The sequence below is a fragment of the Flavobacterium sp. genome (assembly GCF_044377315.1).
In the GTDB taxonomy this organism is placed as follows: Bacteria; Bacteroidota; Bacteroidia; order Flavobacteriales; family Flavobacteriaceae; genus Flavobacterium.
In genome coordinates, this window is the sequence record NZ_JBILJG010000015.1 from 1 (window position 1) to 57,671 (window position 57,671).

The following is a 57,671-nucleotide window of genomic DNA, read 5'->3' on the forward strand; positions in this document are numbered from 1 at the left end:
CCTGCGCCTAAAGCTTCAAGTTCTTTGTAATAGGCAACTAATTCGGGTGAATCTTGTACTCTTGCACGACCGATTTGGTCATCTGAAAAGTTATTATCTTCCATTTTCTTATTTTTCTGCCACTGATTAAAGGATTAAAAGGATTTTACATATTGCTTTATCCGTGAAAATCTTATAATCCGTGGCTATTATTATCTCTTATTAAACTCCTCGTGATTATCAATAAATGTAATATTTCGTGTGGGAGCGGTATTTACTCTCAAATCGAAAATATCAAATCGGTTGTAATGCCCTAAAATATCGTGCATTTGTTTCGGTTGGATGCATTTTTCCAAATCAATTTCAGCATATACAATTCCTTCTTCATCAATTAATGGCGTACCGATTACTGCTCCGTTAGGTCCAATAAATCCAGAAAATGCCGAACTTTTTCTATCTAATAATTCATCTACATTTGGCACATCGGCACGTAAGGCATCTTTTATTTCTTGAGAAACTGTTGAACACGAAACAATTGTAAATAATTTACCTTCAAAAGAATGCGCGGCAGCACGAATTTTTATCGCTTCAGCCATATCATAATCTGGTGGTGCTACCGGAAGCGAAATGTAATTTGCAATGTGAATCAATTCGCCTTGAGAAAGCAGTGTAAAACGGGCTAATGTATTCGTGTTTTCGCCACAAGCTAATGTTCCGATAGGTCCTATTTCGGTATCATATACTTTTAACGAAGAACCATCACCAGAAGTCCACGTCAATTTTTCTGCCCAAGTTGGGACTAACTTTCTATGTTTTCCAATGATAACGCCTTTATTATCAATGATTAAATTGGTATTGTAAATTTCGCCATAGCTTTTGCCTCGTTCGTTGATTCCCATCACGATATGCATATCATTTTCTTTAGCCGCCAAGCATAATTTCTTGATTTCCGGTCCAGAAATATCAACCGAATTTTTATATAATTCTTCGTACCATTTACTACCTTGAACAGGCGTCATAATCCAATTCCAATACGGATATCCTGAAATAAATACTTCGGGAAAAGCAATAAGTTTTGCTTGGTTTGAGGCGGCTTCTTTAATAAAAGAAATGGCTTTATCCACTGTTTTTTCTACATTCAGAAAAACTGGTGATGTTTGTACTGTTGCGGCTTTGAATTTTTTGAATTCCATAGTTATGATGTTACACAAAGTTTCACTAAGTTATCACAGAGTTTCGCTAAGTTTTTATGAATTTAAATATTTTTGAATTTTCACTTTCATTTCTTCTGAAAAAGGTTCTGCTTTGATGCCGTTTCTTTCTGGGTTGAAAGCTACATTTACTAAGGTAACTTCGCCTTCTAAAACTATATTATTGCTTTCGTTTTCAAACTCAAATCCACAAATTATTGAAGAGTTTTTTAATTCTTTTACCCACAATTTTTTGGTTAATATTTCGCCCAAACGTGCGGCATTTTTGAATTGAATTTTCAAATCAACTGTTGGAATACCATTTGTTTCGTGCATTTTTGAAAAAGGTCTGTCTAAGGCTTCTTCAAACCAATCTTCAACTAAACCGTTGAGCATTTCTAAAAATCTCGGATAGAAAACTATTCCGGCATAATCAATATGTTGAAAACGAACTTTTTCTTGTTTTATAAATTTCATATTTACTTTTTTTAAACACAAATTTGCACTAATTGATCTCTTATTCACCAAAGTAAGTTACACCAAATTCTTTAAATGTTTCTTCAAGCCCTAAAGCACATTCTGAAAAAACTTTGAAATTTTCTGAAGATCTTCTACCATTACAATCAAAACACATTTCTATGTAACCAAATATTTTATCATTTTTGTCATAAAATAATATCGCATGACGAGGATCGTAGCAAGCTGCAGCCCAATTTTCAGTCTCACATTTCCTAAGTTTGTTTTTCAGAATTTCGATTTGTTCTTTATTTAAGGAAATTCTATTTCTTAAATATTTTTTATTTATTTCAAGTTTTCCGTTTTGAATATAATTTAATTTTAAAAAATCAGGATTATCTTCTTTAGTCCATTGATTTCTATCTTCATACGCCAAAATTTCAATTCTTTTCACTTTCTCAAAAGTAGAATTTATTTCTTTTTTAATTTTTATATTACAAGAATTGAATATAAAAACAAGCATTAAAAAAGTTATAAAACTAAAAACATGATTGGATAAAATCTTATTACTTAATACTCTCATCTTAATTCTATTTTAATTTAAATCGTTGAATTTTACCCGTTTCTGTTTTTGGCAAACAATCCACAAAATGGATTACTCTTGGATATTTATAAGGTGCTGCCGTGTTTTTAAACCAATTTTGAATCTGAATTTTTAAGGCTTCATCTGCCGTTACTTGTTCTTTTAAAACAATATGCGCACAAACCAACATGCCTCGTTCTTCATCGGGTAAACCCACAACGGCACATTCTAAAATATTTTCATGAGTTAAAAGTACGGATTCTACTTCAATTGACGCAATATTATAGCCTGAAGAAATAATCATATCATCGCCACGAGCAACAAAATGAAAATAACCTTCTTCATCTTGACGGAAAATATCGCCAGTAATATTCCAGCCATTTTCTACATATTCTCTTTGTTTTTCTTCTCGATTCAAATATTTACAACCTGTAATTCCTCGAACCGCTAATCTTCCTGCTTCATTTCTTGGTAATTCGTTGCCTTGTTGGTCAATAATTTTAGCTTCGTAACCCGTAATGGCTTTTCCAGTTGCGCCAGGTTTCATGTTCTCTTCGTTTGACGAAATAAAAATATGTAACATTTCGGTAGCACCAATGCCGTCAATAATTTTTAACCCTGTGGCATCATACCAATCTTGCCAAACCTTTAACGGCAAGGTTTCACCTGCGGAAACACATTTTCGTAAACTCGAAATATCGTAGTCTTGAATTTTAGTGGTAATCACTCGCCAAGCAGTTGGAGCGGTAAAACAAATCGTGATTTTAAAATCTTGAATCGCTTTTAACAATACATCTGGACTCGGTTTTTCGATTAAAAAAGTGGAAGCACCAACATACATCGGAAACAACACCAATCCGCCTAAACCAAAAGTAAAACCAATGGGCGGACTTCCAATAAAAATGTCATTTGAAGTAGGCTGCAACGAATAGTTTGGAAATGCTTCGCAGATATTCAAAATATCTTTGTGATAATGTGCTGTCATTTTTGGTAAACCTGTGGTACCCGAAGTAAAGCCAATAAGCGCAACCGAATCTGCTTTTGAATGATAATTTTCGAATGTTTTTGGTTTGGATTCCATTAACTTTTCTAAATCGGAATTTCTGTAGAAACTTACTTTTTTTAGAAAATTTGATTGGACTAAATTCATTTCTTCAGCTAAATCGCTATCGCAAAACGCATGAGAAATTTCAGCACAATCAATTATAGTGGTTATTTCTTTAGCACGAAGCAATGGCATGGTTGCTACGACAATTCCGCCAGCTTTTAAAACTGCAAACCAACAAGCTACCATCATTGAGTTATTCGCCGAACGCAACAAGACACGGTTTCCGGATTGTAAGCCGAAATCATCGACTAAAACATGTGCAATTTGATTGGCTTTTTCAAACAAATCTTGGTACGTCCAAGTTTCTTCAAATGTTCGTATGCAAACTGCATTTCCTCGACCTTCTTTGATGTGATTGTCTAATAGTTTATCAACACAATTCAATAGTTCAGGATGTTGGAATTGTGGTAAATCCAAAAAGGTATATTCTGGTTGTAATTCCAGATTAGGTAAATTTAAATGAGCAAAATTATCTTTCATTATTAATTACTTCTTGTTACTCTTAGGTTTCAACGCTTTTTTCATACCTTCTGCTTGTTTTCTTTCCGAAGCTTTTAAAGGATACAAATGTGAAACGCCCATTTTATAAGGGTTTGGAATGTCATTTGCCTGAAATTGTTCATAAGCTTGCGCATTTCGCACAAAATTAGCATCCAATAACAAAGGTCTTCCAAGTGCTACTAAATCGGCTCTTCCGTTTAAAATTATGGTATTAATTTGATCAATATCTTGAATATATCCAGCTGTAATTGTTGGAATATGAACCGTATTTCGTACCGCATCTGAAAAAGGCGTTTGCCACATTCTTCCTGTTTGTGGTTTTTGGTTAGCAACCGTATTTCCTGAGGAAACATTGATGATATCCGCACCCGCTTTTTTAAATGCTTCCGAAATTACCAAAACATCTTGTTCTGAAATTCCGTTTTCTGTCCAATCGGTAGCGGATATTCTTACAGAAATTGACTTTTCAGAAGGGAAAAATTCACGAATGGCTGTAAAAACTTCTAATGGATATTTTAAACGATTTTGAACATTTCCGCCAAATTCATCGGTGCGAATATTGGTTAACGGTGACAAAAAAGAAGCCAGTAAGAATCCGTGATGCGCTTGTAATTCAATCATATCAAAACCAGCTTCATTAGCATTTTTAGCCGCTTGCACAAATTGATTTTTAACCAATTGCATATCTGCTAAAGTCATTTCTTTCGGACTATCAGAATTTTCATTAAACGGAATGGCAGAAGCCGAAAGCAACTCCCATTTTTTACCCTGAAATTGTGCTTCCCAAGGAATTTTTGAACAGCCTTTTCGTCCTGAATGTCCTAATTGAATTCCAATTTTGGTTTGAGTATATTGATGTACAAAAGATGTGATTCGCTTCCAAGCAATTACTTGATTTTCGGTATAAATTCCAGCGCATCCTTCAGTAATTCTTCCAGTAACTGAAACAGCAGTCATTTCAGTAAGAATTAATCCTAAACCACCCACAGCTCTTGATGTATAATGCTGAAAATGCCAATCATTTACCACTCCGTTTTCGGCTACATATTGCCCCATTGACGACATTACGATACGGTTTTGCAATTCTAAATCTCTTAGTTTGAATTTTGAAAACGCAGCTGATTGATTTTTGATATTGACATTGCAATTGTCATTAAACTCAACCAAAACTTTATCTGTAAATGAACTATCTCTTAGACGTAAATTTTCGTACGTTACTTTTTTGGAACGCGTCATGCAGCCAAATGCAAATTGATGAAACGAATGTTGCATGTGACGATCCATATTTTCAAACCAATCTAATGAAACGATGGCGGCATACTGAATCATTTCAACCGTATTTCTTCGGGTTTTATCGTATTGGGCAAAAGCGGCTTGTACATCATTTGGATGAGCAATCACCGCATCGGATAAACCAATAGCAGAATCCATCGCTAATTTTGTTCCTGATCCAATAGAATAATGGGCTGTAGCTTTGGCATCACCTAATAAAACAATGTTATTATGATACCAATTTTGATTGGTAACATGCGGAAACTGACGCCAATGTGATTTATTTGAAATTAATGGATGTCCGTCTAATTCTTCTGCAAATATTTCGGCAATTTTTGCCATCGTATCTGCTTCGTTGGTGACTTCAAAACCGTGTTTTTGCCAAGTTTCATCGCTACATTCAAAAATCCAAGTGCTCATACCTTCTTCGTATTGATACGAATGTGCCACGATGGTTCCGTGTGGCGTACTTCTGAAAAAATAGGTAAAAGCATCTAACGGTTTTGTAGAACCCATCCAAACGAAACGGTTCTTTTTTAATTCGACTTTGGTTCCGAATTCCTGTTGATATTTTGTACGAATGGCACTTCCAATTCCATCTGTAGCCAGAATAATATCGGAATCTGCAAATTGAGATAAATCATCTACATTTTGTTCGAAATGCAAATTTACACCTTCTTCGACAGAACGTTGTTGAAGTAGTTGCAAAAGGGTTTTTCTGGAACAACCGCAAAAACCATTTCCTGCAATAGTTACAGATTCACCATCTCTCGCAATTATAATATCATCCCAATAGGCAAATTTACTTCTAATTAATTCATACGATTTCATATCGCGTTTTAAGAATTCACCTAAGGTTTCATCTGAAAACACTACACCAAAACCAAAACTATCATCGGGTTTGTTTCTTTCATAAATATCAATTTGGCAATGCGGCATTGCTTTTTTTGTTAATATCGAAAAGTAAAGTCCGCCTGGACCACCACCTATAACTGTTATTTTCATATTTTAATGGAACGCGGATGAAACGGATGATTTGCAACGCTGATTACCGCGGATTTATTTTATTTAACTTCTTTTAATAGAGAAAAGTTCTCCTATTTTACTATAACTAGAACCTGCTAATCTTGAAACAGGTTTGTAATTTTCCATATTGATTTTGTAATTATCTAAAAGCACATCATCATCAAAGTGCATCATTACAATTTCTCCAATAACCATTGTCGCTCCATTATTTTCTGGATGCGGCATTGTGTAAGAATGAATCATTTTGCATTCAAAAGAAATTTTAGATTCTTTAACCCGTTTGGGTTTTATCAATTCGCAATCAATAGTTGTAAGATTGGCATATAAAAATTCATCTACATTAGCTGGTAATTCTTTTGATGTCATATTCATAGCCTCAACAACATCTTCTGTAACCATGTTTAAAACGAATTCATTGTTTTGAAGAATATTGTTGAGAGTATCTTTATTTTGACCTTTGTTTTTAGCAGTTGAAAACATGATATGTTTCTCACCAACTATATTAAAATAGGAGAAAGGAGCAAGGTTGTTAATTCCGTTTTGGTCAACAGATGAAATCCAGCCAATTGGTCTAGGAATAATCGAACCTGTCAAGAGTTTGTAAACAATTGACGACTCTAATTTGTTTGGGTCAAATTGCATTTTAGTTTGTTTGTTACCTACAAATTAAAGCTATTTTTTTTAATTGTATTTAAATCTTCTTAAATTATTGGAATTTGATTGTTTTAAAATTGTTCAATCTTTTTCTAAAAAAAAATCCCAAATTCCATAAATTTAGGAATTTGGGATTTTAATTTTGGAATTTCTTTTTTATTCTTTTATGATTTTGGTTGTTTTCACTTCTCCGTTAGAAGTTACTTTAACCAAGTAAGTTCCAGTAGCTAAAATAGAAATATCTATAATTCCTTCTTTTGAATTTAAAGATTTTGCAATTACTTCTTGACCAATTAAATTGAAAATTGATACAGTTGAAATTTCTTTATCAAATAAAAGATTGAAACTGTTTTGTACTGGATTTGGATATAGTTGTAATGCTGTATTTGTTTCAAATGCTGCTGCAGTTAGTGTTGGTAAATCGGCACTTTGCGTACTTACTAGACTACTTGAAATAAATGGCGTTGTATTTCCTCCAATAATAAAAAGTTTATCTTGCCAAATCTCAGAGGTATGATGTCTTCTTCCAATCATGTTGGTTTGCGTTAGAGTGGTAAAGGTATCGTTAGTAGTATCATATACACCTGTAAAGGTTTGATTGCTGTAATCTCCTGTTATGTATAGTTTAGTATCTGTAAGTTCTCCTTTTGCTACAGCATAAGCTGATAATGAAGTGGGCAATAAAGTATTAGAAGTTGTCCATTGGTTGTTAGCAAAATCATAAATATAAATATTGTTTGAATAATTTGCTTTGTAAACCCTCACATTATCAATTTGATAAGTCGTTGTTTTAGGAGTAGGAGCATAGCCACCAACATATTTAAAACCAATTCTAAAGTTACTTAAATCTCCAGTAAGTGGAATATTCCCTGAAAAAGTAAAATTGGCTGCGTATCCTGTTGCCGTTCCACTGGCGATGTTGGAATCTAGTAACGTTTTGGTTGAAGTGGTAATATCTCCCGTCCAATTGGTAATTAGATAGGCTTGCAATGTTGCTCCATTATTAAATACGTCTTTAGTTTCAAAGTTTAATAATACTTGATCAGAACTTAGCGCTGTCAACGAATTTGAAATTAACCAAGAAACATTAGTTGGTTGCTGATTGGCAGCTATAGTTTCAAATGCTGTAATTTCGGCATATTTGTTAGCTGTAAAAGTTCTTCCTTTGTAAAGTTTTGTTCCTACTTCTGCCACATTTACCCAATCGGTAAGAGCGATATTACTTCCTACGATTATGGTTTCAAAGTTTTCAGCAGTTGCATTGGTCTCACTATAACCACCAAAAGCATATAGCTTAGCATTAAAATTACTATCATAAACAACTTCGCCTTTGGTCTGTAACCCAACGGGCATATCTGCAAGTGCTGTCCATTCTCCCCAAGGTGCAATTTTGTATAATTTTTTAGAATATTGAGAATTAAAGTTACTAGAGCAACCTCCAAAGCTAATTAAATAATCGCCCCAAACTGTGCTTCCAGCACTGAAAACCGGATTTGGATTTAGCGTAGTATTTTGAGTCAATACTCCTGTTTCTAGATTTAGTTGTTCCAATTTGTTATTGACTCCTGAACTTGTTAAACCATTAAAGAGGTACATTGTATTGCCCAAAATTTCCATATTTCCATATCTTTTGGCAATAGTTGGTGTTGAGGGTGTGTATAGATACCACAAATCTTCATAAAAATTATAAGCTTCAATTTCTGAAGTATAGGGCTGGTCGGTCGAAAAGCCATTGGTTATATACATAATATCGTTACTTTGGTCTTTAGAACTTGCAGAACCACCACGTGGAATTAATTTATCTGGTTTGTTTATAAAATTTAAATTTTGTGAAAATGACGAAGTAAAAGTGGTAAGTAACACCAAAAGAGTAATTTTTCTAATCATTGTGTTTTTTGTTAAACCCTATTATAATTAATTTCTGCAAACATAGTTCATTTTACACAATACCACAAGGTTAGCACTTTATAGTTCAATATTTGTAGTACATCAAATTAATAATAGTTGGTTTTAGGATTTTATTCGATTATAGCCAAAGTTTTAACTAATAATGAAGCCTTAAAAGTAGCTTTAAAGATGGAGTATAAAAAGTGATTTTTTTTTACCAAAAAACTGAACGCTTTTCACTACTTTTGCATCGAAATTAAAAATACCTAATTCATGTTAACAGTTAATAATTTATCAGTTCAGTTTGGTAAAAGAATCTTATTTGACGAAGTAAACACAACCTTTACACAAGGCAATATTTACGGCGTAATTGGAGCAAACGGAGCTGGAAAATCTACTTTTTTAAAAATTATTTCGGGCGATATTGATCCAACTTCTGGACATGTTCATTTAGAATCTGGAAAAAGAATGTCGGTTTTGAATCAAAATCACAACTTGTTTGACGAACATACCGTTCTTGAAACGGTGATGATGGGAAATAAAGTTTTGTTTGCTGTAAAAAAGGAAATGGATGAACTTTATGCCGATTATGATGATAAAAATGCTGATAGAATAGGAGAATTGCAAGTACAATTTGAAGAAATGAATGGTTGGAACGCAGATTCTGATGCAGCTGCGATGTTGTCAAATCTTGGCATTACCGAAGATAATCATTACACCATGATGGCTGATTTAGATGGTAAACTGAAAGTAAGGGTGCTATTAGCACAAGCATTATTTGGAAATCCAGATGTTTTAATTATGGATGAGCCGACCAATGACTTGGATTTTGAAACCATTGCTTGGCTAGAAAATTTCTTGGCTAACTATGAAAATACGGTGATTGTAGTTTCGCACGATAGACACTTTTTAGACGCTGTTTGTACGCACATTTCGGATATTGATTTTAGCAAAATAAATCATTATTCTGGAAATTATACTTTTTGGTACGAATCTAGTCAGTTAGCAGCAAAACAACGTGCACAACAAAACAAAAAAGCCGAAGAAAAGAAAGCCGAATTAGAGGAATTTATCCGTCGTTTTAGTGCGAATGTTGCCAAATCGAAACAAGCGACTTCTCGTAAAAAAATGATTTCTAAATTAAATATTTCTGATATAAAGCCATCTAGTCGTCGTTATCCTGCCATTATTTTTGACCAAGAGCGTGAAGCAGGTGACCAAATTTTAAATGTTCAAAACTTGAGCGCATCTGTTGATGGGGAAACACTTTTTACAGGTGTTGATTTGAACATGGCAAAAGGTGATAAAATTGTTTTATTTTCTAAAGATTCAAGAGCAACAACTGCTTTTTATGATATTTTGAATGGAATCCAGAAAGCTGATTCAGGAACTTATGATTGGGGCGTTACAACTAACCAAGCATATTTACCAGTTGATAATCATTCTTTCTTTGAAAACGATTATTCATTAGTAGATTGGTTACGTCAATGGGCAAAAACCGAAGAAGAACGTGAAGAAGTAAACATCCGTGGATTTTTGGGTAAAATGATTTTTTCGGGAGAAGAAGCGCTAAAAACAAGTCGCGTTTTATCGGGTGGAGAAAAAGTACGTTGTATGTTATCTCGAATGATGATGGAAAGAGCCAACGTATTGATGATTGACGAACCAACCAATCACTTAGATTTGGAATCGATTACGGCATTTAACAATTCATTGAAAAACTTTAAAGGTTCAGTAATTTTCACAACACATGACCATGAGTTTGCTCAAACCGTTGGAAATAGAGTAGTGGAGTTAACACCAAAAGGAGCAATAGATCGTTACATGACTTTTGATGATTATCTTGATGATGAAAAAGTACAAGAGTTAAGAAAAATAATGTATAGTTAAGTTACTAGGTTAGATATACGAAGCAGGAAGTGAAATATATAAATTTAAAAAACCCAAATTCATTAAAGAATTTGGTTTTTTTTTTGTTATATAAACTTGAAATTTCTCCAATCTATTTTCCGTCTTTATCTACCACAAGTCTGTCTTTTCTGTTTGCGATTTCCCATGCTATTGTAAATGCAAGTTTCGTTCTTTTGGTCAAAGCATCAAACTCAATTTTTTCTACGTCATCTGTTGGTTGGTGATAATCGGCATGAGTTCCGTTGAATAAAAATACAGACGGAATACCGTTTTTGGCAAAATTGTAATGGTCTGAACGATAGTAAAAACGATTAGGGTCTTTGCGGTCGTTGTATTTATAATCTAACGTTAAGTTTATGAATTTTTTATTTACTTCTTCACAAATGGTAAATAAATCAGTCGATAAATAATCAGAACCAATCAGGTAAACATAATTATTTGAATCTTTGTGAAAATCATCTCTTCGACCAACCATATCAATATTAACGTCGGCAACGGTTTTTGCTAAAGGAAACAAAGGATTTTCAGTATAGTATCTTGAGCCATGAAGACCGTGTTCTTCCCCAGTAACGTGTAAAATTAATACGGAGCGTTTTGGTCCAAATCCGTCGTCTTTTGCTTTTTGGAATGCTTTTGCAATTTCAATTAGTGCAACTGTTCCCGACCCATCATCGTCTGCACCGTTATAAATTTCGCCATTTTTCATTCCAACATGGTCATAATGTGCCGAAACTACCACAACTTCATCTGATTTTTCTGAACCCTCAATATAAATCCAAATATTTTCTGAATCATTTAGTTTTGGACTAAATCCTTTTTTCATATATTCAGAAGGCACTTTTTGGTAAAAATCAGTAGCGCCTTTTGGAAAAGAAAGTCCGTTGGTTTTATGCTGATTTATAATGTATTCGCCTGCTTTTTTTTGTCCAATTTCGCCTGTATTTCTGCCTTGCATTTCATCGGAAGCAATAATAGTCAAATTGGTTTTTAGGCTTTCTTCAGAAATTACATTGATATAATTATTGTAATCAAAAACCTTTATGTCCGATTTTTTAGTGGTCACTTTTTTGGTAGTTGAGCAAGAAATCGCTAAAAATGATACAATTATAAGAGCTATTTTTTTCATTTTAATGTATTGTTAGAAATGAATGATGATACGTTTTGCAAGTATCGCTGTTTTCTTGTCCGCAGTTGGGACAAAAACGTACTGCTACAACATGATTACAATTGAGACAAGTTTTATCAATACGAATTTTACTTCTGGACATAAGTTATTGATTTAAGCTAAAAAAGATTTCACTTCACTATTTATAAATGCCAATGCAGCACTACTTGGCGATGGTTTGTCAAAAGTATCATTCAATATAGTTTCACGAAGTTTATCGGCATTTTCAATTTTTTCGCTCATATTTGTTTTTCTAATCATTTGAATAGTAGCATTTTTTGCCGTCATAACAATGGTCCAACATTCTTCTGAAACGTAAATTTGTTGTGTCAAATTATGTTCAAATTCTTGCTCAATTTGGGCAATAACATAATTTTCATAATCGTTTTTATTTTGCGAAATCGGAGCAATTCTAATCAATAATTTGGTTGGATTGATTCTTTCCATAAACAACGTTAATCTTTCATAAGCTTGTAAACGCAAGGGTAAAGCATCTTTTTGATTTTCTTTCATCAATAAGAAACGCCTTCTGTTATTTTCATTTACAACAAATTGTTGAAAGAAATAATAGGCAACAGCTCCAGTAATCAAGGCTGGTAAAGTGTAAAAGGCTAATTCAATAATTTTTTCAGTATTCATAAATAAAGATGTAATTAGTAATTGTTGACAAATATAATAGAATAAACTATAAAAATATATTGCAATTTGAATGTACTAAGCTTAAATTTGGATTTTTATTTCCATTTTTATGCAAAAGTACATAAGTCAACTTAACGAAGCCCAACAAGAACCAGTTTTACAAAAAGATGGACCAATGATTATTATTGCTGGTGCGGGTTCTGGTAAGACGCGTGTATTGACTATAAGAATTGCCTATTTGATGAGTTTGGGTGTTGATGCATTTAGTATTTTGGCACTAACATTTACCAACAAAGCTGCTCGCGAAATGAAAAAACGTATCTCAGATATTGTTGGTTCAAGTGAAGCCAAAAACCTTTGGATGGGAACTTTTCATTCTGTTTTTGCTCGAATTTTGCGTTCAGAAGCTGATAAATTAGGTTATCCATCTAATTTTACCATTTATGACACTCAAGATTCTGTGCGATTGATTTCGGCGATTATCAAAGAAATGCAATTGGATAGAGATGTTTACAAACCCAAACAAGTTCTTGGTCGAATTTCTTCTTATAAAAATTCATTGATAACAGTAAAAGCCTATTTTAATAATCCAGAATTGCAAGAAGCTGATGCAATGTCAAAAAAGCCGAGATTAGGTGAAATTTATCAAAATTATGTGGATAGATGTTTTAAAGCTGGTGCCATGGATTTTGATGATTTATTGTTGAAAACCAATGAATTGTTAAATCGTTTTCCAGATGTTTTAGCCAAATACCAAGATCGTTTTCGCTACATTTTGGTCGATGAGTACCAAGATACCAATCATTCTCAATATTTGATTGTGCGAGCTTTGTCTGATAGATTTCAAAATATTTGCGTAGTTGGTGATGATGCACAGAGTATTTATGCTTTTCGTGGTGCGAATATCAATAACATTTTGAATTTTCAAAAAGATTACGAAAATGTAAAAACCTACCGATTAGAACAAAATTACCGTTCAACAAAAAATATTGTGGAAGCCGCCAATAATATCATTGATAAAAACAAAACCAAATTAGAAAAAGTAGTTTGGACAGCCAATGATTATGGTAACAAAATAAAAGTTAACCGAAGTATTACCGATAGCGAAGAAGGCAGATTTGTAGCTAGCACTATTTGGGAACAAAAAATGCAAAATCAGTTGATGAATGGGCATTTTGCAATTTTGTATAGAACCAATGCGCAATCAAGAGCGATGGAAGATGCTTTGCGTAAGCGCGATATTCCGTATCGAATTTATGGTGGTTTGTCTTTTTATCAAAGAAAAGAAATTAAAGACGTTCTTTGTTATTTACGATTGGTTGTAAATCCGAAAGATGAAGAAGCATTAATTCGTGTTATCAATTATCCAGCTCGTGGAATTGGTGATACAACTGTTGAAAAACTAACGATTGCAGCCAATCATTACAAGCGTTCTATTTTTGAAGTAATGCAAAATATTGAAAAAATAGATTTGAAATTAAATTCGGGAACAAAACAAAAATTGCTTGATTTTGTGACCATGATTCAAAGTTTTCAAGTGATAAATGAAAATCAAGACGCTTTTTTCTTGACCGATCATGTAACCAAAAAAACAGGTTTGGTGCAAGAATTAAAAAAAGATGCCACACCCGAAGGAATCGCTCGTATTGAAAACATTGAAGAGTTGTTAAATGGTATAAAAGATTTTACTGAAGGTCAAAAAGAAGTTGATGGCGCTCGTGGTGCATTAGCCGAATTTTTGGAAGATGTAGCTTTAGCAACTGATTTAGACAAAGATACTGGTGATGATGACAGAGTTGCCTTAATGACGATTCACTTAGCAAAAGGGTTAGAATTTCCTCATGTTTTTGTGGTTGGTCTCGAAGAAGATTTGTTTCCAAGTGCAATGAGTTTAAATACTCGAAGCGAATTGGAAGAAGAACGTCGTTTGTTTTATGTTGCCTTAACGCGTGCCGAGCAACAAGCATACTTAACTTATGCACAATCACGCTATCGTTGGGGAAAACTAACCGATAGCGAGCCTTCTAGATTTATAAACGAGATTGATTCTCAATATTTAGAATATATAACGCCAGAAGAAACCAATTATCGTTATAAACCAATGATTGATACCGACATTTTTGGTGATATTGATAAATCAAAATTGCGATTGGCAAAACCAACCTCTGGAACGCCACCCAAAAAATATGGTGAAGAACCTACAGTTACTATCAGAAAATTAAAACCACTAAATTCTGGAAGTCAATCAAATAACAACTTGTTTGATAGCGGATTAACGGTTGGAAATATAGTAATGCACGAACGTTTTGGAAAAGGTGAAATCTTAAACTTAGAAGGAGCTGGTGCTGACAAAAAAGCCGAAATAAAATTTGAAGTCGGCGGTATTAAAAAACTATTATTGCGTTTTGCTAAATTGGATGTGATTGGTTAGAATTTAATGCTTAAATTTATTTTAAAAAAATTACTATGTCACAATTTATTAAAATATACGAAGACAAACCAAACGAAGCGGCTGTTAAAAAAGTAGTTGAAATTCTTAGAAATGGAGGTTTGGTAATTTATCCAACCGATACGGTTTATGGCTTAGGATGCGATATTACCAACCACAAAGCATTGGAAAAAGTGGCTAAAATAAAAGGAATCAAATTAGAAAAAGCCAATCTTTCTTTCATCTGTTCCGATTTGAGTCATCTTTCTGATTATGTGAAACAAATTGATACTTCAACCTTCAAATTATTAAAAAGAGCTTTGCCTGGCGCTTACACGTTTATTTTGCCAGGAAATAACGATTTACCTAAAGTTTTTAAAAACAAAAAAACAGTCGGAATTCGTGTTCCCGATAACAACATTATTCGTGCTATTGTGAAAGAATTAGGAAACCCGATAATCTCAACGTCCATTCATGATGATGATGAAATTGTAGAATATTCAACCGACCCCGAATTGATTTTTGAAAAGTGGCAAAACCAAGTCGATGCAGTTATTGATGGTGGATATGGCTATAATATTCCGTCAACAATAGTCGATTTATCAGGTTATGAACCAGTAGTTATAAGAGAAGGAAAAGGAAGTTTGGATATTTTATAATAACAAAAAATCCAAAAGGTTAAACTTTTGGATTTTTATAAATCTTATTTTGTACCTTGTAAATAAAACTATTTACTCAAGTTTTTCATTTCTTTTTCAATCATATCGTAGAATTCGTCAATTTTTGGCATTACTACAATACGAGTTCTTCTGTTAGTAGCTCTGTTTTCTGAAGTATTGTTATCTACTAATGGAATATATTCGCTTCTTCCAGCTGCTATTAATTGAGATGGTTTTACACCTAATTCTTTGGTTAATACTCTTGTAATAGCTGTTGCTCTTTTTACACTTAAATCCCAGTTGTCAAGCAAAATTGCATTTCCTGTAAACGGAACATTATCAGTATGACCTTCAACCATGCACTCAAAATCTGGTTTGTCATTGATAACTTTAGCCACTTTTCCTAAAATTTCTTTTGCTCTGTCAGTTACCATATAGCTTCCGCTTTTGAAAAGCATTTTGTCTGAAATATTGATAAAAACAACGCCTTTTTCAACATTTACATTGATATCTTTATCGTCAAGTCCAACTGATTTTTTCAAACTTGAAACTAACGCTAAAGTTACAGAATCTTTTTTAGTTAATGCATCTTGTAATCTATTGATTTTTAAATCTTTTTCTTTGATTGTTTCTAATGCTTTTTCTATATTTTGAGCACCTTTTGTTGTCAAAGTTGTCATGTTACCAATATTGTTGATTAACTCAGAATTATTTTTCTTTAAATAATCGTTTTGTTGATTTAAAGCTTCTTTTTCAGATAAACACATGTTCAATTTTACAGTTGTCGAATTTAATAAATCTTGACAATCTTTATTTTGTTTTTCTAAATCGGCAATTTTCTTTTTAGTTCCGCATGAAGTTAAGGTTAAAGTGGCTAACGAAAGAATTAAAATTACTTTTTTCATAATTGATTTATTATTTTTAATTTTTACAAAATTACTAATTAATACTTGATGCAAATCAAAATGTAAGCTAAAGTATTGTTAACTATTACTCAAAGACCTTGCCGTTTTTTACAAAATACGTGTAAACAATGCTATTGGTATTATAGTAGTTTTTACTTTGTTTGCCATTTCTTTTTTGTAATGTTTTGGAAATCTTTGCATAAAATGAAAAATGTGCATTAACAATAGCAAGACAGTGTTGAATTTTTCCATTGAAAACAAATTGAATTCCTGCAATTCCATCAAGAATTAATCTTGAAAAGATGATTGGAATTAATTTAGATTTTGGTAAATTTTTAGTCAACATTAAAAGTGAATTTCTAAAATTCAGAAACGTCTTCATCGGATTTCCTTCGTTTAAAGTGGCGCCACCAACATGATAAACTGCTGATTTTGAAGTGTATTTTATTTTATAACCAAGATTAAAAGCTCTCCAACACAAATCGATTTCTTCTTGATGCGCAAAAAAATCATCATCAAAACCTTTTAATGTTCTATAAATCTCTTTTCTAATAAAAAAGCAAGCACCCGAAGCCCAAAAAATTTCTTTTTCATCATCATATTGATGCAAATCTTTTTCAATAGTATCAAAAATGCGACCGCGACAATAAGGATAACCATATTTATCAATAAATCCGCCAGCTGCACCAGCATATTCAAAATATTCTTTGTTTTTGAAATTTAAAATTTTAGGTTGAATAATTCCAATTTCGGGTTGATTTTCAAAAATAGATAGGATAGGAGCAAGCCAATTTTCGGTAACTTCAATATCTGAATTTACTAAAGCATAATAGTCTTCTTCAACATATAGTAATGCTTCATTATAACCTTTTGCAAAACCATAATTGGCTTCATTTTGAATGATTTTTACCGAAGGAAATTTGGTTTTCAAAACAGCAATCGATTCATCTTTGGAAGCATTATCGGCAACATAAATTTGTGCTTCATCAGAAAAAAAAATGACAGAAGGCAAGAACTGCTCTAACAATTTTGCTCCATTCCAATTGAGTATAACAACAGCTATTTTTTTGTCTTTCATCTTGTATTTATCTGTCTATTTTTCAAATTCTGGAAGTTCTTCGAGAAAAGTATATTTTTCATTTTCAAAATCCATTTTGCAAAAGTAATGATTTAAGCCATTTGTAACCATAAGATAATCTGCTTTTAGAGTCATATTATAACGAGCAATTTGGTCAAAAGTGGTTTGCGTAATTTTTATTTCAGGTGCTTTACATTCTACCAACAATGATAGCGCACCATTTGGTTGAAAAATAACAACATCATAACGTTTATTCAAACCATTGACTTTGATTAATTTTTCAACATTAATATATGATTTTGGATATTTTTTTTCTTCAATAAGAAATTTTACAACATGCTGACGAACCCATTCTTCTGGAGTGAGAATGATAAATTTTTTCCTAATTTCATCAAAGATAGCAACTTTATTTTCACTATTTTTGAACCGAAACGAATAAACTGGAAAGTTCAACTTTTGCATGAAGCAAAAATAGTTATTTTATAGTAACTGCCAACTGCGACTGCCAACTGAATACTTAAAATAATGGACGAAGTTGTAAAAATTATAAACGATATTAAGGCTGGAAATATTAAGCCAATTTATTTTTTGATGGGTGAAGAACCTTATTATATTGATAAATTGACGGAATATATCGAAGAAAATGTGTTGCAAGAACACGAACGAGATTTTAATCAAACTGTTTTGTATGGTCGGGATGTAACTATTGAAGATATCGTTGGAAACGCCAAACGATATCCAATGATGGCTGATAGACAAGTTGTTATTGTAAAAGAAGCACAAGAATTGGCTAGAACTATTGATAAATTAGAAAGTTATGCCGAAAATTTTCAAGACACAACCGTTTTGGTAATGGCTTACAAGTATAAAACACTCGATAAACGTAAAAAACTAGTAAAGTTATTGGATAAAGTTGGTCTCGTTTTTGAAAGTAAAAAAATGTATGAAAATCAAGTCGGAACTTGGATTCAACGTGTGCTCCAAGGAAAAGGTTATTCTATTGAACCAAAAGCAAATGCTATGTTAGTTGAATTTCTAGGAAACGATTTGAGCAGAATAAGTAATGAGTTAAATAAACTTCAAATAATCTTGCCAAAAGGGCATACCATTTGTGCCAAAGACATTGAAGAAAATATTGGATTTAGCAAAGATTTTAATGTTTTTGAATTGCAAAATGCGTTAGGAGCAAAGAACCAATTAAAGGCTTATAAAATTGCAAAATATTTTGCCGATAACCCCAAAGATAACCCAATGGTTGTTACTACAAGTTTGGTCTTTAGTTATTTTGTAAAAGTGCTGAAGTATCACGGATTAAAAGATAAAAACCCTAAAAATGTTGCTTCTGTACTCGGTATAAGCCCTTTTTTTATAAAAGATTATGATGTGGCTTTAAAAAATTATCCTATGAAAAAAGTAAGTGCCATTGTGGCTGGTTTACGAGATATTGATGTAAAAAGCAAGGGCGTAGGCTCCAATTCGTTAAGTAATCACGATTTGTTGAAGGAAATGTTGGTTACAATTTTTAATTAATCTTAAATTTTGCGATATTTGTAATCCTAAAAAAAATGAACTATGGGAATGAATAAAAATACTGTTTTGGGTTGGGCAACTCTTATTATGATTATTATGGGATTGATTCTAATTGCTCTTGGAGCTTTCCGTTATGATGATATAGCTGGTTGGGGTTTTGCAACTGTTGGAATCGGTTTTCTGGCAAACGCATGGGTTTTTAGCTCACTAAAAGGGAGGGTTTAGATTTCAGAAATTAGAAATTAGAATCAACAATTAAAAATTAAAAATAAACAATAAAAATATAAAAATGTCAGACGATAAGAAAGTAATATTTTCAATGCAACGATTGAGTAAATCGTATCAAGGAAGTGACAAACAAGTTTTAAAAAATATTTACCTAAGTTTCTTTTACGGAGCAAAAATTGGTATTCTTGGATTAAATGGTTCGGGAAAATCTACATTATTAAAAATCATTGCTGGTGTTGATAAAAATTACCAAGGCGATGTAGTTTTTCAACCAGGTTATACAGTTGGTTATTTGGAACAAGAACCACAACTTGACGAAACTAAAACAGTAATAGAAATTGTGCGTGAAGGAGCAGCCGAAATTTATGCACTTCTTGACGAATTCAACAAAATAAACGATAGTTTTGGTCTGCCAGAAGTTTATGAAGATGCCGATAAAATGCAAAAACTTATGGATCGTCAGGCAGAATTACAAGACAAAATTGATGCTGCTGGCGCTTGGGAAATAGACAATAAACTTGAAGTTGCTATGGACGCTCTAAGAACGCCAGATGCTGAAACTCCAATTAAAGTGCTATCGGGTGGAGAAAAACGTAGAGTTGCTCTTTGTCGATTATTATTGCAACAACCTGATGTATTATTATTAGATGAGCCAACCAACCACTTAGATGCAGAAAGTGTACTTTGGTTAGAACAACATTTAGCCCAATATGCAGGAACAGTAATCGCTGTAACACACGATAGATATTTCTTAGACAATGTTGCAGGGTGGATTTTAGAACTAGATAGAGGTGAAGGTATTCCATGGAAAGGAAATTATTCATCTTGGCTAGATCAAAAATCAAAGCGAATGGAGCAAGAAGAAAAAGTGGCGTCAAAAAGAAGAAAAACTCTTGAACGTGAGCTTGATTGGGTTAGACAAGGTGCTAAAGGGCGTCAAACTAAACAAAAAGCACGTTTGCAAAACTATGATAAACTCTTAAATGAAGATCAAAAAGAATTAGATGAAAAATTAGAAATCTATATTCCAAATGGTCCTAGATTAGGAACTAATGTTATTGAAGCCAAAACGGTTGCAAAAGCTTTTGGAGATAAATTACTTTATGATAACTTGAACTTTACTTTGCCACAAGCTGGTATTGTTGGAATTATTGGTCCAAACGGTGCTGGTAAGTCAACTATTTTCAGAATGATTATGGGTGAAGAAAAGCCTGATGGTGGAAAGTTTACTATTGGAGAAACTGTTAAAATAGCTTATGTTGATCAAGCGCACTCTAATATTGACTCAAACAAATCAATATGGGAAAATTTCTGTGATGGCCAAGAATTAATCATGATGGGTGGACGACAAGTTAATTCGAGAGCGTATCTGTCTCGATTTAATTTTGGCGGAAGCGAACAGAACAAAAAAGTTTCCGCTCTTTCTGGTGGTGAACGTAATCGTCTGCATCTTGCTATGACTCTTAAAGAAGAAGGAAACGTACTTTTACTAGATGAGCCAACCAACGATTTAGATATTAACACACTTAGAGCACTTGAAGAAGGGCTAGAAAATTTTGCTGGTTGTGCAGTTGTTATCTCACACGATAGATGGTTTTTAGATAGAATTTGTACTCATATTTTAGCTTTTGAAGGAGACTCCGAAGTATATTTTTATGAGGGAAGTTTTTCTGAATATGAAGAAAACAAGAAAAAACGATTAGGCGATGTCGCTCCTAAGCGTATCAAATACAGAAAATTAATAAGAAATTAAATTTATTTTCATTCTTTAATTTTACATTCATAATTGTCTAGAATTTTCTCATTATTATTAACGGGCATTCACATTGTTTTTTCAATTACACACGAACTTCGAACTCCATAAATAGTAAACAGTAAAACACTCGTAAACAATAAATTAAAATGCACGGTTGTTGATGATGGTACACCGCTATTGAGATTTTGGACAAAGAAAAATTTGACATCCTATTGATGAATATCAATATGCAAATAATTAACGGTTTTGAAACAACAAAACAAATTAGAAAAAAAGGACATACACTTCCTATTTAGATCTTACAACTTTGATAAACAAGAAGTTTCAGAACAAGCTTTATTATGTGGTATGAATGATGTAATAATTAAACCTTTTGAACAATCTAAGCTTTTTCAGATAAAATTTTTAATATGATTGAAAAAAATAATTAACATTATGATTATATAGTTAATTAGTTATAGATTTTTGTCCTAATTAGACTAGATTAATTCTGCATTTTATTTTAAAATTGCCTTTCTTTAGTTTTGTAAAAGGTATTTATCAAGTAAATATTTTTGTTGCAAATAGTTTGATAGTAGAAACTTCTTTTGAAATGAAGTAAATCAGTTTTTTATTGCTTCTTTGTAACGTTCTTCTACTTTTTTCCAATTGATAATTTTAAAAAAAGCATCAATATATCTTGATCTTTTATTTTGATAATTCAAATAATATGCGTGTTCCCATACATCTAATGCTAAAATTGGAATGCCTTTTATTTCTGCTATTGGCATTAAAGGATTGTCTTGATTTGGAGTTGAAGTAATTTGAAGTTTACCAGTTTCATCAGTAACAAGCCAAGCCCAACCAGAACCAAACTGTTTATTTGCGGCATCTTTAAAAGCTGATTCAAAGTTAGCATACGAACCAAAATCTCTTTTAATTGAACTCGCCAAAGTATCTTTAGGTTGACCACCGGCTTTTGGAGTAATGTTATCCCAAAAAAGATTATGATTGTAGTAACCACCTGCATTGTTTCGTAATGCAGCGTTTTTCATATCCAATTTTTTCAAAATTTCTTCAATTGTTAAATCGGTTTCTTCTTCACTTGCTAAAGCTTTATTCAAATTATTTGTATAAGCTAAGTAGTGTTTGGAATAATGAATTTCCATTGTAGCCGCATCAATATGAGGAATTAAAGCATCATAATCATAAGGTAATTTTTTTAATTCAAATATTCCTTCATCGGCTTTTACATCATCAGGATTACCAATTGTAAGCTTTTCTTCTGCTGCAGGAAGCGGAACTTCTACAACTTCGGTTAGTTTTTTATTGTTACAAGATATAAGTAATAGAAAAAAAGAAAAAAACACAAATTTTTTCATGAGAAAATTATTTTCTTGAATTATGGATTTCGAGTATATTTTTGATGTATAGTTCTTTAGCTTCATTAATACTAAGATGACTAATTTGCATCCAGGCATTGGTTTTAAAAGCATTTCTTAAATCAAAATTAAGCATTTGATTTGAAGAAACAATATTATTTTCAGAAGTAGCATGCTTGTAATAGGCATACAAGCGCAACTGAACATCTTGCGGTAAGGAAGCTTGCGGAATAGTTTCTGCAATTTCAACGGCTTCTTGAAATCGAGTATCTAAATCTTTTTCTACCATTTACGACTTTGTAGCTATAATAGTTTGGTTACCAATTGCTTTTTGGTTCAATTTTACATTTATTTCTGTGCCCAAAGGTAAAAAAATATCAACTCTCGAACCAAATTTTATAAAGCCAGCATCTTCACCTTGAACTACTTGCATTCCTTCTTCGGCATAGTTTACAATTCTACGAGCTAAAGCACCTGCAATTTGACGGTACAAAATTTCACCAAAATTCTTAGTTTCGATAACAACAGTTGTGCGTTCGTTTTCTTCACTAGCTTTTGGATGCCAGGCTACAAGAAATTTTCCAGGATGGTATTGGCTAAAATTGATTCTTCCGCTTGCTGCAAAACGAGTTACATGTACATTTATTGGCGACATAAATATAGAAACTTGAAGACGTTTGTCTTTAAAATATTCACTTTCAAAAACTTCTTCAATAACTACCACTTTTCCATCAACTGGTGCGATTATAACATTATTATTTACAATCAAGTCTCTTTTCGGATTTCTAAAAAATTGTAAAATTATAATTAGAAATAACAATGTAGCTATCTCTATTGCTTTTTGTAGCCAAAAAATTTCTATAAAATTATCAGCTAATAATAAAAATACAACCGTTAATGTTGTCGAAATCAATATGATTTTTCCGCCTTCTTTATGAAACATAATATAAAATTTGATAAAACAAAAATATGAATGGTGCTACAAATATAACACTATCTAGTCGATCTAAAACACCACCATGACCTGGCATTATTTTCCCACTGTCTTTTACACCAGCAATTCGTTTGAATTTTGATTCAATTAAATCACCAGTAGTTCCAAAAACACCTACCATTAATGCAATTCCTATCCAAATATATTGGGCTAATTGCTTTCCTTCGATATAATATTTGGATATAAAAAAACTTGCTATTACAGCAAAAACAATCCCGCCAACAAAACCTTCTATTGTTTTTTTAGGAGAAATTCTTTCAAATAATTTATTTTTCCCAATAGATTTTCCGACTAAATAAGCAAAAGTATCGTTTGTCCAAATAAGAATAAATAAGCCTAAAATGATTTTTGGATTATAACTTTTTATTCCAAATGAAATTTTTACAATAAAAATAAAGGGAAGAATTATATAGCCTAAAAGATACAGATATTTGGATGAGTTACTGATAGTTTGCATTTTGTCATAAAATAAAAATAAAATACACTTTATAGAAACAACCATCGTAATTGAAAGTAAAACAAGATTTAACTGATTGATATTTAGTGAAATATCGTAGTTTTTATTGAGGTTTTTTAAAAGAAAATCTTGACTCTCATTTTTATAAAAACTTACTAAAATGATACTTGAATATAAGAAAAAACCAAAAAGAATAGGAAAAACTTTTTTGATTTGAATTAAATTACAAAATTCATAAACAGCAATTAACATGAAAACGCCAAATAAAGTAAAAAAACTTTCTTTTGAATATAGTGTTGAACCTATTAATAGAAGTATATAAATAGCTCCAGAAATGGCTCTCTTTAGCGTTTCATTCATATTACAAGTCTTCTAAAAGCAGAAGGTATAAGTTTTTTGCAGAACTTCCATAGTGAAGAAAATCTTCTTCTTTTTCTTTTTCAAAATATTTAATGGTAGTAATATTGGTTGGATAATCTTTGTTGTATTTTTTCTTAATTAATTGCAAACCATCGCTTTTATTTTCTAAAATTTGGCTTGTAGTAGCAAGAATTACAATGTTGTCTGGCAAATCATTTGGTTTGTTTTGCTTTATTTGATTAGAAGAGAATAAAACGGCGCCTTCATCTGCAATAAGATTTTCACAACTTGCAAATAAAAATTTAGGGTTTTTAGGGTTTTCGTATGTTAACTTATTCTCGTCAAGTAAAGTGTATAATTTTGGTTCGTAACAAATAACTTCTGACTCGAACCAATCATTTTCTTCTAATATATTTTCAAATTGTTCTCTTACTTCGCCTAGGTTTTCACAATATAAGAATTTACCTCCATTTTTTTTGAAATTGAAAGTAAATTTTTCATCAGCAGGTGCTGAATCTAGTAGCGAAGTATTAAAGTCGCTTTCTCTTTCTTCATCGGAAGAATCATTACCACTACCAAAAATTTTTTTGAAAAGACTCATATAAAAAATTCAAAATATTATATTTTCAATCTTGAAAACCCTCAAAGATAAAAAAATCTTAATTCAAAAGTGTTTTTGAATTAAGATTTTATTAAAACTATATTAACAATTTATAAATCGGTTTCTGGCTGCAAATTTGAGTCAAATTTACGCTTACCAAAAATAGCTTCTAAATCATCTTTGAAAATAACTTCTTTTTCAATTAAAATGTCTGCTAACTGATTCAATTTATCTTTGTTTTCCTCCAAAATTGTAATTGCTCTTTGGTATTGACCTTCAATTAAAGCTGAAATTTCCTTGTCAATAACTTGTGCAGTATCTTCAGAGTAAGGTTTAGAAAAACTATATTCGCTTTGACCTGATGAATCGTAATAAGTTACATTTCCTATTTTATCATTCAATCCATAAACTGTAACCATAGCTCTTGCTTGTTTAGTCACTTTTTCTAAGTCGCTTAAAGCTCCTGTAGAAATTCGGTTGAAAGTCACTTTTTCGGCAGCTCTTCCGCCCATAGTCGCACACATTTCATCAAGCATTTGATCTGGACGAACAATTAATCTTTCTTCTGGAAGATACCATGCCGCGCCCAAACTTTGACCTCTTGGAACAATTGTAACTTTAATTAGTGGAGCAGCATGTTCAAGAATCCAGCTTACAGTAGCGTGACCAGCTTCGTGAATAGCGATTGCTTTCTTTTCATCTGGTGTAACGATTTTATTTTTCTTTTCTAATCCGCCAACTATACGGTCTACAGCATCTAGGAAATCTTGTTTATCCACAGCTTCTTTATTATTTCTAGCTGCAATCAAAGCTGCTTCGTTACATACATTTGCAATATCTGCTCCTGAAAAACCTGGTGTTTGTTTTGCTAAGAAATCAGTATCTAAACCTTCAACCTTTTTCAATGGTGCTAAGTGAACTTCAAAAATTTCTTTACGTTCTCTAACATCTGGAAGATCAACAAATATTTGTCGGTCAAAACGTCCTGCACGCATTAAGGCTTTGTCTAAAACATCAGCTCTGTTGGTTGCAGCAAGCACAATTACATTTGAATTGGTTCCAAAACCATCCATTTCGGTAAGTAATTGATTTAATGTATTTTCACGCTCATCATTTCCGCCTGACATATTGCTTTTTCCTCTTGCTCTACCAACGGCATCAATTTCATCAATAAAGATAATAGCTGGAGATTTTTCTTTTGCTTGTTTGAATAAATCTCTAACACGTGAAGCTCCCACACCAACAAACATTTCAACAAAATCTGAACCTGATAAAGAGAAAAAAGGAACTTTTGCCTCGCCAGCAACAGCTTTTGCTAATAATGTTTTTCCAGTTCCTGGGGGACCAACTAATAAGGCGCCTTTTGGTATTTTGCCACCAAGATTAGTGTATTTGGTTGGATTTTTCAGGAATTCAACAATTTCTTGAATTTCTTCTTTTGCACCCTCTAAACCAGCTACATCTTTGAATGTTGTTTTAATTTCATTTTTTTCATCAAAAAGTTTTGCTTTCGATTTTCCAATGCTAAAAATTTGACCTCCACCACCAGCTCCGCCATTCATTCGTCGCATGATAAAAATCCAAATACCTAGTATTAAAAGTATTGGAAGTAATGAGCCAATTAATCCTGACCAATCCTCTTTTTGAAGAAAATCATAACTTTTTAATTTCTTTTCAGCAACAGCTGTTTCCAATTTTTTTTGAAAAAGCTCATCATTACCAATGTTGGTTAAAGTATAGTGTGGACCTTTGTTTGGTCTATTCAAATAATCTTTATAAATAGCTTTATATTTTACAGTATCCAAAAGAGCTTTTTTACTCAAAAAGACTTCTGCTTCGGTTTTATTATAAACAGTTACTTTTTCAACATCACCTTTTGAAAGAATTTGGTTGAATTCAGATGTGTTAACAGGTAATACTTCTTTAAAAGATGATCCACCCGAAAATACACTTATTAGAATAAAGATTACAATTAAAACTCCATACACAAAATACGGATTAACTTTAGGTGTTTTTAAATTTGGTTTATTTTCTTCAGCCATTATTTAGTATTTATTTTCAATTGTGGTTATTTTAGCATCGCCCCAAAGGCTTTCTATGTTGTAATATTCACGAATATGTTTTTGAAAAACATGTACAACAATCGTTACATAGTCCATCAATACCCATTCGCCATTTTCGGCACCTTCAACATGCCAAGGTTTGTCTTTTATTTCTTTAGAAACTGTTTTTTGAATAGAACCAACAATTGCATTTACTTGAGTATTTGAATTTCCGTTACATATAACGAAATAATCACATGCAGAATTGTCTATTTCTCTTAAATCTAGAATATCAATATCATTACCCTTTACTTCTTCAATTCCTTTAATGATATGAGCTAATAAAATATCATCATTTGTAGTTTTTTTTGCCATGTATTTATTTTGTATAAGTTTGCAAAGTTATCACTTTTTGTGATTAATTTTGAAACTTTACCATAAGTTTAAATTATAAATTTATATGAAACTAATCAAACTCGGTGCCATAGATTCTACCAATGATTATTTGAAATCACTAAGTAGTAAAAATGTGCTTGAAAACTTCACAGTAATAACGGCTCAAAGTCAGCATAAAGGACGTGGTCAAATGGGGGCAAGTTGGATATCAGAGGCTGGTAAAAATCTTATTATGAGTGTTTTGGTTAAAGATGTTTTAAAAAATGCTGATGAGATTTTTCATCTAAATGTAGCGGTTGCTTCGGCTGTTATTCAATCATTAGCCGAATGTAATTTACCTAATTTAAGCATAAAATGGCCAAACGACATTATGTCAGACAATAAAAAAGTTTGTGGCATTTTGGTAGAAAATAGTTTCAAATCTGACAGTAAAATAGAATCAATCGTCGGAATTGGATTGAATGTTAATCAAACTTCATTTGATAATTTGCCAAAAGCTTCTTCAATGGCATCAATTATGAGTAAAGAATTTGATTTGGATACTATTGTTGAAAGTATCATTTTTCATATCAAACAAAATTGCAATTTGATACTTTCTAATCAGGCTTATAAAGTTTGGAATGATTTTCACCGTTATTTGTTCAAAATTAATGTTCCAATACCTTTTGAAGATGTAAATCAAAATCGTTTTATGGGAATTATTCAAGGCGTAACAAATGACGGCAAATTAGAAGTTCTTCTAGAAGATGATTCTGTCAAAACTTATGGAATCAAAGAAATTCAGCTTCTTTATTAATTACAATTTATGCATATTTGAAGCCAAAGTTTCCAAAAACTTCGTGATTGGACCTTTTATCATCATAGCCATCATAGGATTGAATTCGCCTTCAAAATCTAACTTTACATCACTTGCGTTTTCTGAAACAGCAGTGATATTTGCTACCAACGAAAAGGGTAATTTATCACTTGCAGCATTCAAAACCACTTTTGAATTAGGAATTCCTTCTTTCAATCGTAATTTAATTTCAGGCATACCTTTTAAACCAAAATTGAAAATATCATCTCCAAGAACTTCAAATTTAGCAATATTTTCAGGCATTAACTTTTCAAAATTTTTCACATCAATCAAAGCATTGAATAAATATTCTGCTGATTTTTCTACAGTAACTTTAGGGCTTTCTAGGTTCATTTTTTATTATTTGTTGTTATTTGTTTTGGGTTTATTTTTTTGTTTAAACTATTAACAATAAACCACTAACTATAAACTATTTACACATTCCAAGTCGAAGGATTTTTTCTCCATTCTTGTAGAGTAATTTGCTCTTTTTCTGTAATATATTGTTTTTCTACGGCTAATTCTAAAAGATGGTTGTAATTGCTTAATGTATTCAAATTTACATTGGCATTTTTAAAATTTTCTTCGGCAACATCAAAACCATAAGTAAAAATAGCAATCATTCCTTTTACATGAGCACCAGCTTCTTTTAGTGCTTCAACGGCTAATAAGCTGCTATTTCCTGTCGAAATTAAATCTTCTACCACTACAACATTTTGTCCTTTTTGCAAAAAACCTTCCACTTGATTCTGTCTTCCGTGCTTTTTTGCTTCGGGTCTAACGTACACAAATGGCAGTCCTAACTCTTCTGCAACAAGAATGCCAATGCCAATTGCGCCCGTTGCAACACCAGCAATGACATCTGGTTTGCCATAAATTTCAGTTATTTGCTTAGAAAACTCATCTCGAATGTAATTTCTTATCGCTGGAAATGAGAGTGTTAGACGATTATCACAATAGATTGGTGAATTCCAACCAGAAGCCCACTTAAAAGGATTTGACGGATTCAATTTAATTGCATTTATTTGTAAAAGCAATTCGGCTGTTTTTTCGGCTGTTTCTTTATTAAAAATCATACTACAAATGTATAAAGTTTTTGTGAACGATAAACCACTTTTTTTGACAAATGAAGTTGCCAAAGAAACCGATTTCCAACTATTCCTGCTAGAAAGTGTTGATATTGAGCAACTTATTGTTAAAATGTTTAACAATAAAATTAAGAAAGCTTATTTGTATTATCCTGACGAAAAGGAAATTTTAAAGAAAGTTAAAGAAAAAATTCCTGTTAAAAAAGCGGGTGGCGGATTGGTTTATAACAAGAATGGCGACGTTTTATTCATTTTTAGGAACGGAAAATGGGATTTGCCAAAAGGCGGATGCGACAAAGGTGAAGAAATTGAAGATTGCTCAATAAGAGAAGTCGAAGAAGAAACAGGGGTTCAAAATTTAAAAATCACTAGAAAACTTCAAAAAACGTATCATATTTTTAAAAGAAATGGTGTTTATAGGCTTAAAATAACGCATTGGTTTGAAATGACAACTAATTTTGAAGGAACACCAACACCACAAGCCGAAGAAGGAATTGAAAAAGTAGCTTGGCTAAACCCAGAACAAATAAAAGATGCCATGAAAAACTCGTATGAAAATATAAAATTGTTGTTTGAAAATGAAAATAGTCTCAAAATCTGATTTAGATTTGCAAGAAAAGGAATTCATCTGCCAACTTTTGGAATACTGAATATCCTGAAAAATTAGCGTATCAATCAGTTGGAGAATTTTAAATTTATAATTCATAAATTGGTTTTACCTTTGCCGTATGAATCAAAATCCACATTCCAACAATATTCTTCTTAATTTAGGGATAGAAGCACTCAACGAAATGCAGGTGGCTGCGCAAGAAACCATCTTGAACGACACCAATGTATTACTACTTTCACCAACAGGTTCTGGAAAAACATTAGCGTTTTTATTGCCTATTTTTCAAATGTTGGATGATACTTGCAAAGATGTTCAATGCTTAATTTTAGTGCCATCACGCGAATTGGGATTGCAAATTGAACAAGTTTGGAAAAAAATGGGAACCGATTACAAAGTAAATGTTTGCTACGGCGGTCATTCTATCGAAACAGAAATCAAAAATTTATCCAATCCACCAGCGGTTTTGATTGGAACGCCTGGACGAATTGCCGATCATATCGATAGAGGCACTTTTTCTACCGAGAACATTCAAACGTTGATTTTAGATGAATTTGATAAATCCTTGCAATTGGGTTTTCATGAACAAATGAGTTTTATTATTTCGAGATTGAATAAGTTAAACAAACGTGTTTTGGTTTCGGCAACTTCTGATATTGAAATTCCTAACTATACACGAGTGATTAATGCGACGGTTTTGGATTTTATTCCGACTGAAGAAGAAAACTTGAATTTGAGTTTGAAAATGGTCGTTTCTAAAGAAAAAGACAAAATCAATGCGCTTTTCCATTTGCTTTGTTTTTTGAAATCGGAAGCGGCGATTATCTTTTGCAACCATCGTGATGCTGCCGAACGCATTAGCGACACCTTAAACGAAAAAGGAATTTATTCGACCTACTATCACGGTGGAATGGATCAAGACGAACGTGAACGCGCTTTAATTCAGTTTAGAAACGGAAGCGTGAGTTATTTGGTAACAACAGATTTAGCAGCTCGCGGATTGGATATTCCCGAAATGAATCACGTAATTCACTATCATTTGCCTTTAAAAGAAGACGAATTCACGCATAGAAACGGACGAACGGCTAGAATGTTAGCTTCGGGAACGGCTTATATAATCGCTCACGAAAGCGAGAAAAAAATGGACTATTTAGATTATAAAATGCCCGTTTTAAATGTAGAAAATTCATCAACTTTGCCAAAACCACCTGAATTTCAAACGATTTATGTTAGTGGCGGAAAGAAAAACAAGTTAAACAAAATTGACATAGTAGGTTTCTTTTCTCAAAAAGGAAAACTAGAAAAAGGCGATTTAGGTTTGATTGAAGTAAAAGATTTCATTTCGTTTGCCGCTGTAAAATCTAAAAAAGTAAAACAATTTCTTTCTAACATTCGTGATGAAAAAATGAAAGGAAAGAAGTTTAAAATTGAAGTGGCGCGAAAAGTTGTTAAGAAAGAGGGGTAATTGAGTCACAGTTTTCAGTCGCAGTTTTCAGCAGTATAAACTGAAAACTGGGACTGCGACTGAAAACTAAATCCTAACAGAATCCGGAACCAAAACCGTATAATCGCCGCCATTTCGCAATACATCACGAACTATACTTGACGAAATATAAGAAGTTTTTGCTGCTGTCAATAAGAACACAGTTTCTATTTTAGACAATCTTCTGTTGGTGTGTGCAATGGCTTTTTCAAATTCAAAATCGGCTGGATTTCGTAATCCACGTAATATGAATTCTGCTTTTTCTTTTCGGCATAAATCAATAGTCAAACCTTCGTAAGTGATAACTCTTACTTTTGGTTCGTCTTTAAAAGCTTCTTCGATAAAGCGTTTTCTGTCTTCAAGCGAAAACATGTATTTTTTTTCGGCATTGATTCCAATAGCAATAATCACTTCATCAAATAGTGAAATGCCTCTTTCAATAATGTCAAAATGACCGTTAGTTATTGGGTCAAATGAACCTGGAAATATAGCTTTTTTCATTGTTTTTTAGTTATCGGTTGTCTGTTGTCTGTTGTCAGTTAACAGAGAACTGATAACAGAGAACTGACAACCATTTTTATTTCTTCCAAATAGGTTTTCTTTCCAAAGCTAATTTAATTTCATTATCCAACAAATCACTCATTGGCATTTTTGAATAGTCTGCTTGTTGCGGAAAGATACTTTGCGGTGACAATCCCGGATTGGTATTGATTTCGATAAAATGCGGAATGTCATTCATAATAATAAAATCGGTTCTCGAAAAACCTGACATTCCTAATGATTCATATACTTTTTTGGCGGTTTCTTCAACGCGAGTTTTGATTTCTTCAGTTAAATCGGCAGGCGTTACTTCTTCTGATTTTCCTAAATATTTAGCTTCATAATCAAAGAATTCGTTTTGCGAAATAATTTCAGTTATGCCCATTACTTTGGTTGCTCCGTTGTATTTGATTACGCCAACCGAAACTTCTCTTCCTTTTAGATAGGATTCTATCAAAATATCATTGTCTTCTGCAAAGGCAAATTCTAATGCTTTTGGAAAATCATCTAACGAGTTAACTCTCGAAACACCTAGTGAACTCCCAGATTGATTGGGTTTTACAAAAAATGGCAATCCTAATTCTTTCACGATTTTCTCGCCATCAATTTCATTTCCTTTAGATAAATAAATAGAATTGGCTTTCGGAATATTAAATTTTGATAAAACCGAAAGTGTATCACGCTTGTTAAAAGTCAAACTCGATTGGTAAAAACTGCAACCTGTATAAGGCAATTCAAGTAATTCCCAATAGGCTTGCATGTGTCCGTCTTCGCCTGGCGTACCGTGAATGGTATTTACTGCAATGTCGAATTTTACCGTTTGATTGTCTTTTGTAAAAGTAAAATCAGCCTTATTAATCGGATATTTTTGTTGGTCAATCAAGCAATACCAACCTTCTTTTAGTATATGAACTTCAAAGGGTTTGTACTTGTTTTTATCGATATGATTTAAAATAAGTTGACCACTTCTAACCGAAATTACCGATTCGTCAGAGTATCCGCCCATTACAACAGCTACATTCATTGTATTTTTTTATTAATTACTATACAAAAATAGCACATTTGTTTAAACTTGTACTAATCTTATTAATGATTTAATTGATTTTATGTAGTACAATGCCAATGCATGTTTTTTTTAGTCAATTTTTATTGAATAATTATAAAATAACAATCAGTATAAAAATTATATCTTTGCGATAAATATATTTTTTATGAGTTTACGAAACTATTTTAAGAGTAGAGTATTTTTTATGCAAATGCTAGCAGCTATAGTGATTGTTTGTGCAATTGCCTACTTGTTTTTTCATTGGTTAACCTTTACAACCAACCATGGTGAGGAAATTACGGTTCCTAATTTGGCAAAACTAACCGAAGAACAAGTCGAAGAAAAACTAGATGATTTAGATTTGGACTACGTTTTGCTAGACAGTGTTGATTACAATAAAGATTTCCCTAAACATTCAGTTGTAGAGCAAGATCCTTTACCAGGTGCTAAAGTAAAAGAAGATAGAAAAGTATATATCAAAATTAATTCTTCTGGATTTAAAATGGTAACCGTGCCCAATTTGGTTCAGAAAACGTATCGTCAAGCAGTTCCAACTTTGCGTTCTCTTGGTTTAGAAGAAGGCGAAATTACTTACAGTCCTCACATGGGAAAAGACATGGTTCTTGAAATGCGTTACAACGGAAAAAAACTAAATCCGGGAACGAAAGTCTTTAAATCATCCAAAATAGATTTGGTTTTAGGTGACGGAAAAGTTAAATTTGAAGAAATGGAACAAGATACAACAGCAACTTCAACCGAAACGCCTGTTGAAGAACCTCAAACAGAAACACCACCAACCGATGGACAATAATCAGATTGACGAAATTGTAGAAGACGAATTATTCGAACACTACCGATTTGATGTGCCCAATGGTCAAGCCTTGTTACGAATAGACAAGTATTTGATGAATTTGATTCCGAATGCTACTCGTAATAAGATACAAACGGCGGCTACTAATGGCGATATTTATGTAAATGATATTCCAGTAAAGTCGAATTATAAGGTAAAACCTTTGGATGTTATTCGTATTTTGTTGTCGCATCCACCGTTTGAAAACCGAGTTGACCCCGAAGATATTCCGCTAGATATTGTTTACGAAGACGATGCTTTGTTGCTTATTAACAAACCGCCAGACTTTGTAGTGCATCCAGGTCACGGAAATTATACCGGAACATTGGTGAACGCGTTGGCATTTCATTTTGAAAACTTGCCTATGAATAGTTCCGAACGACCAGGTTTGGTTCATCGTATCGATAAAGACACTTCTGGATTGTTGGTTATTGCTAAAACCGAAGCGGCTATGACGCATCTTGCCAAACAATTTGAAGCCAAAACGTCTGAAAGAGAATATATTGCGCTTGTTTGGGGAAATGTCAAAGAAGACGAAGGCACGATAGAAGGCAATATAGCACGCCACGTAAAAGACCGCATGCAAATGGCTGTTTTTGCCGACCCAGAAATAGGAAAACCTGCAATTACGCACTATAAAGTTTTAGAGCGTTTTGGTTATGTAACCTTAGTTTCTTGCATTTTAGAAACCGGAAGAACGCACCAAATTCGTGTACACATGAAACACATCGGGCATACTTTATTCAACGATGCGCGTTATGGCGGCGATTTGATTTTGAAAGGAACTACTTTTACCAAATACAAGCAGTTTATCGATAACTGTTTCAAGATATTACCAAGACAAGCACTTCATGCCAAAACACTTGGATTTAAGCATCCTACAACTGGCGAAATGATGCGATTTGACACCGAACTGCCACAAGATATGCAAGATTGTATCGAAAAATGGCGCGGTTATTCGCAAAGCAATGCTAGTGAGGTAGAAGAATAATTTTTAGGAGCTATTTACTTCGTCAGTTCGATCTTTTGGAGCTTGTGTCCAGCTCTCCACTATACCTGCCTGCCGGCAGACAGGTCTTTCCTTTTTAAAGAAAAAAAAAGGATACCATTACTATCTAGGCTAGGGGTTTTAGTGGTAATTTTAACCTATTTCTATAAAAGAAATTGTTTCAAGTCGTTATAGCTTTTAATTTTGATGCTAACTTTTTCTTTTCCTAAAACACTTTCAATCTCTTTTGGAATAAATATTTTGCATAGCCATTTGGTTGGTGCATCATACATTTCAAGAGTAGTTTTTTTACTTAATTAAATAAAAGGTGTTTGTGTTTTTATGAATATCAAAATTTTACATCGTTATCGTATTTAAAATAAATTATTTGAATTGTCATAAATCCTAAAATTATTGATTTGATACTAAAATAGAAGTTAAAATAGTTGTATTTTAACAATTGTTTGCTGAATTTTGAACTCAAATTATATTCAAAAATGGAGCATTCGCATTACATCAGTTCGGAAGTGTTGCAATTAGAGACTTTGCAAGACATTATATCGCAGCACAAACCAATTGCCTTATCGGAAGAAGCTAAAATCAATATTCAAAAATGTCGTGAGTATTTGGATAAGAAAATGGCTTCGCACGACCAACCGATTTACGGAATCAATACAGGTTTTGGTTCGTTGTGTAATGTAATTATCTCTGATGAAAACTTATCGCAACTTCAAGAAAATTTAGTAAAGTCGCATGCTTGTGGAACCGGAGATGAAGTGCCACAAGAGATTGTAAAAATCATGTTGTTGCTTAAAATTCAGAGTTTGAGTTATGGAAATTCTGGAGTGCAATTGCAAACGGTTGAACGCTTGGTTGATTTTTATAATAATGCTATTTTGCCTGTAATTTATACTCAAGGTTCGCTTGGTGCAAGTGGCGATTTGGCTCCGTTGGCACATTTATCGTTACCTTTATTAGGCGAAGGCGAAGTAAATTTTGAAGGTAAGAAAGTACATTCATCAGAAGTTTTGAAGAAATTTAATTGGCAACCAATCGTTTTGCAATCTAAAGAAGGGTTGGCATTGTTGAATGGAACGCAGTTTATGAGTTCATACGGAAGTTTTATTTTGCTAAAAGCGATGAAATATTCTTATTTAGCTGATGTAATTTCGGCCATTTCATTAGAAGGATTTGATGGAAGAATTGAACCTTTTAATGAGTTGATACATTATGTTCGACCACATAAAGGACAGATTGTGACTGCTAAACGTATGACAGAATTGTTGGAAGAAAGTCAAATTATTATACAACAAAAGCAACACGTTCAAGATCCTTATTCGTTTAGATGTATTCCGCAAGTGCATGGAGCTTCGAAAGATGCAATTGATTATGTAAAGAAAGTATTTAAGACAGAAATTAATTCGGTTACGGATAATCCAAATATTTTTGTGGGTGAAGATGTCATTATTTCAGGTGGGAATTTCCACGGTCAACCTTTAGCTTTGGCTCTAGATTTTCTAGCGATTGCTTTATCAGAATTAGGAAGTATTTCAGAAAGAAGAACGTACCAATTAATTTCAGGTTTACGCGGTTTGCCTGCTTTTTTAGTGGACAATCCTGGTTTGAATTCAGGTTTTATGATTCCACAATATACGGCTGCAAGTATTGCTAGTCAGAACAAACAATTGGCTACTCCAGCCAGTATTGACAGTATTGTTTCAAGTAACGGACAAGAAGATCACGTTTCGATGGGAGCAAACGCAGCAACCAAATGCTTGAAAGTTATGGAAAACTTAGAGCGTATTTTGGCTATAGAATTGATGAATGCCTCGCAAGCTATTGAATTCAGACGACCTTTAAAATCAAGTGACTTTATAGAAATGTTCTTAAAATCTTATAGAGAAGAAGTTCCTTTTGTAAAAGAAGATAGAATATTACACTATGATATTGAAAAATCAGTAGCGTTTTTGAATAGTTTTTTAATTGATTTGGAAGAGTAAAACATGGAAAGAATAAAAAAATACAGCGATTTTTATGCTTTTTATTTGACAGAACACAGCAACAAAACTTCTAGAATTTTGCATTTTGTTGGAACTTTGTTGTTTTTTGTGTTGTTATCTTATTTTACCATCTCAAATCAATACGAACATTTATGGATTCTTCCAATTGTAGGGTATGGTTTTGCATGGTCTGGACATTTCTTCTTTGAAAAAAATAAACCTGCTACTTTCAAATATCCATTTTGGTCATTAATCTCAGATTTTAAACTTTTTTTTGAATTAGTAGTTGGAAAACAAAAATTTTAAAATTTAAATTAACCTCTAAACTACCAATAACTTAACAAACATATCTAAGTTTTATGTTTAGTGTTGATTGTTTTTTAGTTTGTTGTTCGAAGTTAAACTAAAATTTTAAATGTCATTATCCTTTTGTATTTTTGAAAATAAATTTATCTAATGAAAATAGTAATTTCTCCTTCTAAAGCTTTGGATTTTGAAAAACCTTTGCCAACAATTCAGTTCTCGCAAAGTGATTTTTTGAAAGAAAGCAAAATTATTAACACTGTTATCAAGCAAAAATCGCCTAAAGAATTGTCTGAGTTAATGGCGATTTCAGATAAATTAGGCGAACTCAATTGGCAACGAAATAAAGATTGGAAAACACCATTTACTACAGAAAATGCTCGCCCTGCGCTTTACGCCTTTGATGGCGATGTTTATACAGGTTTGGATGCGTTTTCACTTTCGATGGAAAAAGTCGCTGTTTTGCAAGAGAAACTCCGAATTCTATCTGGATTGTATGGGATTTTGAAACCATTAGATTTAATGCAACCATATAGATTAGAAATGGGAACAAAATTACCCATTGGCGAAAGCAAAAACTTATACGATTTTTGGAAAAAAACAATTACAACTGCTTTGAATAAAGAATTGAAAAACGGCGATTTATTTGTCAATTTGGCAAGTAACGAATATTTTTCGGCTATAGATGTGAAAGCGTTAAAGGTTACAGTAATTACGCCAGAATTCAAAGATTACAAAGATGGAAAATTGAAAATGATTAGCTTTTTTGCCAAAAAGGCTAGAGGCTTAATGGTGCGATATATTGTAGATACAAATGCCGAAACTATTGATGACTTGAAAGGTTTCAATTATGAAGGTTATCGTTTTGATGACAATCTTTCTAAAGGAAATCAACTAGTTTTTACCAGATAAAAAGATGTAAAAATAAAAGTGAATTTGGTATAAAATTTTACTTTTACAATCAAAATAATTTATAAAATGAGAAAAAGTCTATTAGTTGTTGGGTTGTTTTGCTCAATTAGTTTGTTCGCCCAAGATGATTTGATTAAAAAAGTAATCAATAATGCTTCACTAAATTCAAAATATGTGTTTTCTAATGTCAAAAATTTGGAAACTACTTCTGTAAAAAATCAAGGTTCTGCTGGAACATGTTGGAGTTATTCGGGAAATTCTTTTCTAGAATCAGAAATGATTCGCATGGGAAAACAACCGGTTGATTTAGCAGAAATTTATACTGCAAGACACGTTTACTTGTCAAAAGCTAGAAATTACATTCTTTTTAATGGAAATATGGGCTTAGGCGATGGAGGCGAAACACATGATGTTTTGAATAGTATGCGCAAATATGGAGCAATGCCACAATCGGCTTATACTCTTGAAGATTACGGAAAAGGAACCGTAAAATCAGGAGAGTTTCAAGATAAATTTAAATCAATTTTAGATGAGTATATCAAGAATCCTAGTCCGACAAAAGGAACTTCGTGGGTTACTGATATCAATAATTATTTAGATGAAAAATTAGGAAAATTACCAACAACTTTCACTTACGCTGGTAAAGAATACAATCCGCATACATTTGCTAAAGAAGTAGTTGGAATAAACCCTGATGATTATATTGAATTTTCAAATTATAAAGATTCTCCTTATTATGAAAAAATGGTTATGCCAGTGCCAGACAACTGGAGTTATGATCAGTTATACAATGTTCCGATGACAGAGTTGACAGATATTATTGATTATGCGTTGGATAAAGGTTATACAGTTGCTTGGTCATCTGATGTTTCTGAACCTTATTTTAGTTGGAAAAATGGAGTAGCTTTTGTACCAAATATGGATTTGTACAACATTACCGATGAGCAAAAGAAAACACTTTTTGATGGTCCAATGCCAGAAAAAGATATTAATGAAGATATGCGTTTAGAAGGTTTGTACAGTCTTTACACTACTGATGATCACGCAATGCAAATAGTTGGTTCAGCTAAAGATCAAAATGGAAGAACCTATTATAAAGTAAAAAATTCTTGGGGCGAAACCAATGATTACAAAGGTTATTTATACGTTACAAAAGCATTCGTGCAATTAAAATCTACTGGAATTGTGTTGCACAAAAACGGTGTTTCTAAAGTTTTGAAGAATAAATTGAAATAAACTATTAATTTAAATAATAGTAAAATCGCAAATTAGTAATCTAGTTTGCGATTTTTTTTGAAACAGATTACACTGATTAGCACAGATTTTTTATCTTTTCTAAAAATTAGAATCTGTGAATCTGTGGCTAATTAAAAGTTCAACCAGTTTCCTAAAATCTGTTTTCCGTTTGGTGTTAAGATACTTTCTGGGTGAAATTGAACACCTTTTACATCGAACTTTTTATGACTAATGGACATGATTTCTCCATTTGTATCTATTGAAGTTATTTCTAAATCTTCAGGGAAATTTTCTTTTGAAATTACCCATGAGTGATAGCGGCCAACGTCAAATGTAGGAGGTAAATTATTAAACAATAAATCGTTTGGTTCAATTACTTCAATTTTGGTTGCAATACCGTGAAAAACTTGATTGAGATTTTCTAATTTACCACCAAAAACTTCTCCAATTGCTTGTTGACCCAAACAAATTCCTAAGATGCTTTTAGTTGAAGCATATGTTTTTATAACTTCTTTCAAAAGTCCAGCTTCATCTGGAATTCCTGGACCTGGCGAAAGTAAAATTTTGGTAAAAGTGGCTATTTCATCCAATTCGAATTCATCGTTTCTATAAACGGTTACTTCACAGTTTAATGCTTCTAGGTAATGCACCAAATTGTAGGTAAAACTATCATAATTGTCAATAACTAGGACTTTTTTCATTTAGCAAAGATAGTTGACTAGTCCTAAATAATCGATACAGATTATTTAGGACTAGTCAAGTAATTATTAGAATTGTAATATTACATCTAATTGAAATTCGTCGTTGATAGATTTATCACCTAAATTATCAAAGAAACTTCCTGAACCATATTTGATTCCGTATTTAGTTCTGTCGATTTTTAGAGTAGTTGTAGCAACATTACCTTTAACATTCATATCAAATGTAATTGCTTTTTTCACATCTTTAATTGTTAAATCAGCTGTTACAAAGTAAACACCATTTCCTTTATCAGCAATTTTTTTGAAAACTAATTTAGAAGTTGGGTATTTGTCTGTTCCAAAAAAATCATCAGCTTTTAAGTGCCCATCTAATTTTCCTTTGTATTCACCTGTCAAATCAGTTGTGTTTATTGAAGACATATCAACTGTAAAAGTTCCACCTTTTAGTTTATTATTTTTGAAAACTAAAGCACCTTCTTTAAGGTTAATAGTTCCATTGTGTTGACCAGTTACTTTTTTTCCAATCCATGCTACTGAACTTTTTGAAGCATCGATTTTTTTTGTTTGAGCTATTCCTAATGTTGTTACAGCTAAGAATAATGCAATTGCAATTGTTTTTAAATTTTTCATAAAAATAAAGTGTTAAATAGTTAATGATTATAAATTGATAAATAATTCTTCGTTTGATTTGCGCACTTTTGCATAGTGTTGTGTCGCATCTTCTTCGTGACGGTAACCAACAGTTGCTACTAAGCTTGCATTTAGGTTCTTTTCAGATAAGCCTAAAATTTCGTTGTATTTCTCCGAAACAAAGCCTTCCATTGGAGTTACATCTATTTTTAGTTCTGCAGCAGCGCTCAATAAGTTTGCTAAAGCAATGTAAGTTTGTTTTGAAGTCCAAGTATTTCTATCTTCAAGAGGCAAAGTTGTTATCTTAGATTTCATAAAATCAGCATAACCTTGAATCGATTCCATTAGAATTCCTCGAGTTTCTGTGATATTTTTTAAATACGCATCAATTTCTTTTTCTCCAATGTTGGTAATGCTTGCAAATACTACTACAAAAGCAGCATCAACAATTTGAGTTTGACCCCATGAAGCTGGAAGTAATTGTTGTCTTATTTCAGGATTTTCAATAATAAAAACTTGATAGGGTTGAAGCCCATAAGATGAAGAAGATAATCGGATAGCTTCTTTTAATTTTTCTAAATCATCTTTTGATACTTTTTTAGTTGCATCAAATTTTTTGGTGGCATAACGCCAGTTTGCATTTTCTATAAAATTACTCATATCTAATTATTTATTTTACTTGTCTATATTTTTCTAATAATGTAATTAATTGTTGTACTTCTTTTGCTGAAAGATTAGTAGCAAAGTTTTCTTCATGTTCTTTTACTTTTGGATCTAACTCTTGTAAAACATCTAATCCTTTTTTTGTGATTGCTATTTCAATTTTTCTTCTATTTTCTGGGCAAACATTTCGAGTGACTAATTCCTTTAATAATAATTTGTCTATCAATCGAGTAGTATTACTATTTTTGGTAATCATTCGCTCTTGAATCAAACACATATTAGCTGGATTGCCTTTTTGACCTCTTACTATTCTTAATACATTATACTGTTCTCCTGATAAATCAAAAGGTTTTAAGATATCAAGAAACTTATCACCAATTATATTGTTAGTGTAAAGAATATTTAAGACAATTCTTTTGGAATCGTCCATTTTTACATTTGATTTTGTTATTTCTTCAATTCTCATAATTGTAAATACAATATTTGTATATACAAATGTAATTCTATTTTCAATTCAATCAACTTTTTTGTTGTTGTTTTTTTGTTAAAAACAGCTAACTATTTAATTATCAGTATAAATTAAAAATAGAAGTAGAATTTTAAAATAATTTGTTGCTGAAAATTCAAAAAAAATTATATTTGAATAAAAATTAAAAGATGAATTTACCACAGAATGAATGGGCCGAACAATTAAAAAATGACGCTAATGCAGTTATTTTAGATGTAAGAACAGAAGACGAATGGAACGAAGGTTTTATTCCAAAAGCTATTTTTAATGATATATATAAAGGACAAAGTTTTATTTATCGATTAGAAGAATTAGATAAGTCAAAAAATTATTATGTGTATTGTAAAGCAGGAGGGAGAAGTGGTCAAGCATGTTCTATAATGAATCAAATGGGTTTTGAAAACACCTATAATCTTGAAGGTGGATTTATGAATTGGGAAGGTGAAGTTGTTGTTGAAGGATAGTTTAAAAATTCAATTTCAATAATTTTTGCATTAAATTTTCTTTGCTTTATCATAATTCTGTTTGACTCTAAACTTTGTAATGTTGGCAATCAAATCATAAGGTATAGGTTTGTGAAGTAAAAATTGTACAGCCTTTTTAGAAGTTTTATATTCTTTTAATTCTTCTTCAAAAGCGACAATTACATCTGGACTTGGGTAAAGCCCTATATGATTTTTGAAAACCGCAAAATGAACCAAATAGCCATAATATTTGAATGTAGGCATTGCATAACTTATAGTTTCTGTTGCATTTGGCGCGGCTTTGCTTATGGCTTTTCTAACTCTTTCTAAAACTGATCTAACTCTAGGTTCTTGCAAATCAATATATTCATCGATGGTTTTATAAGTTTTATTCACAACAATAGTAATTTTTTTTGATTACTAAATTATAAAAAAAATTAAGAACTACAAGAAAGCATTGAACAGCCTACCTTTTCTCTTGCCCAATCGGGTCGTTTTGCGTACCATTTTTCAAATTCAGGTTGCTCTTCATAGGGTTTTTTTAATAACTCAACTAGTTCATTTAAAACTGAATAATCTTCAATTTCGGCACCTTCAATCGCTAATTGTGCCATATAATTTCTAAGAACATATTTAGGATTTAATTGATTCATTTTTGATTTCTTTTCTTCGTCAGAGATTGTTTCTTCATTAAGTCGAAGCATGTATTTTTTGAACCATTTTTCCCATTCTTTTAAAACTGATTTTGTGAGTTCGTTTGGTTTATAAAATGAATTATTTACAATTGAAATTCCACAACCAGTTGAATATTCTTTTTTGATGTAACTTAATTCTCTAAAGAAAATAGTCATATCTGTTTCAGTCACTTGAAGTAATTGCTCTAGTTCAATAATTAATTTTTTATCTTTTCTATTTGTTTTGAATAACCCTAATTTATTAGACATCATGGTATAATAGCGCTCTTCAAAATTATCTTTAAAATTGGACAATACTTTTTCAAAGGGAGCCGCTTCGTTTACTAAAGGATATAGCGAATTGGCAAGTTGATATAAATTCCACAAAGCAATTTCTGATTGATTACCAAATCTATACCGTTTGTGTTCTCGGTCTGTTGTATTAGGTGTCCAATTTGGATTGTAATCTTCCAACCAACCATACGGTCCATAATCAATTGTGATTCCGTGAATTGACATATTATCGGTATTCATAACTCCATGAACAAATCCTACGCGTTGCCAATGAATAATCATCTCAAGTGTTTTATTAGCAACAAGTTCAAAAAAATGAATATATTTTTCTTTATCCTCAGATTCAACTTCTTTATAGTAATGTTTGATGGTAAAATCAGTGAGTAATTTTAAATTTTGAATATCGTTTCTAGCAGAAAAAATTTCAAAATTTCCAAAACGAATAAAAGATGGTGCAACTCTACAAACAATAGCTCCTTTTTCATAAGCTGCATTTCCATCATATAAAACATCTCTTAGCACTTGATTGCCAGATAGACATAACGAAAGCGATCGAGTAGTTGGAACGCCCAAATGATGCATTGCTTCACTACATAAATGTTCGCGAATCGAAGAGCGTAAAACCGCTAAACCATCGGCTGTTCTTGAATAAGGTGTTTTTCCAGCTCCTTTAAGTTGTATTGTATAAATTGAATTTTCTTTTTCAATTTCAAATAAATTAATTGCTCTTCCGTCGCCTAATTGTCCTGCCCAATGACCAAATTGGTGTCCGCCATAACACATGGAAAAGGGTTTTGAATTTTCTAAAACTTTATTTCCAGAAAAAGCTTCTAAAAATTCATTTGATTTTACATCGTCGTCTGTAATACCTATTAATTCAGCCACTTCCTTTGTGTAATGAATCAATTTTGGATTTGAAGTAGGAGTTGGATTTACATAAGAAAAACAGGCGCTATAAACTTGTCTAACTTGATTTGTATCGTTAGAATCGGCTGGTAAATTTGCGGTAAATATGTTTTTTAAATCTATTTTCATTTTGGCTTTTATTGATAATCAAATGTAACTAAAAAAATTGAGAAAATCATTTGCATAATTTTGGAAAGATATTATAAAATTACTAACAAAAAAAGGCTAGCGAAATGGCTAACCTATTTATTCTTAATTTTAATTGGAATCTATCTTCTTCCACTACCAGAGTTTGCTCTTGAAGTTTCTGATTGGCTTCTATTTTCAGAATAACGTGAGCTTTGCAATCCTAAGCTTCTTGAAGAAGATTCTCTTTTAGTTTGTACATTTGAATTACTTCTAGTTTGATTACTAATTGCTCTAGTGGTTTCACGAACGGGAGAATTTTCAAATTTTACATTTTGACTTCTTGTTTGATTACCAATTGCTCTAGTGGTTTCACGAACGGTAGAATTTTCATTTCTTGTTGTTGAATTACTTCTAACAGTTGAATTTCTATCAATATTTCTAGTAGTGTTATAGGCTACGTCTTTTCTAGTCGTTGATCTTGTTTTTTCAAGTTCATACCTATTAGTATAACCAGAATTTCTGTTAGAAAATGAACGGTTAGGATAGTGACTTTCAAAACCGTTTCCTCTTCTATGGTAATAATTATTATACGCAACATGACATCTTCTATAGTTTACATAATTGTATTGGTAGTCATAATTAATCCACATTGCTACATTATTTCGGTATCTAAAAACAGGGTACGGATTCCAAAATGTGTAATAACTTGGATAGTAACCCCAATACCAGCTTGAATAATAAGGGCGATAACTTGACACCCAGAAATTATCATAAATTATAGGTGTGCGAACATAAACTGGCTCATAAATATAATTATCTCCATACATATAAACATTACCAACTACTTGCACTTGCACACGATTGTTATCGTCTTTTTCAACTTCAATAGTAGCAACGTCTTGAAATAAGTCTTTGCCTAAAACCGATTGAACTACAATTAAGTGCGCTCTTCCTTCAACAGTTTCAATAACTCTTAAATAGTCAACTTGATCATCATTATTCAAATCTAAATTTGAAAGTTGCATTTTGGGGTCATTTAACCTTTTTTCAAAATCTTCAAGATTTTCTGAATCACCAAATATTGAAGCAATTGCTCGTAAATCAAGATTGTCACTAATTTCTGAACTCATTGCATTGACCGTGGTTTTGTCTTGCGCAAATGAACTTGCCAACAGCAAACTCATAAGAGATGTAAGTAGAATTTTCGCTTTCATAATATATAAATTATAGTTTATAATTGATTTCCTAATGAAGTATTCAATATCTGTGCCAAGAATTGAAAGAAAGTAAGTGAACCGAAAGATAAATTTGTATATTAGCAATAAAATAGGCTAGTAGCGATGAAGAATTCAATTTTTTTAACAATATTTTTAACCTTTATTATTTCATGTAAATCGACTTTTAATGATAAAAAAGTCGATTTCACAACGATTTTGATAGATACTTTGTTGCAAGATAAAATTAGCATAAGAGCCATTTCAGTTTCAGAAAACAAAGTTTTTTATGCTGGAAATAAAAGTAGAGTTGGTTATATCAACTTAAAAGATGGAACCCAAAAAGAAATTAGAGTTGATAAAGATTCCATTTCGTTAGAATATAGAAGTATTGCACAAACAGATGACGCTATTTTTGTTCTAAATATTGGAAGTCCAGCTAATTTATACAAAATTTCAAAAGAGTTGAATTTGGTTAAATTAGTCTATTCAGATACAAATGAAAAAGTGTTTTTTGACAGTATGCAATTTTGGAATAACCTAGATGGAATTGCAATAGGCGATCCAATTGATGGTTGTTTACCAATTATAATAACAAATGATGGTGGAAATTCTTGGCATAAAATTTCTTGTGATAAATTACCAAAAACGGTTGATGGTGAAGCTGCATTTGCGGCAAGTAACTCCAATATAGTTGTAAAAGAAAACTTAGTGTGGATTGTTTCGGGCGGAAAAAAATCTCGTGTTTTCTTTTCTAAAGATAAAGGAGAAATATGGGAAGTATATGAAACACCCATTGTGCAAGGTGAAAGCATGACCGGAATTTTCTCCGCCGATTTTTATGATAAAAAAAAAGGAATTGTGGCTGGTGGAAATTTTGAACAACCAACCCAAAATTTTGGAAATAAAGCAGTAACAAATGACGGCGGAAAAACATGGAAATTAATTGCAGAAAACACAGGCTTTGGTTATGCTTCCTGTATTCAATATGTACCAAATAGTAATGGTAAAAAACTAGTTTCTGTTGGTGCAACTGGTATTTATTATTCAAATGATAAAGGAAGTAATTGGAAACAAATTAGTTCCGATAATTCCTTTTATACAATTCGATTTATTGATGCTTCAACTGCTATTGTTGCTGGAAAAGATAAAATTGTAAGCATTATTTTTAATACTCATTAAACTGCAAGTTACTCAAGTTCTTATAAATACCATTCTCAATATCTACTAGTTCTTTATGAGTTCCTTTTTCAGCAATTTTACCTTCGTTTAGAACTAAAATAGCATCGGCACTTCTAATGGTAGAAAGACGGTGAGCAATAATAATACTCGTTCTGCCTTCCATTAAGTTTTCTAATGCTTCTTGCACTAATTTTTCGCTTTCGCTGTCTAATGAAGAGGTAGCTTCGTCCAAAATTAGAATACTCGGGTTTTTTAATAAGGCACGAGCAATAGCAATGCGTTGACGTTGTCCTCCAGAAAGTTTTATACCGCGTTCTCCAACCAAAGTGTCGAATTTTTCTGGAAATCCATTAACAAAATCGAATGCATTTGCTTGTTTGGCAGCAATCATAATTTCTTCTTCACTTGCATTTGGTTTTCCATAAGCAATGTTTTCACGAATACTTCCGCCAAATAAAATCACGTCTTGCGGAACTATACTCATATTGCCACGAAGATTTTCTAAATCATAATGGTAAATGTTTTTATCATCAATTAAAATTTGTCCGCTTTCAATATCGTAAAAGCGCAATAGGAGCGAAGATATAGTAGATTTACCAGCACCACTCGGACCAACAAGTGCAATCTTTTGACCAAAATTGGCTGTAAAACTCACATCTTTTAAAACTTGAACTTCTGGTCGCGACGGATAATGAAAAGCAACATTTTTGAAAGTCACATTTCCTTTTATTTTTTCTGTTGATTGATTTTGATTAGAATTTATTTTTTCAGGCATTTCGTCTAGAAGTTCAAATACTCTTTCGGTAGCACCAACGGCTTTTTGAATTTGAGCATATAATTCGGCAATTCCACCAAACGAAGCACCAATAAAAGTTGAATATAATACAAACGAAATCAGTTCGCCAACGCCTTTAATTTCACCATTTATGCACAAACTTACACCATACCAAACTACGGCAACAATAGCACCAAACAAACAGAAAATAATAAACGATGCAAAGTAACCGCGATATTGTCCGCCTTTGATGGCAATTTTTACAATTTCTTGAATTTTACCTTTATATCTTGCAATTTCATACCATTCGTTAGCAAAAGCTTTTACATTGGTAATTCCTTGCAAAGTTTCTTCTACAATTACCTGACTTTCGGCTACTTGATCTTGTACTTTTTTTGAATATTTTCTAATAAATCTGCCAAAAATAACAGCAGCAACTGCCACGACAGGAACAATTGATAACATCATCAAAGTCAACTTTGGACTTATGGTTGCCAAGAAAATAATTCCACCTATTATTAAAATAAATTGTCGTAAAAATTCAGCTATGGTTGATGTTAATGTATCTTGAATTTGAGTAATATCCGAACTAATTCTGCTATTTAATTCACCAACTCTTTTTTGAGAAAAGAACGTCATTGGTAATTTTATCAAATTACTATATAAAGCCAATCGGATGTTAGCCAGCGTATTTTCAGTAAAATTTATAAATAATGATAATCTAAAAAAAGAAAAGAACGATTGTAACATCAAAATTCCCATTAATCCAAGGGCAACATTTTTGGCTTTGACCAAATCTTTTGCATTGACACAATCGACTAACATTCCTAATAATTTTGGAAATGCCAATGCAGTTCCACCAGTTAACAAGAGGAAAATCAATCCCAAATAGAATTTCCATTTGTGATTGTCTGCATATTTGAATATTAGTAGTGCTTTGCTTAAAGAACTTGCGTTTAGTTTCGCTTTTGGTAGGTCGTTTTCTTGATATCGAGCCATTATTTTATTTTGTGATTATCTCGAATAATTAGGTGCTTCTTTGGTAATAGTAACATTATGTGGATGGCTTTCTCCAATTCCGCTAGCTGTTATTCTTACGAATCTTCCAGTTTCTTGCAAAGTTGGTATATCTTTTGAACCGCAGTATCCCATCCCAGCTCTTAATCCGCCGATAAATTGTTGCATACTTTCGTTAAGTTCTCCTTTGTAGGGTACACGTCCCACAATTCCCTCTGGAACTAGTTTTTTTACATCGTCTTCAACATCTTGAAAATAACGATCTTTTGAACCATCTTCCATAGCTTCTATTGACCCCATACCTCTATAAGATTTGAATTTTCTTCCTTCAAAAATAATAGTTTCTCCAGGAGATTCTTTTGTTCCTGCTAAAAGCGAGCCTAGCATAACACAATCAGCACCAGCAGCAATAGCTTTTGGAATATCACCTGTATAACGAATTCCACCGTCAGCAATTACTGGAACACCTGTACCACGTAAGGCAGCAGCCACTTCTAAAACTGCTGAAAATTGAGGAAAACCAACACCTGCGACAACTCTTGTTGTACAAATAGAACCTGGTCCAATTCCGACTTTTACAGCATCTGCACCGTTTTGTGCTAAATATAATGCGGCTTCTGGTGTAGCAATATTCCCAACCACAACATCAAGGTTTGGAAATTTAGTTTTTACTTCTTTTAAGACTGAAACAACGCCTTGTGTATGACCATGTGCTGTATCAATAATTACGGCATCAACACCAGCATTTACAAGTGCCGATGCTCTTTCAAGTACATCTGCTGTAACACCAAGTGCTGCGGCAACTCTCAAACGACCGAATTTATCTTTGTTGGCTATTGGTTTTTGAGCCAATTTTGTAATATCTCTAAAAGTGATTAGTCCAACTAACTTATAATTAGCATCAACCACAGGAAGTTTTTCAATCTTATTTTCTTGTAAAATGCCTTCAGCTTCTTGCAAAGTAGTTCCAACGGCAGCTGTAACCAAATTTTTTGAAGTCATTACTTCTAAAATGGAACGCGAATTTATTTTTTCGAAACGTAAATCTCTGTTAGTTGCAATTCCTTTTAAAATTCCGTTTTCATCCACAACTGGAATTCCACCAATGCCGAATTCTTTCATCGCCATTTTTGCATCACCAACTGTTGCTGTTAGTGGTAAAGTTACAGGATCAATAATCATTCCGGCTTCGGCACGTTTTACTTTTCTAACTTTGGCAGCTTGTTGCTCAATTGTCATGTTTTTATGCAAAACACCAATGCCGCCTTCTTGCGCCATTGCTATTGCCATAGAACTTTCTGTTACGGTGTCCATAGCAGCAGAAACAATAGGAACATTTAAAGTTATGTTTCTCGAAAACTTTGATTGAATACTAACTTCGCGAGGTAAAACTTCAGAATAGTTTGGTATTAGCAGTACATCGTCGTATGTAAGTCCTTCGCCAACGATTTTGGTTATGTGTGCTTTCATTGCAATTTGTAGTTGTAGTTAAATTGCGTGCAAATATAGTTAAAAGTTAGGAGTGGAGTTTGTAATTTATATTTTTTTTAATAAAAGCTATTTTATTTTAAAATTTTTCTCAATTGCTTTTATCATTTCGCCTGCAATATCTTTATTAGTAGCACCTTCAATGCCTTCAAGACCAGGTGAAGAGTTGACTTCAAGTAATAAAGGTCCTTTTGAAGAACGTATTATATCTACACCAGCGACTTTTAAATCCATTGCTTTGGCTGCTTTTATTGCAATTCTCTTTTCATCGGCAGTTGGTTTGATGACAGAAGCTGTTCCACCCATGTGTATATTGGCTCTGAATTCTCCTGGCGCTGCTTCACGCTGAATTGCTGCAACAACTTTTCCATCGACTACAAATAAGCGCAAATCTTTTCCATCTGCTTCTTTTATAAATTCTTGAACTAATATATTGGCATTTAAACTTTTAAAAGCATTAATAACTGATTCGGCAGCTTTTTTTGTTTCGGCCAAAACGACACCTTTTCCTTGAGTGCCTTCGAGCAATTTTACAATCAAAGGTGAACCGCCAACCATTTTTATCAAATCATCAGTATCTAAAGGTGAATTGGCAAAACCAGTTGTGGGAATATCAACTCCATGATGTAATAATAATTGTAATGAAAATAATTTATCTCGAGATTGCGTTATTGCAGCAGCAGAGTTTAGGCAAAAAACATCCATTGCTTCAAATTGTCTTGTTAAGGCACATCCATAAAAAGTAATGCTTGGCCTAATACGAGGAATAACCGCATCAAAATTATCAAGAATTTTTCCGCCACGATAATGAATTTCAGGTTTGTCTGCATCAAGCTTCATATAACATTCTTTGATATTCAAAAAATGCATTTTATGACCTCGCATAAGTCCAGATTCCATTATTCTCTTATTACTGTATAGCTCGGGATTACTTGCTAAAAGGCCAATTCGTAATCCTGTCTTACTTGCCAATGCTTGCGGATACAAATCAACCAAATTTTCTGTGGTAGTTTCACCAAGAATATATTTTTGTTCTGGATCAACTAGTATTCTTCCGCTCATTGCTTCTCTTCCTAAAAGCATTCTGAATCCCATTGAATCTCTATTGGTCAAAGTCATTTCGATAGGCCAAGAATCGTTGGCAATGGTAATATTGGTTTGAATTACATAACGTTGTTCTCTAAATCCACTTGAACTTTTTACAATTCTTTTATCAATAAGTAAAGCTTCACAATGAATTACAGTTTTTAGATTATTCTGTATCGGATTGATGTCAAATTTTACCCAGTTTTCACCTTCTTTTACAAAAGGGGCAATGTTTATAGCATGCAATGCAGATGTTTTTGCACCAGAATCAACTCGTGCTTTTATGGCAGGAATTCCTAAATCAAGAAACGTACACCATTCTTCACTACCTAATATTAATTTATTTGGAGGCATCATATTGTAAAAAATTTAATTTGCCGAAAATACTATTTTTAATGTTAACGAATGTTTATTTTTTTTATAAAGTAGTGTAATAAAAAAATCCGCTAATAAGCGGACTGTAAAATTGAAATAGATACAATTATTTTTTACTAATTTCTTCTAAAACAGCTTTAGAAGCATAATTGATAACTTTTAGTTCAATAGCTTGATTTTTAACCGTTTTTCCTTCTACAATATAAATTTTTCCATTTCCAATTTTGACATTACTTTTATCAAAATCAACATCGCCATAAGTTAATGTATTTTTTATATCTGTAGTATCAATCCAATTTTCGGCTAAAACCAATGAGGCTTCTTTAGAATATTCAAATGGTTTATTTCTCAAATCATTCAAAACTCTTGCGTTTGGAAAATAATTACATCGCGTATCTTTTCCAGTTAAAACTGCTGCTACAAAAAAACTTCCTAAAATAAAACCTACTAGGTAATAGGCAAATCGATATTTAAAACTCATGAATTATTTTTTTGCAAAGGTAAAGTTTTCTTAGGTTAAAAAACAATTAAATTTATATCGCTATACTGAATATTGAACCACTCGCCAATAGCTTTGTTAGTCAAAATTCCGTGGTATAAATAAACGCCATTTTTTAAGCCTTTATTACAACGAATGGCACTTTCAATTCCGCCATCTTCTGCAATTTGAAGTAGGTAAGGAGTTATGATATTGCTAATAGACAAAGAAGCCGTTTTAGAATATCGCGAGGGAATATTAGGAACACAATAATGAATCACATTGTGCTTTATAAATGTTGGTTTTTCGTGAGTTGTAATTTCTGACGATTCAAAGCAACCACCTGTATCGATACTTACATCAACAATAACGGCGCCTTTTTTCATATATTCGACCATTGTTTCTGTTACAACTACAGGACATCTTTCTTTTCCACGCATGGCACCAATGGCAACATCACAACGTCGAAGTGCTTTTAAAAGTGTTTTGGGTTGAATAGTAGAAGTGAAAATATTTTGACTCAAGTTATTTTGAAGCCTTCTCAATTTGGTAATTGAATTATCAAAAACTTTTACATTTGCTCCTAAACCAACAGCCGTTTTGGCAGCAAACTCACCAACGGTGCCAGCACCAACTATTACAACATCCGTAGGAGGAACGCCAGTTATATTTCCAAAAAGTAAGCCTTTTCCAATTTGGTTGTTAATCATCAATTCGGCAGCAATTAACACAGAAGCAGTTCCTGCAATTTCACTCAATGATTTTACAGCAGGATAGGAGCCGTCTTCATCTTTTATATATTCAAAAGCAAGTGCGGTGATTTTCTTTTTGGTTAATGCTTCAAAATAAGCAACTTTACGCGTTTTTAATTGAATAGCCGAAATCACAACCGTATTCGGATTTACCAATTCAATCTCTTTCATGGTAAGCGGTTCAACTTTTAATAGAAACGGACAACCCAGCACTTTTTGAGTGTCGGCCGTTATTTCTGCGCCAGCATCACTATATTCTTTGTCTGAATAACTTGAACTTAAACCTGCGCCAGCTTCTATCAATACGCGATGCCCGTGTGAAGTTAGCGAATTGACTGCATCAGGGGTTAGGCAAATTCTTCTTTCTTGGTAACTGGTTTCTTTAGGAATACCAATATAGAGTTCGCTTTTGTGTCTTGCGACTTCTAACTTTTCTTCTTGCGGAAGCAGTTGTTGCTTGGTAAAAGGTGTTAAAGACATATATTTTTGCTAAAATAATTGGTATAAAGTTATAAAAAAGCTAGTAAGTACCAAAAAATAGCAACTGAATCTGTTTTTTTTATTCAAAAGTTAGCAATCTGTTTCCGTTTGAAAGTATCTTGATTGTAAGCAAACTAAACTCTTCTGGTATAAGATTTGGAATTTTTTCTGACCATTCTATAAAACACCAATTACCAGAATAAAGATATTCTTCTATACCCATATCAAGTGCTTCATCTTCCGATTTTATTCGGTAAACATCAAAATGGAAAATTTTTTGATTTTGACTAGTTTGGTATTCATTAACTAATGAAAATGTAGGACTACTCATGGTGTCTTTTACACCAAGCAATTTTGAGAATGCTTTAATAAATGTTGTTTTTCCAGCACCCATTTCGCCGTTAAAAAGAATTACTTTTTTTGGATTTTGTGCCAAAACTTGAGCTGCTGCTGCGTTGATTTCGGAAAGTGAAAATTCGATAGTCATTTTTTTTGAGGGAAGATGGAGGTTGGATGATGGAAGTTAAAAATCTTCCAGCTTCCAACTCCTAACTTCTAACTTATTTAGGGTTAAAAACTAAAAAGGGTACAATCATTTCTTCTAGTGAAATTCCACCATGTTGGTAGGTATTTCTGTAATAACTCACATAATGGTTGTAATTATTAACATAGGCCAAGAAGTTATCATTTTTTGCAAAAATATAAGAACTGCTCATATTTATAGTAGGCAAACCAATTAATTTTGGATCTTTTACCGCATAAACATCTTTGTCTTCATAAGAAAGACTTCTTCCGGTTTTGTATCGTAAGTTCAAACTAGTGTTTTTGTCGCCAATAACTTTTGAGGGATTTTTGACATTGATAGTTCCGTGATCGGTTGTCAATATTAATTTGAAACCCAATTTTTGAGCTTGTTGAATAATTTCTAACAAAGGTGAGTTTTTAAACCAACTCGCCGTCAACGAACGATAGGCTTTATCATCGGAAGCCAATTCTTTTACAACATCCATTTCGGTTTTGGCATGCGAAAGCATATCTACAAAATTGTAAACAACCGTTACTAAATTGTTATTTTTTAATCCTTTGAAATTTTCTGCCAATTTTTTTCCACTAGCAAGATTGGTAATTTTGAAATAATCTTGTTTGATATTCAAACCTAATCTTTTTAAATGTGCCGTTAAAAATTCGGCTTCATAAAGGTTTTTTCCACCATCTTCCACATCATTTTTCCAATATTGAGGAAACTGTTTTTCCATTTCTAAAGGTGTCAAACCCGAAAAAATGGCATTTCTTGCATATTGAGTGGCAGTTGGTAAAATGGCGTAATAGGGAACTTCTTTCTCTAATTTGTAATGATTAGAAACCACATTTTCTAGTGTTTTCCATTGGTCATAACGTAAATTGTCGATTACTACAAATAAAATAGGTTTATCTTTTTTAGCAATTTCTGGAACTACTAATTCTCTAAAAAGAGTATGAGATAAAACGGGTTTATCGGCTTTTGGAGCACCCGAGCCATTTTGGCGAACTGGCGGAGCTTGCGTAGCAAACCAATCTTCATAATTGCGTTCAATAAATTTACCAAACTGCGAATTTGCTTCCACCTTTTGAGATTCGAGAATTTCAATCATGCTTTGGTCTTCAATGTTTTCGAGTTCCAATTCCCAAAATATAAGTTTCTTGTAGCAATCAATCCATTCTTCATACGAATTGACCATTGCCATTTCCATTGCAATTTTTCTAAATTCTTTTTGATAATCTAAAGTTGTTTTTTCAGAAATCAATCTCGAGTGATCCAAATTCTTTTTCAAACTCAACAATATCTGATTTGGATTGACAGGTTTTATAAGGTAATCGGCAATTTTTGAGCCAATTGCTTCTTCCATAATATATTCCTCTTCACTTTTGGTAATCATTATCATAGGAACAGACGATTTTTTTTCTTTCATTTCAGATAATGTTTCTAAACCGCTCATTCCTGGCATATTTTCGTCAAGAAAAACAATATCAAAATTGGTTTCCTCAAAAAGTGTCAGGGCATCAAGTCCGTTATTACAAGTTGTTACATCATAATTTTTCTTTTCAAGAAATACTATATGTGGTTTTAACATTTCAATTTCATCGTCAACCCAAAGTATTTTTATTTTGTCCATCGTTAAGGATATAATTTTATGATTTAGAATGCAAATTACTATCAAAAAAAAACGGTAATGTCTTAAAATTATTGTAAAAATATAAATTTGAAAGAAAATTATATATAAAAAGTTTCCAATAGTGCTAAATAATGCCACAAAAGTGCTATTTATCGATTTTAATTGTTAATTTAACGATTATATAATAAAAACATAATGGTTTTATAATATTAATTACTATTTTCACAACTTTATTTAATTAGTAACCAATTTTTTTAATTTATGACAAATTATTACAATTCTTTGTGCAACGGTAGGGATACGGTTCACAAAAAAACAAAGTTTGGCGCTTCGGGTGGTTCACCCAATACGACCAAGACATCACGATGGTGGCTAGCGAGTTTATTTATGATCATGTCTCTTTTCATGGGACAATTTGTAAATGCGCAGGTTAGTGCTTATAGTTTTACACAAACTACTGGAACTTATACTGCTATTACTGGTACAACATTAGCAACTCCTACTGGAAATTCAGCATCACTATCGTTGGATAGTTTTACTTCAGCAGCAGTAACACTTCCGTTTACATTTAGCTATAATGCAACAAATGTTACTACTGCTTATATGAATAGTAATGGATTTCTTTCTTTAGGAGCAACAGCTCCTGGTTCTGGTACTTTAAGTCCTATAAGTACAACTTCAACTGCTACCGGTATCATAAGCCCGTGGGGTGGAGATTTAAACACCTTTTTTAATCTTGGTGGTAGAACTGGTTCTATGAGTTGGACAACCGAAGGAACAGCTCCTAATAGAGTTATTGTATTTCAATGGAGAGATTTTAGACCATCATATAATACAAGTGCTACTAATGCGTTCGGTTTTAGTTTTCAAGTAAGACTAACCGAAACTACTAATAATGTTCAAATTGTATATGGTCCTGCAAGTTTTGCTATTGGTTCAACGGCAGTCACATTTACAACTGCTTCTACTACAACTGGAAGACAAATTGGATTAAGAGGAGCAACAACTGCCGATTTTAATAACAGGATTTTCTCTTCTTTTGCATCTGCCTCTACAGCAGGTACTACTGCGGGTAATGGTAATAACTTTAACACTTCTACTAATTTTCCAGCTAACGGTTTAACATTGTCTTGGAATCCTCCAACTTGTTTTGCTCCATCTGTAAATGCTGTAACTACTTTTACAAATACAACCGCTACACTATCATGGAATGCACCTACTGTTGTTCCTGCTAATGGCTATATTTATGAAGTAAGAACATCTGGTGCAGCGGGTTCTGGTGCTACAGGTCTTGTTTTAAGTGGTACAACTTCATCAACTTCTGAAAATATTACAGGTTTAACTGCAAATACTAGCTACTTTGTATATTTAAGATCAGATTGTGGTTCGGGTGATCTAAGCTCATGGTCTAGTGCCACTACTTTTTTTACGGGCTATTGTTTAGCTTCTTCTACAAGTGCAGCTTCTTGGATTTCTGTATTTAATACTACAGGAGGAATAACAAATATTACACATTCTGCAGCCTCTGGTGCAGCTGGTGGATACCTTAATCTAACGGCAAGTAGCGTAAGTAACTTTATTGGAAACGCAACTTCTTTTAGTTTAACTTCTGGTGGTCCAACTGTTGGTAACGCTATTTGGGTAGATTGGAATAATAATTTATTGTTTGAAACTTCAGAGAGAGTGTATCAGTCTCTAACATATGGTACAACAGTTACGGGTTCTTTTTCTGTTCCTGCCGCTACTCCAAACGGAAGTTATAGAATGAGAGTATTAACTGATTTTAATGTAGGATCTCCAATTAATCCATGTGGAAACATATCTAGAGGAGAATACAAAGATTTTACTTTTGAAGTAGTTGATGCACCAGCTGTAGTACCTAGTTGTGCTTCAGCACTAAATCCTGCAGATTTATCTTCAGATCTTGCTAAAAACTTAACTTTGTCATGGACTGCCGCAACAGGTTTTCCTACTAGCTATGATGTTTACTTAAGTACAGCATCAGGAAGCACTACTCCGGTAGCAAATGTTACAGGAACTAGTTATGCGCTAACAACACCTTTGGCAGCTAGTACACTTTACTATTGGAAAATTGTTCCTAAAAATGCTACTGGTGAGGCAACAGGTTGTGTTGAGCAATCTTTTACTACTGGTACAAGTTTAAACTATTGTAATACTGCTTTAACTACTACAGGAGGCATTGCCGATTCAGTAGTGGGTGTTACTGTTGGAGGCTATGTTTCGGGAGCTATTGGTGGTGCTGCCCCATGGTACACTGCTGTGGCTAATACACCAATTGATATTGTGGTTCCTTCAAGTCAGCCTATCTCAATTACTATGGGAACTGACTCTGGGCAACATAGTGCAGTTTGGATAGATTTTAACCAAAATGGTGTTTTTGAAGCTTCTGAAAATGTTGCCTTATCAACTGTGTCTGCAGGTGCAAGTGCAGTTGTAAGTTATACATTAGTAATTCCTTCATCTGCTACATTAGGTATTACTCGTATGCGTGTTAGAGGTGCTGGAGACAGTGCTTATACTGCTGCTGGTGCATGTACTGGTCAATCATATGGAGAAACAGAGGATTATTTGATAAATTTAATGACACCTCCACCAACTCCACCAAATTGTGCTACTACTTTACTTCCA

The 57,671-nt window shown here is 32.6% G+C and carries 57 protein-coding genes (1 of these 57 running past the window's edge); 19 read left to right on the plus strand and 38 right to left on the minus strand.

Annotation, left to right across the window (positions count from 1 at the left end; translation table 11 throughout):
• Positions 1-191: 191 nt before the first annotated feature.
• The 7 genes from ACIQ66_RS06230 to ACIQ66_RS06260 form a co-directional block, all read right to left on the minus strand.
• Positions 192-1,172: a carbon-nitrogen hydrolase family protein gene (locus ACIQ66_RS06230; RefSeq protein WP_396211930.1), complete on the minus strand. Its 981-nt coding sequence runs from the start codon at positions 1,170-1,172 to the stop codon at positions 192-194.
• Between the two features lie 54 nt (positions 1,173-1,226).
• Positions 1,227-1,646, minus strand: a complete 420-nt coding sequence (locus ACIQ66_RS06235) for an acyl-CoA thioesterase (RefSeq protein WP_396211931.1) — start codon at positions 1,644-1,646, stop codon at positions 1,227-1,229.
• 40 nt (positions 1,647-1,686) lie between these two features.
• Positions 1,687-2,208, minus strand: coding sequence for a hypothetical protein (locus ACIQ66_RS06240; protein ID WP_396211932.1), 522 nt, complete (start codon positions 2,206-2,208; stop codon positions 1,687-1,689).
• Between the two features lie 7 nt (positions 2,209-2,215).
• Positions 2,216-3,796, minus strand: coding sequence for an AMP-binding protein (locus tag ACIQ66_RS06245; RefSeq protein WP_396211933.1), 1,581 nt, complete (start codon positions 3,794-3,796; stop codon positions 2,216-2,218).
• A gap of 6 nt (positions 3,797-3,802) precedes the next feature.
• Complete coding sequence (locus ACIQ66_RS06250; RefSeq protein WP_396211934.1) at positions 3,803-6,094, minus strand: bifunctional salicylyl-CoA 5-hydroxylase/oxidoreductase; 2,292 nt, start codon at positions 6,092-6,094, stop codon at positions 3,803-3,805.
• 63 nt (positions 6,095-6,157) lie between these two features.
• Positions 6,158-6,757 carry a flavin reductase family protein gene (locus ACIQ66_RS06255; protein ID WP_396211935.1) on the minus strand — a complete coding sequence of 200 codons (600 nt, stop codon included), beginning with the start codon at positions 6,755-6,757 and terminating at the stop codon, positions 6,158-6,160.
• A 168-nt stretch (positions 6,758-6,925) separates the two neighbouring features.
• Positions 6,926-8,656: a T9SS type A sorting domain-containing protein gene (locus ACIQ66_RS06260; protein WP_396211936.1), complete on the minus strand. Its 1,731-nt coding sequence runs from the start codon at positions 8,654-8,656 to the stop codon at positions 6,926-6,928.
• A 273-nt stretch (positions 8,657-8,929) separates the two neighbouring features.
• Between ACIQ66_RS06260 and ACIQ66_RS06265 the strand changes: the two genes are divergently transcribed.
• On the plus strand, positions 8,930-10,546 hold the full coding sequence (locus ACIQ66_RS06265) for an ABC-F family ATP-binding cassette domain-containing protein (protein WP_396211937.1): 1,617 nt from the start codon (positions 8,930-8,932) through the stop codon (positions 10,544-10,546).
• Between the two features lie 112 nt (positions 10,547-10,658).
• On the opposite strand, the gene ACIQ66_RS06270 is transcribed toward ACIQ66_RS06265, so the two are convergent.
• Positions 10,659-11,693 carry a M28 family metallopeptidase gene (locus tag ACIQ66_RS06270; protein ID WP_396211938.1) on the minus strand — a complete coding sequence of 345 codons (1,035 nt, stop codon included), beginning with the start codon at positions 11,691-11,693 and terminating at the stop codon, positions 10,659-10,661.
• Between the two features lie 153 nt (positions 11,694-11,846).
• Positions 11,847-12,371: a hypothetical protein gene (locus ACIQ66_RS06275; RefSeq protein ID WP_396211939.1), complete on the minus strand. Its 525-nt coding sequence runs from the start codon at positions 12,369-12,371 to the stop codon at positions 11,847-11,849.
• A gap of 109 nt (positions 12,372-12,480) precedes the next feature.
• On the opposite strand from ACIQ66_RS06275, the gene ACIQ66_RS06280 reads away from it, so the two are divergent.
• A complete protein-coding gene (locus ACIQ66_RS06280; RefSeq protein WP_396211940.1) occupies positions 12,481-14,802 on the plus strand; it encodes an ATP-dependent helicase in 2,322 nt (773 codons plus the stop codon).
• 35 nt (positions 14,803-14,837) lie between these two features.
• Complete coding sequence (locus tag ACIQ66_RS06285) at positions 14,838-15,458, plus strand: L-threonylcarbamoyladenylate synthase (protein ID WP_396211941.1); 621 nt, start codon at positions 14,838-14,840, stop codon at positions 15,456-15,458.
• 68 nt (positions 15,459-15,526) lie between these two features.
• On the opposite strand, the gene ACIQ66_RS06290 is transcribed toward ACIQ66_RS06285, so the two are convergent.
• From ACIQ66_RS06290 to ACIQ66_RS06300, 3 genes are all read right to left on the minus strand, one after another.
• Positions 15,527-16,363, minus strand: coding sequence for a flagellar motor protein MotB (locus ACIQ66_RS06290; protein ID WP_396211942.1), 837 nt, complete (start codon positions 16,361-16,363; stop codon positions 15,527-15,529).
• An 85-nt stretch (positions 16,364-16,448) separates the two neighbouring features.
• Positions 16,449-17,441, minus strand: coding sequence for a glycosyltransferase family 2 protein (locus tag ACIQ66_RS06295; RefSeq protein WP_396211943.1), 993 nt, complete (start codon positions 17,439-17,441; stop codon positions 16,449-16,451).
• Between the two features lie 15 nt (positions 17,442-17,456).
• The gene (locus ACIQ66_RS06300; RefSeq protein WP_396211944.1) at positions 17,457-17,903 is read right to left on the minus strand and encodes a type I restriction enzyme HsdR N-terminal domain-containing protein; all 447 of its coding nucleotides are present in this window, start codon (positions 17,901-17,903) and stop codon (positions 17,457-17,459) included.
• Between the two features lie 63 nt (positions 17,904-17,966).
• Here ACIQ66_RS06300 and holA point away from each other — a divergent pair, with 63 nt between their 5' ends.
• The 4 genes from holA (at position 17,967) to ACIQ66_RS06320 (ending at position 21,251) form a co-directional block, all read left to right on the plus strand.
• Complete coding sequence (gene holA, locus ACIQ66_RS06305; RefSeq protein WP_396211945.1) at positions 17,967-18,971, plus strand: DNA polymerase III subunit delta; 1,005 nt, start codon at positions 17,967-17,969, stop codon at positions 18,969-18,971.
• A gap of 42 nt (positions 18,972-19,013) precedes the next feature.
• Positions 19,014-19,196, plus strand: a complete 183-nt coding sequence (locus tag ACIQ66_RS06310; RefSeq protein WP_396211946.1) for a CAL67264 family membrane protein — start codon at positions 19,014-19,016, stop codon at positions 19,194-19,196.
• A gap of 64 nt (positions 19,197-19,260) precedes the next feature.
• Positions 19,261-20,952 carry an energy-dependent translational throttle protein EttA gene (ettA, locus tag ACIQ66_RS06315; RefSeq protein WP_396211947.1) on the plus strand — a complete coding sequence of 564 codons (1,692 nt, stop codon included), beginning with the start codon at positions 19,261-19,263 and terminating at the stop codon, positions 20,950-20,952.
• 185 nt (positions 20,953-21,137) lie between these two features.
• Complete coding sequence (locus ACIQ66_RS06320; protein ID WP_396211985.1) at positions 21,138-21,251, plus strand: response regulator; 114 nt, start codon at positions 21,138-21,140, stop codon at positions 21,249-21,251.
• Between the two features lie 306 nt (positions 21,252-21,557).
• Here the strand turns inward: ACIQ66_RS06320 and ACIQ66_RS06325 are convergent, their stop codons facing one another.
• The 7 genes from ACIQ66_RS06325 to rsfS form a co-directional block, all read right to left on the minus strand.
• Positions 21,558-22,316 carry a superoxide dismutase gene (locus ACIQ66_RS06325; protein WP_396211948.1) on the minus strand — a complete coding sequence of 253 codons (759 nt, stop codon included), beginning with the start codon at positions 22,314-22,316 and terminating at the stop codon, positions 21,558-21,560.
• A gap of 7 nt (positions 22,317-22,323) precedes the next feature.
• The gene (locus ACIQ66_RS06330; protein ID WP_396211949.1) at positions 22,324-22,605 is read right to left on the minus strand and encodes an acyl-CoA-binding protein; all 282 of its coding nucleotides are present in this window, start codon (positions 22,603-22,605) and stop codon (positions 22,324-22,326) included.
• Positions 22,606-23,259, minus strand: coding sequence for a phosphatidylserine decarboxylase family protein (locus tag ACIQ66_RS06335; protein ID WP_396211950.1), 654 nt, complete (start codon positions 23,257-23,259; stop codon positions 22,606-22,608). It lies immediately after the preceding gene.
• Positions 23,249-24,127, minus strand: coding sequence for a phosphatidate cytidylyltransferase (locus ACIQ66_RS06340; RefSeq protein WP_396211951.1), 879 nt, complete (start codon positions 24,125-24,127; stop codon positions 23,249-23,251). Before ACIQ66_RS06340 ends, ACIQ66_RS06335 begins: the two co-directional genes overlap by 11 nt.
• 1 nt (position 24,128) lies before the next feature.
• Entirely contained in the window at positions 24,129-24,728 is a 600-nt protein-coding gene (locus ACIQ66_RS06345) for a lactate utilization protein B/C (protein ID WP_396211952.1), read from the minus strand.
• A 110-nt stretch (positions 24,729-24,838) separates the two neighbouring features.
• Complete coding sequence (ftsH, locus tag ACIQ66_RS06350; protein WP_396211953.1) at positions 24,839-26,770, minus strand: ATP-dependent zinc metalloprotease FtsH; 1,932 nt, start codon at positions 26,768-26,770, stop codon at positions 24,839-24,841.
• 3 nt (positions 26,771-26,773) lie between these two features.
• Positions 26,774-27,145, minus strand: a complete 372-nt coding sequence (gene rsfS / locus ACIQ66_RS06355) for a ribosome silencing factor (RefSeq protein ID WP_298180236.1) — start codon at positions 27,143-27,145, stop codon at positions 26,774-26,776.
• A gap of 85 nt (positions 27,146-27,230) precedes the next feature.
• Between rsfS and ACIQ66_RS06360 the strand changes: the two genes are divergently transcribed.
• Positions 27,231-27,962, plus strand: coding sequence for a biotin--[acetyl-CoA-carboxylase] ligase (locus ACIQ66_RS06360; protein ID WP_396211954.1), 732 nt, complete (start codon positions 27,231-27,233; stop codon positions 27,960-27,962).
• Here ACIQ66_RS06360 and ACIQ66_RS06365 read toward each other — a convergent pair whose 3' ends face one another.
• Complete coding sequence (locus ACIQ66_RS06365) at positions 27,963-28,355, minus strand: SRPBCC family protein (protein WP_396211955.1); 393 nt, start codon at positions 28,353-28,355, stop codon at positions 27,963-27,965.
• Positions 28,356-28,435: 80 nt separating this feature from the next.
• Positions 28,436-29,077 (minus strand): orotate phosphoribosyltransferase, encoded by a 642-nt coding sequence (gene pyrE, locus ACIQ66_RS06370; RefSeq protein WP_396211956.1) that lies wholly within the window; start codon positions 29,075-29,077, stop codon positions 28,436-28,438.
• Positions 29,078-29,084: 7 nt separating this feature from the next.
• Here pyrE and ACIQ66_RS06375 point away from each other — a divergent pair, with 7 nt between their 5' ends.
• Positions 29,085-29,690: an NUDIX hydrolase gene (locus ACIQ66_RS06375; RefSeq protein ID WP_396211957.1), complete on the plus strand. Its 606-nt coding sequence runs from the start codon at positions 29,085-29,087 to the stop codon at positions 29,688-29,690.
• 127 nt (positions 29,691-29,817) lie between these two features.
• Complete coding sequence (locus tag ACIQ66_RS06380; RefSeq protein ID WP_396211958.1) at positions 29,818-31,161, plus strand: DEAD/DEAH box helicase; 1,344 nt, start codon at positions 29,818-29,820, stop codon at positions 31,159-31,161.
• Between the two features lie 66 nt (positions 31,162-31,227).
• On the opposite strand, the gene coaD is transcribed toward ACIQ66_RS06380, so the two are convergent.
• Positions 31,228-31,680: a pantetheine-phosphate adenylyltransferase gene (gene coaD, locus ACIQ66_RS06385; protein WP_396211959.1), complete on the minus strand. Its 453-nt coding sequence runs from the start codon at positions 31,678-31,680 to the stop codon at positions 31,228-31,230.
• Positions 31,681-31,756: 76 nt separating this feature from the next.
• Positions 31,757-32,743: a D-alanine--D-alanine ligase gene (locus ACIQ66_RS06390; RefSeq protein WP_396211960.1), complete on the minus strand. Its 987-nt coding sequence runs from the start codon at positions 32,741-32,743 to the stop codon at positions 31,757-31,759.
• 187 nt (positions 32,744-32,930) lie between these two features.
• On the opposite strand from ACIQ66_RS06390, the gene ACIQ66_RS06395 reads away from it, so the two are divergent.
• Complete coding sequence (locus ACIQ66_RS06395) at positions 32,931-33,575, plus strand: PASTA domain-containing protein (RefSeq protein WP_396211961.1); 645 nt, start codon at positions 32,931-32,933, stop codon at positions 33,573-33,575.
• Positions 33,565-34,605: an RluA family pseudouridine synthase gene (locus ACIQ66_RS06400; protein ID WP_396211962.1), complete on the plus strand. Its 1,041-nt coding sequence runs from the start codon at positions 33,565-33,567 to the stop codon at positions 34,603-34,605. Before ACIQ66_RS06395 ends, ACIQ66_RS06400 begins: the two co-directional genes overlap by 11 nt.
• 161 nt (positions 34,606-34,766) lie before the next feature.
• On the opposite strand, the gene ACIQ66_RS06405 is transcribed toward ACIQ66_RS06400, so the two are convergent.
• Positions 34,767-34,895, minus strand: a complete 129-nt coding sequence (locus ACIQ66_RS06405; protein WP_396211963.1) for a hypothetical protein — start codon at positions 34,893-34,895, stop codon at positions 34,767-34,769.
• 204 nt (positions 34,896-35,099) lie between these two features.
• Between ACIQ66_RS06405 and hutH the strand changes: the two genes are divergently transcribed.
• From hutH to ACIQ66_RS06425, 4 genes are all read left to right on the plus strand, one after another.
• The gene (gene hutH, locus ACIQ66_RS06410; protein WP_396211964.1) at positions 35,100-36,602 is read left to right on the plus strand and encodes a histidine ammonia-lyase; all 1,503 of its coding nucleotides are present in this window, start codon (positions 35,100-35,102) and stop codon (positions 36,600-36,602) included.
• Positions 36,603-36,605: 3 nt separating this feature from the next.
• Positions 36,606-36,908 carry an Mpo1-like protein gene (locus ACIQ66_RS06415; RefSeq protein WP_396211965.1) on the plus strand — a complete coding sequence of 101 codons (303 nt, stop codon included), beginning with the start codon at positions 36,606-36,608 and terminating at the stop codon, positions 36,906-36,908.
• A gap of 150 nt (positions 36,909-37,058) precedes the next feature.
• Complete coding sequence (yaaA, locus tag ACIQ66_RS06420) at positions 37,059-37,817, plus strand: peroxide stress protein YaaA (RefSeq protein WP_396211966.1); 759 nt, start codon at positions 37,059-37,061, stop codon at positions 37,815-37,817.
• A 66-nt stretch (positions 37,818-37,883) separates the two neighbouring features.
• Entirely contained in the window at positions 37,884-39,053 is a 1,170-nt protein-coding gene (locus ACIQ66_RS06425; protein ID WP_396211967.1) for an aminopeptidase C, read from the plus strand.
• A gap of 131 nt (positions 39,054-39,184) precedes the next feature.
• Here the strand turns inward: ACIQ66_RS06425 and ACIQ66_RS06430 are convergent, their stop codons facing one another.
• From ACIQ66_RS06430 to ACIQ66_RS06445, 4 genes are all read right to left on the minus strand, one after another.
• Complete coding sequence (locus tag ACIQ66_RS06430) at positions 39,185-39,754, minus strand: anthranilate synthase component II (RefSeq protein ID WP_396211968.1); 570 nt, start codon at positions 39,752-39,754, stop codon at positions 39,185-39,187.
• A 66-nt stretch (positions 39,755-39,820) separates the two neighbouring features.
• Positions 39,821-40,384, minus strand: coding sequence for a YceI family protein (locus tag ACIQ66_RS06435; protein ID WP_396211969.1), 564 nt, complete (start codon positions 40,382-40,384; stop codon positions 39,821-39,823).
• A 27-nt stretch (positions 40,385-40,411) separates the two neighbouring features.
• Positions 40,412-41,044, minus strand: a complete 633-nt coding sequence (locus ACIQ66_RS06440) for an NAD(P)H-dependent oxidoreductase (protein ID WP_396211970.1) — start codon at positions 41,042-41,044, stop codon at positions 40,412-40,414.
• A gap of 10 nt (positions 41,045-41,054) precedes the next feature.
• Positions 41,055-41,513, minus strand: a complete 459-nt coding sequence (locus tag ACIQ66_RS06445) for a MarR family winged helix-turn-helix transcriptional regulator (RefSeq protein WP_396211971.1) — start codon at positions 41,511-41,513, stop codon at positions 41,055-41,057.
• 191 nt (positions 41,514-41,704) lie between these two features.
• Here ACIQ66_RS06445 and ACIQ66_RS06450 point away from each other — a divergent pair, with 191 nt between their 5' ends.
• Positions 41,705-42,019 (plus strand): rhodanese-like domain-containing protein, encoded by a 315-nt coding sequence (locus ACIQ66_RS06450; protein WP_396211972.1) that lies wholly within the window; start codon positions 41,705-41,707, stop codon positions 42,017-42,019.
• Positions 42,020-42,049: 30 nt separating this feature from the next.
• Here the strand turns inward: ACIQ66_RS06450 and ACIQ66_RS06455 are convergent, their stop codons facing one another.
• The 3 genes from ACIQ66_RS06455 to ACIQ66_RS06465 form a co-directional block, all read right to left on the minus strand.
• Positions 42,050-42,415 (minus strand): iron chaperone, encoded by a 366-nt coding sequence (locus ACIQ66_RS06455; protein WP_396211973.1) that lies wholly within the window; start codon positions 42,413-42,415, stop codon positions 42,050-42,052.
• A 41-nt stretch (positions 42,416-42,456) separates the two neighbouring features.
• The gene (locus ACIQ66_RS06460; RefSeq protein ID WP_396211974.1) at positions 42,457-44,022 is read right to left on the minus strand and encodes a YdiU family protein; all 1,566 of its coding nucleotides are present in this window, start codon (positions 44,020-44,022) and stop codon (positions 42,457-42,459) included.
• Between the two features lie 140 nt (positions 44,023-44,162).
• Positions 44,163-45,236, minus strand: coding sequence for a hypothetical protein (locus ACIQ66_RS06465; RefSeq protein WP_396211975.1), 1,074 nt, complete (start codon positions 45,234-45,236; stop codon positions 44,163-44,165).
• Positions 45,237-45,362: 126 nt separating this feature from the next.
• Here ACIQ66_RS06465 and ACIQ66_RS06470 point away from each other — a divergent pair, with 126 nt between their 5' ends.
• Entirely contained in the window at positions 45,363-46,418 is a 1,056-nt protein-coding gene (locus ACIQ66_RS06470) for an oxidoreductase (protein WP_396211977.1), read from the plus strand.
• Here the strand turns inward: ACIQ66_RS06470 and ACIQ66_RS06475 are convergent.
• The 7 genes from ACIQ66_RS06475 to ACIQ66_RS06505 form a co-directional block, all read right to left on the minus strand.
• Positions 46,405-48,192 carry an ABC transporter ATP-binding protein gene (locus tag ACIQ66_RS06475; protein WP_396211978.1) on the minus strand — a complete coding sequence of 596 codons (1,788 nt, stop codon included), beginning with the start codon at positions 48,190-48,192 and terminating at the stop codon, positions 46,405-46,407. The genes ACIQ66_RS06470 and ACIQ66_RS06475 overlap by 14 nt on opposite strands.
• 15 nt (positions 48,193-48,207) lie before the next feature.
• On the minus strand, positions 48,208-49,680 hold the full coding sequence (guaB, locus tag ACIQ66_RS06480; RefSeq protein ID WP_396211979.1) for an IMP dehydrogenase: 1,473 nt from the start codon (positions 49,678-49,680) through the stop codon (positions 48,208-48,210).
• Positions 49,681-49,767: 87 nt separating this feature from the next.
• Positions 49,768-51,138: a 30S ribosomal protein S6--L-glutamate ligase gene (gene rimK / locus ACIQ66_RS06485; protein WP_396211986.1), complete on the minus strand. Its 1,371-nt coding sequence runs from the start codon at positions 51,136-51,138 to the stop codon at positions 49,768-49,770.
• 127 nt (positions 51,139-51,265) lie between these two features.
• Positions 51,266-51,640: a DUF4258 domain-containing protein gene (locus ACIQ66_RS06490; RefSeq protein ID WP_396211980.1), complete on the minus strand. Its 375-nt coding sequence runs from the start codon at positions 51,638-51,640 to the stop codon at positions 51,266-51,268.
• A gap of 35 nt (positions 51,641-51,675) precedes the next feature.
• Positions 51,676-52,869 carry an alanine dehydrogenase gene (locus tag ACIQ66_RS06495; RefSeq protein ID WP_396211981.1) on the minus strand — a complete coding sequence of 398 codons (1,194 nt, stop codon included), beginning with the start codon at positions 52,867-52,869 and terminating at the stop codon, positions 51,676-51,678.
• Positions 52,870-52,948: 79 nt separating this feature from the next.
• A complete protein-coding gene (gene tsaE / locus ACIQ66_RS06500; protein ID WP_396211982.1) occupies positions 52,949-53,356 on the minus strand; it encodes a tRNA (adenosine(37)-N6)-threonylcarbamoyltransferase complex ATPase subunit type 1 TsaE in 408 nt (135 codons plus the stop codon).
• A gap of 73 nt (positions 53,357-53,429) precedes the next feature.
• Entirely contained in the window at positions 53,430-55,022 is a 1,593-nt protein-coding gene (locus ACIQ66_RS06505) for a PglZ domain-containing protein (protein ID WP_396211983.1), read from the minus strand.
• A gap of 261 nt (positions 55,023-55,283) precedes the next feature.
• Between ACIQ66_RS06505 and ACIQ66_RS06510 the strand changes: the two genes are divergently transcribed.
• Positions 55,284-57,671 carry part of the coding region annotated (locus tag ACIQ66_RS06510) for a GEVED domain-containing protein (protein WP_396211984.1) on the plus strand (this coding region is incomplete at its 3' end). The annotated region continues 3,713 nt past the right edge of the window, so 2,388 of the 6,101 annotated nt are shown.

Excerpts from the sequence above, each read along its gene's own strand:
- ACIQ66_RS06230 (WP_396211930.1), bottom strand. The coding sequence starts at position 1,172 with ATGGAATTCAAAAAATTCAAAGCCGCAACAGTACAAACATCACCAGTT.
- ACIQ66_RS06235 (WP_396211931.1), bottom strand. The coding sequence starts at position 1,646 with ATGAAATTTATAAAACAAGAAAAAGTTCGTTTTCAACATATTGATTAT.
- ACIQ66_RS06240 (WP_396211932.1), bottom strand. The coding sequence starts at position 2,208 with ATGAGAGTATTAAGTAATAAGATTTTATCCAATCATGTTTTTAGTTTT.
- ACIQ66_RS06245 (WP_396211933.1), bottom strand. The coding sequence starts at position 3,796 with ATGAAAGATAATTTTGCTCATTTAAATTTACCTAATCTGGAATTACAA.
- ACIQ66_RS06250 (WP_396211934.1), bottom strand. The coding sequence starts at position 6,094 with ATGAAAATAACAGTTATAGGTGGTGGTCCAGGCGGACTTTACTTTTCG.
- ACIQ66_RS06255 (WP_396211935.1), bottom strand. The coding sequence starts at position 6,757 with ATGCAATTTGACCCAAACAAATTAGAGTCGTCAATTGTTTACAAACTC.
- ACIQ66_RS06260 (WP_396211936.1), bottom strand. The coding sequence starts at position 8,656 with ATGATTAGAAAAATTACTCTTTTGGTGTTACTTACCACTTTTACTTCG.
- ACIQ66_RS06265 (WP_396211937.1), top strand. The coding sequence starts at position 8,930 with ATGTTAACAGTTAATAATTTATCAGTTCAGTTTGGTAAAAGAATCTTA.
- ACIQ66_RS06270 (WP_396211938.1), bottom strand. The coding sequence starts at position 11,693 with ATGAAAAAAATAGCTCTTATAATTGTATCATTTTTAGCGATTTCTTGC.
- ACIQ66_RS06275 (WP_396211939.1), bottom strand. The coding sequence starts at position 12,371 with ATGAATACTGAAAAAATTATTGAATTAGCCTTTTACACTTTACCAGCC.
- ACIQ66_RS06280 (WP_396211940.1), top strand. The coding sequence starts at position 12,481 with ATGCAAAAGTACATAAGTCAACTTAACGAAGCCCAACAAGAACCAGTT.
- ACIQ66_RS06285 (WP_396211941.1), top strand. The coding sequence starts at position 14,838 with ATGTCACAATTTATTAAAATATACGAAGACAAACCAAACGAAGCGGCT.
- ACIQ66_RS06290 (WP_396211942.1), bottom strand. The coding sequence starts at position 16,363 with ATGAAAAAAGTAATTTTAATTCTTTCGTTAGCCACTTTAACCTTAACT.
- ACIQ66_RS06295 (WP_396211943.1), bottom strand. The coding sequence starts at position 17,441 with ATGAAAGACAAAAAAATAGCTGTTGTTATACTCAATTGGAATGGAGCA.
- ACIQ66_RS06300 (WP_396211944.1), bottom strand. The coding sequence starts at position 17,903 with ATGCAAAAGTTGAACTTTCCAGTTTATTCGTTTCGGTTCAAAAATAGT.
- holA (WP_396211945.1), top strand. The coding sequence starts at position 17,967 with ATGGACGAAGTTGTAAAAATTATAAACGATATTAAGGCTGGAAATATT.
- ACIQ66_RS06310 (WP_396211946.1), top strand. The coding sequence starts at position 19,014 with ATGGGAATGAATAAAAATACTGTTTTGGGTTGGGCAACTCTTATTATG.
- ettA (WP_396211947.1), top strand. The coding sequence starts at position 19,261 with ATGTCAGACGATAAGAAAGTAATATTTTCAATGCAACGATTGAGTAAA.
- ACIQ66_RS06325 (WP_396211948.1), bottom strand. The coding sequence starts at position 22,316 with ATGAAAAAATTTGTGTTTTTTTCTTTTTTTCTATTACTTATATCTTGT.
- ACIQ66_RS06330 (WP_396211949.1), bottom strand. The coding sequence starts at position 22,605 with ATGGTAGAAAAAGATTTAGATACTCGATTTCAAGAAGCCGTTGAAATT.
- ACIQ66_RS06335 (WP_396211950.1), bottom strand. The coding sequence starts at position 23,259 with ATGTTTCATAAAGAAGGCGGAAAAATCATATTGATTTCGACAACATTA.
- ACIQ66_RS06340 (WP_396211951.1), bottom strand. The coding sequence starts at position 24,127 with ATGAATGAAACGCTAAAGAGAGCCATTTCTGGAGCTATTTATATACTT.
- ACIQ66_RS06345 (WP_396211952.1), bottom strand. The coding sequence starts at position 24,728 with ATGAGTCTTTTCAAAAAAATTTTTGGTAGTGGTAATGATTCTTCCGAT.
- ftsH (WP_396211953.1), bottom strand. The coding sequence starts at position 26,770 with ATGGCTGAAGAAAATAAACCAAATTTAAAAACACCTAAAGTTAATCCG.
- rsfS (WP_298180236.1), bottom strand. The coding sequence starts at position 27,145 with ATGGCAAAAAAAACTACAAATGATGATATTTTATTAGCTCATATCATT.
- ACIQ66_RS06360 (WP_396211954.1), top strand. The coding sequence starts at position 27,231 with ATGAAACTAATCAAACTCGGTGCCATAGATTCTACCAATGATTATTTG.
- ACIQ66_RS06365 (WP_396211955.1), bottom strand. The coding sequence starts at position 28,355 with ATGAACCTAGAAAGCCCTAAAGTTACTGTAGAAAAATCAGCAGAATAT.
- pyrE (WP_396211956.1), bottom strand. The coding sequence starts at position 29,077 with ATGATTTTTAATAAAGAAACAGCCGAAAAAACAGCCGAATTGCTTTTA.
- ACIQ66_RS06375 (WP_396211957.1), top strand. The coding sequence starts at position 29,085 with ATGTATAAAGTTTTTGTGAACGATAAACCACTTTTTTTGACAAATGAA.
- ACIQ66_RS06380 (WP_396211958.1), top strand. The coding sequence starts at position 29,818 with ATGAATCAAAATCCACATTCCAACAATATTCTTCTTAATTTAGGGATA.
- coaD (WP_396211959.1), bottom strand. The coding sequence starts at position 31,680 with ATGAAAAAAGCTATATTTCCAGGTTCATTTGACCCAATAACTAACGGT.
- ACIQ66_RS06390 (WP_396211960.1), bottom strand. The coding sequence starts at position 32,743 with ATGAATGTAGCTGTTGTAATGGGCGGATACTCTGACGAATCGGTAATT.
- ACIQ66_RS06395 (WP_396211961.1), top strand. The coding sequence starts at position 32,931 with ATGAGTTTACGAAACTATTTTAAGAGTAGAGTATTTTTTATGCAAATG.
- ACIQ66_RS06400 (WP_396211962.1), top strand. The coding sequence starts at position 33,565 with ATGGACAATAATCAGATTGACGAAATTGTAGAAGACGAATTATTCGAA.
- ACIQ66_RS06405 (WP_396211963.1), bottom strand. The coding sequence starts at position 34,895 with ATGTATGATGCACCAACCAAATGGCTATGCAAAATATTTATTCCAAAA.
- hutH (WP_396211964.1), top strand. The coding sequence starts at position 35,100 with ATGGAGCATTCGCATTACATCAGTTCGGAAGTGTTGCAATTAGAGACT.
- ACIQ66_RS06415 (WP_396211965.1), top strand. The coding sequence starts at position 36,606 with ATGGAAAGAATAAAAAAATACAGCGATTTTTATGCTTTTTATTTGACA.
- yaaA (WP_396211966.1), top strand. The coding sequence starts at position 37,059 with ATGAAAATAGTAATTTCTCCTTCTAAAGCTTTGGATTTTGAAAAACCT.
- ACIQ66_RS06425 (WP_396211967.1), top strand. The coding sequence starts at position 37,884 with ATGAGAAAAAGTCTATTAGTTGTTGGGTTGTTTTGCTCAATTAGTTTG.
- ACIQ66_RS06430 (WP_396211968.1), bottom strand. The coding sequence starts at position 39,754 with ATGAAAAAAGTCCTAGTTATTGACAATTATGATAGTTTTACCTACAAT.
- ACIQ66_RS06435 (WP_396211969.1), bottom strand. The coding sequence starts at position 40,384 with ATGAAAAATTTAAAAACAATTGCAATTGCATTATTCTTAGCTGTAACA.
- ACIQ66_RS06440 (WP_396211970.1), bottom strand. The coding sequence starts at position 41,044 with ATGAGTAATTTTATAGAAAATGCAAACTGGCGTTATGCCACCAAAAAA.
- ACIQ66_RS06445 (WP_396211971.1), bottom strand. The coding sequence starts at position 41,513 with ATGAGAATTGAAGAAATAACAAAATCAAATGTAAAAATGGACGATTCC.
- ACIQ66_RS06450 (WP_396211972.1), top strand. The coding sequence starts at position 41,705 with ATGAATTTACCACAGAATGAATGGGCCGAACAATTAAAAAATGACGCT.
- ACIQ66_RS06460 (WP_396211974.1), bottom strand. The coding sequence starts at position 44,022 with ATGAAAATAGATTTAAAAAACATATTTACCGCAAATTTACCAGCCGAT.
- ACIQ66_RS06465 (WP_396211975.1), bottom strand. The coding sequence starts at position 45,236 with ATGAAAGCGAAAATTCTACTTACATCTCTTATGAGTTTGCTGTTGGCA.
- ACIQ66_RS06470 (WP_396211977.1), top strand. The coding sequence starts at position 45,363 with ATGAAGAATTCAATTTTTTTAACAATATTTTTAACCTTTATTATTTCA.
- ACIQ66_RS06475 (WP_396211978.1), bottom strand. The coding sequence starts at position 48,192 with ATGGCTCGATATCAAGAAAACGACCTACCAAAAGCGAAACTAAACGCA.
- guaB (WP_396211979.1), bottom strand. The coding sequence starts at position 49,680 with ATGAAAGCACACATAACCAAAATCGTTGGCGAAGGACTTACATACGAC.
- rimK (WP_396211986.1), bottom strand. The coding sequence starts at position 51,138 with ATGCCTCCAAATAAATTAATATTAGGTAGTGAAGAATGGTGTACGTTT.
- ACIQ66_RS06490 (WP_396211980.1), bottom strand. The coding sequence starts at position 51,640 with ATGAGTTTTAAATATCGATTTGCCTATTACCTAGTAGGTTTTATTTTA.
- ACIQ66_RS06495 (WP_396211981.1), bottom strand. The coding sequence starts at position 52,869 with ATGTCTTTAACACCTTTTACCAAGCAACAACTGCTTCCGCAAGAAGAA.
- tsaE (WP_396211982.1), bottom strand. The coding sequence starts at position 53,356 with ATGACTATCGAATTTTCACTTTCCGAAATCAACGCAGCAGCAGCTCAA.
- ACIQ66_RS06505 (WP_396211983.1), bottom strand. The coding sequence starts at position 55,022 with ATGGACAAAATAAAAATACTTTGGGTTGACGATGAAATTGAAATGTTA.